This is a genomic window from Halobacillus campisalis, assembly GCF_030345335.1.
GTDB classification, from domain to species: domain Bacteria; phylum Bacillota; class Bacilli; order Bacillales; family Halobacillaceae; genus Halobacillus_A; species Halobacillus_A campisalis.
In genome coordinates this window covers 748,748-806,418 of record NZ_JAPVRC010000001.1, presented here as the reverse complement: position 1 = coordinate 806,418, position 57,671 = coordinate 748,748, and the positions used below count along the sequence as shown (strand labels likewise).

General features: G+C 41.0%; 54 protein-coding genes and 2 other annotated features (2 of these 56 running past the window's edge). Of the genes, 49 read left to right on the top strand and 5 right to left on the bottom strand.

What is annotated here, in order from left to right; genetic code table 11:
• The 6 genes from O2Q26_RS04030 to O2Q26_RS04005 form a co-directional block, all read left to right on the top strand.
• A protein-coding gene (locus O2Q26_RS04030) for a FadR/GntR family transcriptional regulator (RefSeq protein ID WP_289214655.1) crosses the window boundary here: on the top strand, window positions 1–338 show its 3' portion. The gene continues 277 nt to the left of window position 1, outside the view; the window shows 338 of its 615 coding nt (coding positions 278–615); its start codon lies beyond the left edge, outside the window; the stop codon is at window positions 336–338.
• 99 nt (window positions 339–437) lie between these two features.
• Window positions 438–1,298, top strand: a complete 861-nt coding sequence (gene accD, locus O2Q26_RS04025; RefSeq protein WP_289214654.1) for an acetyl-CoA carboxylase, carboxyltransferase subunit beta — start codon at window positions 438–440, stop codon at window positions 1,296–1,298.
• Complete coding sequence (accA, locus tag O2Q26_RS04020) at window positions 1,295–2,257, top strand: acetyl-CoA carboxylase carboxyl transferase subunit alpha (protein WP_289214653.1); 963 nt, start codon at window positions 1,295–1,297, stop codon at window positions 2,255–2,257. The genes accD and accA overlap by 4 nt, the downstream gene beginning before the upstream one ends.
• 169 nt (window positions 2,258–2,426) lie before the next feature.
• On the top strand, window positions 2,427–3,386 hold the full coding sequence (gene pfkA / locus O2Q26_RS04015) for a 6-phosphofructokinase (RefSeq protein WP_253934529.1): 960 nt from the start codon (window positions 2,427–2,429) through the stop codon (window positions 3,384–3,386).
• A gap of 38 nt (window positions 3,387–3,424) precedes the next feature.
• On the top strand, window positions 3,425–5,185 hold the full coding sequence (gene pyk / locus O2Q26_RS04010; protein WP_289214743.1) for a pyruvate kinase: 1,761 nt from the start codon (window positions 3,425–3,427) through the stop codon (window positions 5,183–5,185).
• A gap of 366 nt (window positions 5,186–5,551) precedes the next feature.
• Window positions 5,552–5,944 (top strand): FxsA family protein, encoded by a 393-nt coding sequence (locus O2Q26_RS04005; protein ID WP_289214652.1) that lies wholly within the window; start codon window positions 5,552–5,554, stop codon window positions 5,942–5,944.
• 1,108 nt (window positions 5,945–7,052) lie between these two features.
• Here O2Q26_RS04005 and ytvI read toward each other — a convergent pair.
• Window positions 7,053–8,162 (bottom strand): sporulation integral membrane protein YtvI, encoded by a 1,110-nt coding sequence (gene ytvI / locus O2Q26_RS04000; protein WP_289214651.1) that lies wholly within the window; start codon window positions 8,160–8,162, stop codon window positions 7,053–7,055.
• 199 nt (window positions 8,163–8,361) lie between these two features.
• Between ytvI and citZ the strand changes: the two genes are divergently transcribed.
• The 23 genes from citZ to O2Q26_RS03885 all read left to right on the top strand — a co-directional run bounded on the left by citZ (window position 8,362) and on the right by O2Q26_RS03885 (window position 31,945).
• Window positions 8,362–9,477, top strand: coding sequence for a citrate synthase (gene citZ, locus O2Q26_RS03995; RefSeq protein ID WP_289214650.1), 1,116 nt, complete (start codon window positions 8,362–8,364; stop codon window positions 9,475–9,477).
• Between the two features lie 126 nt (window positions 9,478–9,603).
• Complete coding sequence (gene icd, locus O2Q26_RS03990; protein WP_253934525.1) at window positions 9,604–10,878, top strand: NADP-dependent isocitrate dehydrogenase; 1,275 nt, start codon at window positions 9,604–9,606, stop codon at window positions 10,876–10,878.
• A gap of 14 nt (window positions 10,879–10,892) precedes the next feature.
• On the top strand, window positions 10,893–11,831 hold the full coding sequence (mdh, locus tag O2Q26_RS03985; RefSeq protein ID WP_289214649.1) for a malate dehydrogenase: 939 nt from the start codon (window positions 10,893–10,895) through the stop codon (window positions 11,829–11,831).
• Between the two features lie 77 nt (window positions 11,832–11,908).
• Window positions 11,909–12,385 (top strand): MaoC family dehydratase, encoded by a 477-nt coding sequence (locus O2Q26_RS03980; protein WP_289214648.1) that lies wholly within the window; start codon window positions 11,909–11,911, stop codon window positions 12,383–12,385.
• An 855-nt stretch (window positions 12,386–13,240) separates the two neighbouring features.
• On the top strand, window positions 13,241–13,936 hold the full coding sequence (locus O2Q26_RS03975) for a response regulator transcription factor (protein WP_289214647.1): 696 nt from the start codon (window positions 13,241–13,243) through the stop codon (window positions 13,934–13,936).
• Entirely contained in the window at window positions 13,937–15,676 is a 1,740-nt protein-coding gene (pnpS, locus tag O2Q26_RS03970; protein ID WP_289214646.1) for a two-component system histidine kinase PnpS, read from the top strand. It abuts the gene before it with no gap.
• Window positions 15,677–15,878: 202 nt separating this feature from the next.
• Window positions 15,879–18,527, top strand: a complete 2,649-nt coding sequence (gene polA, locus O2Q26_RS03965; RefSeq protein ID WP_289214645.1) for a DNA polymerase I — start codon at window positions 15,879–15,881, stop codon at window positions 18,525–18,527.
• 14 nt (window positions 18,528–18,541) lie between these two features.
• Entirely contained in the window at window positions 18,542–19,366 is an 825-nt protein-coding gene (gene mutM, locus O2Q26_RS03960) for a DNA-formamidopyrimidine glycosylase (RefSeq protein ID WP_289214644.1), read from the top strand.
• A 61-nt stretch (window positions 19,367–19,427) separates the two neighbouring features.
• Window positions 19,428–20,027: a manganese efflux pump gene (locus tag O2Q26_RS03955; RefSeq protein ID WP_289214643.1), complete on the top strand. Its 600-nt coding sequence runs from the start codon at window positions 19,428–19,430 to the stop codon at window positions 20,025–20,027.
• A gap of 10 nt (window positions 20,028–20,037) precedes the next feature.
• A complete protein-coding gene (gene coaE / locus O2Q26_RS03950; protein WP_289214642.1) occupies window positions 20,038–20,655 on the top strand; it encodes a dephospho-CoA kinase in 618 nt (205 codons plus the stop codon).
• A gap of 117 nt (window positions 20,656–20,772) precedes the next feature.
• Complete coding sequence (locus O2Q26_RS03945) at window positions 20,773–21,807, top strand: glyceraldehyde-3-phosphate dehydrogenase (protein WP_289214641.1); 1,035 nt, start codon at window positions 20,773–20,775, stop codon at window positions 21,805–21,807.
• A 235-nt stretch (window positions 21,808–22,042) separates the two neighbouring features.
• Complete coding sequence (gene speD, locus O2Q26_RS03940) at window positions 22,043–22,420, top strand: adenosylmethionine decarboxylase (protein ID WP_253934515.1); 378 nt, start codon at window positions 22,043–22,045, stop codon at window positions 22,418–22,420.
• 120 nt (window positions 22,421–22,540) lie between these two features.
• Window positions 22,541–22,924, top strand: a complete 384-nt coding sequence (locus O2Q26_RS03935; RefSeq protein WP_352232202.1) for a cytosolic protein — start codon at window positions 22,541–22,543, stop codon at window positions 22,922–22,924.
• Window positions 22,925–22,961: 37 nt separating this feature from the next.
• A complete protein-coding gene (gene nrdR, locus O2Q26_RS03930) occupies window positions 22,962–23,426 on the top strand; it encodes a transcriptional regulator NrdR (RefSeq protein WP_253934513.1) in 465 nt (154 codons plus the stop codon).
• 63 nt (window positions 23,427–23,489) lie between these two features.
• Entirely contained in the window at window positions 23,490–24,839 is a 1,350-nt protein-coding gene (locus tag O2Q26_RS03925) for a replication initiation and membrane attachment family protein (RefSeq protein ID WP_289214639.1), read from the top strand.
• 15 nt (window positions 24,840–24,854) lie between these two features.
• The gene (gene dnaI / locus O2Q26_RS03920) at window positions 24,855–25,787 is read left to right on the top strand and encodes a primosomal protein DnaI (RefSeq protein WP_289214638.1); all 933 of its coding nucleotides are present in this window, start codon (window positions 24,855–24,857) and stop codon (window positions 25,785–25,787) included.
• A gap of 117 nt (window positions 25,788–25,904) precedes the next feature.
• On the top strand, window positions 25,905–26,732 hold the full coding sequence (gene ytxC / locus O2Q26_RS03915) for a sporulation protein YtxC (protein ID WP_289214637.1): 828 nt from the start codon (window positions 25,905–25,907) through the stop codon (window positions 26,730–26,732).
• A gap of 329 nt (window positions 26,733–27,061) precedes the next feature.
• On the top strand, window positions 27,062–29,008 hold the full coding sequence (thrS, locus tag O2Q26_RS03910; RefSeq protein ID WP_289214636.1) for a threonine--tRNA ligase: 1,947 nt from the start codon (window positions 27,062–27,064) through the stop codon (window positions 29,006–29,008).
• Between the two features lie 666 nt (window positions 29,009–29,674).
• Window positions 29,675–29,798 (top strand) — a sequence feature (ribosomal protein L20 leader region).
• 45 nt (window positions 29,799–29,843) lie between these two features.
• Entirely contained in the window at window positions 29,844–30,383 is a 540-nt protein-coding gene (gene infC, locus O2Q26_RS03905) for a translation initiation factor IF-3 (protein ID WP_390216591.1), read from the top strand.
• A gap of 28 nt (window positions 30,384–30,411) precedes the next feature.
• A complete protein-coding gene (gene rpmI, locus O2Q26_RS03900) occupies window positions 30,412–30,609 on the top strand; it encodes a 50S ribosomal protein L35 (RefSeq protein WP_253934508.1) in 198 nt (65 codons plus the stop codon).
• Between the two features lie 34 nt (window positions 30,610–30,643).
• On the top strand, window positions 30,644–31,000 hold the full coding sequence (gene rplT, locus O2Q26_RS03895) for a 50S ribosomal protein L20 (RefSeq protein ID WP_289214635.1): 357 nt from the start codon (window positions 30,644–30,646) through the stop codon (window positions 30,998–31,000).
• Window positions 31,001–31,077: 77 nt separating this feature from the next.
• Window positions 31,078–31,338, top strand: a complete 261-nt coding sequence (locus O2Q26_RS03890) for a DUF1294 domain-containing protein (RefSeq protein WP_289214741.1) — start codon at window positions 31,078–31,080, stop codon at window positions 31,336–31,338.
• Between the two features lie 25 nt (window positions 31,339–31,363).
• Complete coding sequence (locus O2Q26_RS03885) at window positions 31,364–31,945, top strand: TVP38/TMEM64 family protein (RefSeq protein ID WP_289214634.1); 582 nt, start codon at window positions 31,364–31,366, stop codon at window positions 31,943–31,945.
• A gap of 8 nt (window positions 31,946–31,953) precedes the next feature.
• Here O2Q26_RS03885 and O2Q26_RS03880 read toward each other — a convergent pair whose 3' ends face one another.
• The gene (locus O2Q26_RS03880; protein ID WP_352232201.1) at window positions 31,954–32,367 is read right to left on the bottom strand and encodes a sigma-w pathway protein ysdB; all 414 of its coding nucleotides are present in this window, start codon (window positions 32,365–32,367) and stop codon (window positions 31,954–31,956) included.
• 110 nt (window positions 32,368–32,477) lie between these two features.
• On the opposite strand from O2Q26_RS03880, the gene O2Q26_RS03875 reads away from it, so the two are divergent.
• Window positions 32,478–32,960, top strand: coding sequence for a dUTP diphosphatase (locus O2Q26_RS03875; RefSeq protein WP_289214633.1), 483 nt, complete (start codon window positions 32,478–32,480; stop codon window positions 32,958–32,960).
• Between the two features lie 75 nt (window positions 32,961–33,035).
• On the top strand, window positions 33,036–34,121 hold the full coding sequence (locus O2Q26_RS03870) for a M42 family metallopeptidase (protein ID WP_253934504.1): 1,086 nt from the start codon (window positions 33,036–33,038) through the stop codon (window positions 34,119–34,121).
• Between the two features lie 428 nt (window positions 34,122–34,549).
• On the opposite strand, the gene sspI is transcribed toward O2Q26_RS03870, so the two are convergent.
• On the bottom strand, window positions 34,550–34,759 hold the full coding sequence (gene sspI, locus O2Q26_RS03865) for a small acid-soluble spore protein SspI (protein ID WP_253934503.1): 210 nt from the start codon (window positions 34,757–34,759) through the stop codon (window positions 34,550–34,552).
• A 95-nt stretch (window positions 34,760–34,854) separates the two neighbouring features.
• On the opposite strand from sspI, the gene O2Q26_RS03860 reads away from it, so the two are divergent.
• The 3 genes from O2Q26_RS03860 (at window position 34,855) to pheT (ending at window position 39,379) form a co-directional block, all read left to right on the top strand.
• Window positions 34,855–35,589 carry a TrmH family RNA methyltransferase gene (locus tag O2Q26_RS03860; RefSeq protein WP_289214632.1) on the top strand — a complete coding sequence of 245 codons (735 nt, stop codon included), beginning with the start codon at window positions 34,855–34,857 and terminating at the stop codon, window positions 35,587–35,589.
• A 48-nt stretch (window positions 35,590–35,637) separates the two neighbouring features.
• Window positions 35,638–35,857 (top strand) — a binding site (T-box leader).
• 47 nt (window positions 35,858–35,904) lie between these two features.
• Window positions 35,905–36,939 (top strand): phenylalanine--tRNA ligase subunit alpha, encoded by a 1,035-nt coding sequence (gene pheS / locus O2Q26_RS03855; RefSeq protein WP_253934501.1) that lies wholly within the window; start codon window positions 35,905–35,907, stop codon window positions 36,937–36,939.
• Between the two features lie 13 nt (window positions 36,940–36,952).
• On the top strand, window positions 36,953–39,379 hold the full coding sequence (pheT, locus tag O2Q26_RS03850) for a phenylalanine--tRNA ligase subunit beta (RefSeq protein ID WP_289214631.1): 2,427 nt from the start codon (window positions 36,953–36,955) through the stop codon (window positions 39,377–39,379).
• A gap of 269 nt (window positions 39,380–39,648) precedes the next feature.
• On the opposite strand, the gene rnhC is transcribed toward pheT, so the two are convergent.
• On the bottom strand, window positions 39,649–40,581 hold the full coding sequence (rnhC, locus tag O2Q26_RS03845; RefSeq protein ID WP_289214630.1) for a ribonuclease HIII: 933 nt from the start codon (window positions 40,579–40,581) through the stop codon (window positions 39,649–39,651).
• A gap of 143 nt (window positions 40,582–40,724) precedes the next feature.
• Between rnhC and zapA the strand changes: the two genes are divergently transcribed.
• From zapA to uvrC, 12 genes are all read left to right on the top strand, one after another.
• A complete protein-coding gene (gene zapA / locus O2Q26_RS03840; RefSeq protein WP_289214629.1) occupies window positions 40,725–41,003 on the top strand; it encodes a cell division protein ZapA in 279 nt (92 codons plus the stop codon).
• A gap of 1 nt (window position 41,004) precedes the next feature.
• Entirely contained in the window at window positions 41,005–41,553 is a 549-nt protein-coding gene (locus O2Q26_RS03835; RefSeq protein WP_289214628.1) for a CvpA family protein, read from the top strand.
• A gap of 62 nt (window positions 41,554–41,615) precedes the next feature.
• The gene (gene polX / locus O2Q26_RS03830; protein ID WP_289214627.1) at window positions 41,616–43,334 is read left to right on the top strand and encodes a DNA polymerase/3'-5' exonuclease PolX; all 1,719 of its coding nucleotides are present in this window, start codon (window positions 41,616–41,618) and stop codon (window positions 43,332–43,334) included.
• Window positions 43,335–43,348: 14 nt separating this feature from the next.
• The gene (locus O2Q26_RS03825) at window positions 43,349–45,697 is read left to right on the top strand and encodes an endonuclease MutS2 (protein ID WP_289214626.1); all 2,349 of its coding nucleotides are present in this window, start codon (window positions 43,349–43,351) and stop codon (window positions 45,695–45,697) included.
• A gap of 21 nt (window positions 45,698–45,718) precedes the next feature.
• Window positions 45,719–46,126 carry a DUF350 domain-containing protein gene (locus O2Q26_RS03820; protein ID WP_289214625.1) on the top strand — a complete coding sequence of 136 codons (408 nt, stop codon included), beginning with the start codon at window positions 45,719–45,721 and terminating at the stop codon, window positions 46,124–46,126.
• Between the two features lie 261 nt (window positions 46,127–46,387).
• Window positions 46,388–48,094: a long-chain-fatty-acid--CoA ligase gene (locus tag O2Q26_RS03815; protein ID WP_289214624.1), complete on the top strand. Its 1,707-nt coding sequence runs from the start codon at window positions 46,388–46,390 to the stop codon at window positions 48,092–48,094.
• Window positions 48,095–48,180: 86 nt separating this feature from the next.
• The gene (gene fadR, locus O2Q26_RS03810) at window positions 48,181–48,771 is read left to right on the top strand and encodes a fatty acid metabolism transcriptional regulator FadR (protein WP_289214623.1); all 591 of its coding nucleotides are present in this window, start codon (window positions 48,181–48,183) and stop codon (window positions 48,769–48,771) included.
• Between the two features lie 14 nt (window positions 48,772–48,785).
• On the top strand, window positions 48,786–49,559 hold the full coding sequence (locus O2Q26_RS03805; protein ID WP_289214622.1) for an enoyl-CoA hydratase: 774 nt from the start codon (window positions 48,786–48,788) through the stop codon (window positions 49,557–49,559).
• Window positions 49,560–49,576: 17 nt separating this feature from the next.
• Window positions 49,577–50,350 (top strand): electron transfer flavoprotein subunit beta/FixA family protein, encoded by a 774-nt coding sequence (locus O2Q26_RS03800; protein WP_289214621.1) that lies wholly within the window; start codon window positions 49,577–49,579, stop codon window positions 50,348–50,350.
• A gap of 29 nt (window positions 50,351–50,379) precedes the next feature.
• On the top strand, window positions 50,380–51,360 hold the full coding sequence (locus tag O2Q26_RS03795; RefSeq protein WP_289214620.1) for an electron transfer flavoprotein subunit alpha/FixB family protein: 981 nt from the start codon (window positions 50,380–50,382) through the stop codon (window positions 51,358–51,360).
• 202 nt (window positions 51,361–51,562) lie between these two features.
• Complete coding sequence (trxA, locus tag O2Q26_RS03790) at window positions 51,563–51,877, top strand: thioredoxin (RefSeq protein WP_253934488.1); 315 nt, start codon at window positions 51,563–51,565, stop codon at window positions 51,875–51,877.
• Between the two features lie 117 nt (window positions 51,878–51,994).
• Window positions 51,995–53,788: an excinuclease ABC subunit UvrC gene (gene uvrC, locus O2Q26_RS03785; protein ID WP_289214619.1), complete on the top strand. Its 1,794-nt coding sequence runs from the start codon at window positions 51,995–51,997 to the stop codon at window positions 53,786–53,788.
• 10 nt (window positions 53,789–53,798) lie between these two features.
• Here the strand turns inward: uvrC and O2Q26_RS03780 are convergent, their stop codons facing one another.
• The gene (locus tag O2Q26_RS03780; protein ID WP_289214618.1) at window positions 53,799–54,239 is read right to left on the bottom strand and encodes a YslB family protein; all 441 of its coding nucleotides are present in this window, start codon (window positions 54,237–54,239) and stop codon (window positions 53,799–53,801) included.
• 293 nt (window positions 54,240–54,532) lie between these two features.
• Between O2Q26_RS03780 and O2Q26_RS03775 the strand changes: the two genes are divergently transcribed.
• The 3 genes in view from O2Q26_RS03775 to sdhB are tightly spaced (at most 43 nt apart) and all read left to right on the top strand, a layout consistent with a single transcriptional unit that may run on beyond the window.
• On the top strand, window positions 54,533–55,153 hold the full coding sequence (locus O2Q26_RS03775) for a succinate dehydrogenase cytochrome b558 subunit (protein WP_289214617.1): 621 nt from the start codon (window positions 54,533–54,535) through the stop codon (window positions 55,151–55,153).
• A gap of 43 nt (window positions 55,154–55,196) precedes the next feature.
• Window positions 55,197–56,948, top strand: coding sequence for a succinate dehydrogenase flavoprotein subunit (sdhA, locus tag O2Q26_RS03770; RefSeq protein WP_289214616.1), 1,752 nt, complete (start codon window positions 55,197–55,199; stop codon window positions 56,946–56,948).
• Window positions 56,949–56,963: 15 nt separating this feature from the next.
• Window positions 56,964–57,671 carry the 5' portion of a succinate dehydrogenase iron-sulfur subunit gene (gene sdhB, locus O2Q26_RS03765; protein ID WP_253934483.1) on the top strand. The gene runs 57 nt beyond the window's last position, so the window shows 708 of its 765 coding nt (coding positions 1–708); its start codon is at window positions 56,964–56,966; its stop codon lies off the right edge, out of view.

Here is a 57,671-nt window from a genome sequence, read left to right as displayed (position 1 = left end):
GAACAAGAAGTGAATTACTGACGGCTAAACAAATGCTTGAGAAAGAAATTCTTAATATATCTGTTAGCCATTTAAAAAGTGAACAAATGTATCATGCTATCTCTTTATTGCCAATTGGTGTAATTGATGAACAGAAGAGCGAGAAGCATCAGCAGTTATTTAATTATTTATTTGAAAAGAGCGATCATCCCTTACTTCTATCGATGTGGCAATTTATAATCGGGTTCACTTATACCATCCACGAAATCACATATGATAATGCCTGGTATCGACAACTGGAATCAGCACTGCTAGATCAATCCCGAGAAAAAATTAACGAATTATTTATATATAAATGAACAAAATGAAAATCGACAACCTTTGATAACATACGCGCGAAGTATTTTGTATGATGACATAGAATTAGACAAGAGCCTTGTCCTAAAGGAGGAATCACCTTGCTAAGAGATTTTTTCAGCAAGAAAAAGCGCTACGCTTCTATACCCAGCCAAGAAGCTAAGCAGGATGTACCAGAAGGGTTGATGCAAAAATGCCCTAGCTGCCAGAAGATTTTTTATAGAAAAGAATTAATAAGAAACATGAACGTTTGTCCACATTGCGATCACCATCATAAAATGAGTGCGTTCGAACGTATAGAACAATTATTTGATGAAAACTCCTTTGAGGAATGGGACAAGGATATGATTTCATCGAATCCGCTTCAGTTTCCAGATTACGAAGAAAAAATGGAAAATGACCGTTTAAAATCAGGTCTCAATGAAGCTGTAGTGACTGGAAAAGCTTCTCTAGAAGGAATGGAAGCGGCTGTAGCTATTATGGATGCTCGGTTCCGGATGGGCAGCATGGGTTCAGTAGTCGGTGAAAAAATCACCAATGCGGTTGAAAACGCCAGAAAAGCTAATATCCCATTCATTATTTTCACTGCTTCTGGAGGAGCGAGGATGCAGGAGGGAGTTCTCAGTTTAATGCAGATGGGGAAGACGTCTGTAGCTTTACAACGTCTGAATAGAAGCGGGGGATTATTCATATCCGTCATGACCCATCCAACTACTGGAGGTGTATCTGCCAGCTTCGCATCTGTAGGCGACTATAACTTTGCAGAGCCGGGGGCGTTAATAGGTTTTGCAGGACGCAGAATCATTGAACAGACGATACGTGAAAAACTTCCTGATGATTTCCAAACTGCAGAGTTTCTACTTCAGCACGGTCAGCTGGACAAAGTCGTTCACCGGCACGAAATGAAAGAAACCCTTTCGACTGTTCTCAGTATTCACAAGGAAGGAGGAGAGCAGGGATGAAACATGTGTTAGACTTTGAAAAGCCAGTGATCGAACTTCGAGAGAAAATCACTGAACTAAAGAGGCTCACTGAAGAAAGTGAAATGGATCTCAGTGAAGAGATCGTTACATTAGAACAGAGACTCGAGAAGCTTGAAACGGATGTCTATGATCAAATGGAGCCGTGGGACCGGGTTCAGATGGCTCGCCACCCGGAACGTCCTACGACCTTAGATTATATTGATTACTTATTCACGAATTTCCTGGAGCTTCATGGAGATCGCTTATATGGTGACGATGAAGCCATCGTATCTGGAATTGCCAAGTTTCATGGGAAGCCTGTTACAGTAATCGGGCACCAAAGAGGAAAAGATACAAAAGAAAACATTAGGCGTAATTTTGGCATGCCCCACCCCGAAGGGTATAGAAAAGCTTTACGGCTTATGAAACAAGCAGACAAGTTTAAACGTCCTGTTATCACTTTCATTGACACTAAAGGAGCTTATCCTGGGAGAGCTGCTGAAGAAAGAGGTCAAAGTGAAGCGATTGCCAGAAATTTAGTGGAAATGGCTGGTTTGACTGTTCCGGTCATCTGTGTCGTAATTGGGGAAGGCGGCAGCGGAGGAGCCCTTGGATTAGGGATTGGTGATCGAATATTTATGCTTGAAAACTCTACTTACTCCGTAATATCTCCTGAAGGGGCAGCTGCTCTCCTGTGGAAGGATTCTAACTTAGCACAGCGTGCGGCAGAAACTATGAAAATTACTGCTAAGGATCTGAAGGAGCTTCAAGTCATAGACGAAGTCATACCTGAAATTAGAGGAGGCGCTCACCGAGACGTGAAGCAGCAGGCGTTGAATATAGAAAAAGTAATTACGGCTGCTCTTGATGAGCTGAACCAGAAGAATGAAGACGATCTGTTAGAAGAGCGCTTTGAAAAATATAAAATCATTGGCGATTATACGTCTCTTGATATATAATAATACACGGAAAAATGAATCGTCCGTGATGAAGAAAGTCGCACACTTAAAAAGTGCGACTTTAGTCATTTTATTAGGGTGATGACGCTTTCATGAGGCGATGGTATTGTTTCAATCTCCCCTTAAATGGGCACATTGGGGAGTAAGTATAACTTTTGGGGTGATAACAATGAAAAAAATAGGAGTACTTACGAGTGGTGGAGACGCGCCCGGTATGAATGCTGCTATTCGTGCCGTTGTTAGAAAAGCAATCTATCACGGTATGGAAGTTTACGGAGTGAAACATGGGTACCAAGGTTTGATCGATGGGAGTATCGAAAAAATGGAACTAGGTTCTGTAGGAGATATTATCCAGCGAGGCGGTACGGTGCTGTATTCTGCACGTTGTGAGGAATTTAAGACGGAAGAAGGTCAGCAAAAAGGTATCGATCAATTGAGAAAGCATGGTATTGAAGGTTTGATAGTTATTGGAGGAGATGGCAGTTTCAGAGGGGCGAAGAAGCTGACTGAAAAAGGCTATCCTTGTATCGGAGTGCCGGGTACCATTGATAATGATATTCCCGGAACAGACTATACTATCGGTTTTGATACTGCCTTAAATACAATTACAGATGCGATCGATAAAATTCGTGATACGGCAACTTCTCATGAGCGCACGTATGTCATTGAAGTAATGGGGCGCGATGCGGGTGATTTAGCCTTATGGTCAGGGTTGGCTGATGGAGCAGAAAGCATCATTGTTCCAGAGATGGCAGAAGAATTCGATGAAGTCATCGAACGGCTTAAACGAGGCCATGATCGGGGCAAGAAACACAGCATAATTATTGTTGCTGAAGGTGTAACGAGTGCTGTAGACTTTAGTAAGAGAGTAAAAGAAGCTACTGATCTTGAAACTAGAGTCACTGTACTTGGACATACGCAGAGAGGCGGTTCACCATCCGCAAGTGATCGTGTACTGGCTAGTCGTTTAGGAGCTTATGCAGTGGATTTGATTCTGGAAGGTAAAGCAGGATGCATGGTAGGCATCGAAAAAAATAAACTAGTTGACCATGACATCATAGAAGTTCTGAATCGAAAACATTCTATTGATTTAGACATGTACCGTTTATCTAAAGAACTTTCCATTTAACAATAATTAGTTTTTGCAATATAGGAGGAAAAAGAATGATTAGAAAAACAAAAATAGTAAGTACGATTGGACCAGCTTCTGAGTCTGTAGAAATGTTAACAAGTTTGATTGAGTCAGGCTTGAATGTGGCTCGCCTTAATTTCTCTCACGGAGATTTTGAAGAGCATGGGGCACGAATCAAAAATATCCGTGAAGCTGCTTCATCTACGGGCCAGACAGTAGCTATCCTATTGGACACTAAAGGACCTGAAATCCGTACAGGCAGTCTTAAAGGTGGAGAAGCATATCTTGAAAAAGGAAGCACAGTCAATATTTCAATGGAAGAAATTGAAGGGGATGCTGAACGCTTTTCAGTTACATTCCCTGGACTGATTGATGATGTGCACCCTGGCTCAAAAATTCTTCTCGATGATGGGCTTGTTGAACTTCAAGTAGAGGAAATTTTGAAAGAACAAAATGAGATAAAAGCTACAGTTCTAAACAACGGACTTCTTAAAAATAAAAAGGGTGTAAACGTACCGAATGTAAGTGTGAATCTTCCTGGTATTACTGAAAAAGATGCGAAGGATATTGAGTTCGGTATTGAACAAGACGTAGACTTTATTGCTGCATCATTTGTACGCCGTGCTTCTGACGTTCTTGAAATCAAAGAATTGTTAGAAAAGCATAAAGCCGGCCACATTCAAATCATTCCGAAGATCGAAAACCAAGAAGGTGTCGATAATATTGATGAAATTCTTGAAGTCAGTGATGGTTTGATGGTCGCACGAGGAGACCTTGGAGTGGAAATTCCTCCAGAGGACGTACCATTGGTACAAAAAGCTCTCATTCGTAAGTGCAATAAAGCTGGTAAGCCAGTAATCACAGCTACTCAGATGCTGGATTCCATGCAGCGTAACCCGCGCCCTACTCGTGCAGAAGCTTCTGACGTAGCTAATGCTATTTTTGATGGTACGGACGCAATTATGCTTTCAGGAGAAACGGCTGCTGGAGATTACCCTAAAGAAGCTGTTCAAACGATGAGTAATATCGCTTCTAAAACAGAAACCGGGTTAAATTATCAAGCCATTCTTAGTGAACGTTCTAAGCATAGCGATATGACGATTACAGATGCAATCAGCCAGTCAGTCACACACACGGCAATCAATTTAAAGGTTAATGCTGTAGTGACACCTACAGAAAGTGGCCATACTGCTCGCATGATTTCTAAATATCGCCCTCAGGCACCTATTGTTGCGATTACATCAAGTGAGCGCGTAAATCGTATGCTATCGCTTGTATGGGGTGTTTATGCTGTAATGGGACCTGAATCTGAATCCACAGATGACATGTTGGACGTAGCAGTAGATCGCGGCTTGGCTTCTGGCATAGTTTCCCGAGGAGATCGTGTAATCATCACTGGTGGCGTACCTGTCGGAGAGAGCGGTACGACGAACCTTATGAAGGTACACATTATCGGAGACGTGCTGTTAAAAGGACAAGGCGTCGGGAGAAAAAGTGCTTACGGCAAAGCAGTCGTTGCTAAAGATGCAGGGGATGCAATCGATCGTCTGAAAGAAGGAAATATTCTAGTAACGTACGGTACAGAGCGTGATATGATGCCGGCAATCGAAAAAGCGTCTGGAATCATCACCCAGGAAGGTGGTCTGACATCGCACGCAGCGGTAGTCGGCCTTAGCCTTGGTATTCCTGTAATCGTTGGTGTGGAAGATGCTTTCAAGAAAATCGATGATGGCATGGATATAACAATGGACAGTACACGCGGAGATATTTATGATGGACACGCAAGCGTCCTGTAAATTGTATTGAAAAGGACAGAATATTGAACTTCTGACCTCAGGCTGACGAGAGATACGAATTTTCTCGTCAGCCTGTTTTTTGTCTTTAGTCGATAAAATTTTAAGTTTTTATTCTTAAGATTGCAGATTGAAGATCAGGGAGAGCACTGGCTTGGCAAGGGCGTACGGTGAACTTTAAGTAGAAAAGCCAACTGCCCTGTTTTTTAAGTTAAATTCTCCGCCCGCGCCCAATAACTTTCAGCAATCTCTACCACTGCTTTTTAAAAAGATGTTAATGATCAGAAGTGTTTTACTGTCCCTTTTCTTAGCTTCTTGGCTGTTTTTTCTTTATAATGGAGAAAGGATTGAAGTAGAAAGGAAGATTATATGTTTCGCTGGTTGTTACTTTTGATATTAATTGTACCAGCTTTAGAAATTGGAATTCTGATCTGGGCTGGGAATTTAGTCGGTCCGTGGTGGGTGATTATACTCATTCTATTAACCGGGGTGATAGGCGCTTGGCTGGCAAAGCAACAGGGTTTGGAAACGATAAGGAAAGTCCAGGATTCGATGGCGCAGCAGCAGGCACCAGGAGATGCATTAATTGATGGTGCTTGTATCTTAGTAGGGGGAGCGGTTCTGTTAACCCCTGGTTTCATTACAGACGCTATAGGATTTCTGCTGTTGATTCCCGCAACAAGAGCTCCATTAAAGCGAGTGATCCGAAGAGTAATCGCCAAAATGATCGATCAGAATACAATAACTATCTATCGCAAATAAAAGTCTTGCAGGATGTCTGTCAGATTGTAACACTTTGTTCTTACTGTTTTTTTAAATGGTGAAAATTCTCCGCTTTCTAGAAGGTGGAGGATTTTTATTTTATTGGAGTAGAGCTCTAAGTTAGAGGCTATGGTAAAGTTTCGTGTTGATATTCAAATAAGCTCCCTTTAGTGGAAGACTCAGATTCGAGATATTCGCGCTGTTTCCGTTATGAGTGACAGCGTTTAGAGCTCCGGGAAATCACTCGCTTTCCGTGGGAGCGCAGTGAGCCTCCTCGAGCTAACGCTCTCCGGGGTCTCACCAAGCACTCTTTTCCCACAGGAGTCTCGCAATTTCCCGGAGCTCTTTGCGATGATTAGGTGGTACGGAAACACTGATTTCAGGATGTCAGATGCTGCGCTACAGTTATGATAAAAACTTGATATTGTGCGGTTTATCCCTATAAACAAACGGTCACCAAAAAACGAACATGGATAAAGAAGACGCACTTTCTTGCAAAAAGGGTTCATTTCTAGCTTACTTTCACGGAAATGAAAACCCTATTGGATAGTTAGTTTTTCTAAAACAACCGGTTTAATTATTCTGCAAACGTTCGTACAAGAGAGTTTCTGCTTCTCATTTCATAGTTCCGGCCCGTAATATGAGTTAGGGGTTTTAGGAATGTGCGAGGCTCCTACCTTTGAAAGCGGAAGCGCTTCGTTCAGCGGCGTATGGACTGGACTGAGATGGTGGAGATAAAGGAAACACGAAGAACGAAGAGATTCGATGTTGACTTATCGTACAGAAGTGAAGGAAGTCTCAGTAGCCGCTAAGCGCTGGAGCTGGATAGTCCCCCATAAGGTTTATGATTGGAACCACGCCCTAGACTAATATAAGTGTAAGAAGTGGGAGAAGGATGTAGGCGAGATCCCACAGGGCTACAAAGCCCGAGGAAGCTCGCCACTTCCCCCACAGGAAAGCGAGTAGCTTCCCAACCACACCAGACTCTCATTGCGGCCACGAACCCTGGTTATCTCGAAACTGAGTCTTAAAGTATCCTGCCATATTGTTGAATAACTCCCTTATCAAAACCAACCTCCACTTTAACATAGCCAAGTTGTAAAGGTTTTTATTTCCCTAAAATAAAAATCCATAGTTGACGAGAAAATCCAGAAGTATGAATAGCCTTGATTAAAGCAATGATAAGCGGGGTAAATAGTATAGTGAGACCGCCCCAAAATTGAAAACCTAGAAAAAGTCCAATTAAGAGCAGTAGAGGCGGGACTCCAAAATGGGAAGCTAAAATTTTCGGTTCGAAGATTTGTCTGGTGATTATAATGATCATGTATAGAGATGTGAGTTGTATGGTCAATGTGAAATCATTCGTAAAGAAAGTATATAAAATCCAGGGCACGAAAATAACTCCTGTCCCTATGTAAGGAACCAGGTCTACAGCCCCTGCAATGAGGGATAACGCTAAAGGGTGGGGAACCCTGAAGATCAATAATCCAAAGAACATGATAACAACTGTAATGGACATAAGCGTAAATTGTGCTTTACATAATTGTTTTATTGTCTCTTTGAAATTCGAACTGATGCTCATAATCGGGGAGCGAACATCACTTGAGAAGTTGGTATGAAAATAGAGAGAGATGGTTTCCCAGTCTTTACTTATGAAAAAAGTAGCGACGAATATGAAACCTAAAGCCATCAGGAAGATCGGTAAGCTGGCTACGCCTCCACTGAAAAATTGCAATATGGAATATAGTATGGCGGTTCCAGCTTCTATGGCATGATCTTTTAAGTCATTGAGATATTCATAAAGCATGTCCCCCCAAGCGGGGTTAATAGATCCTATCCAAACATCCAGCTGATGTATAACTTTTTCTAACCAACTTGTTATTTGATTATGAAATACGTTGATAGCCTCACTATATTCTTGAAACTCGCTCTTAGAAAGACTTTGGAGCAAGTAGACGATTTTAGTGATAAATAACGTAGTCAGACTTATAAAGAAGGTAGTTACAAGCCCCACCATCAAAAGTATAGCTATAGGTTTAGGAATTCTCAACTTATTATGAAGCAGTTTTATATACGGTTGAAGGAACCAGGCTAATCCCCAGGCTAAAATGAACGGAAATAATAGCTTCCATGCAAAGTACAATGCCGTGATTAGTAAAGCTGCACTCAATAAGACCAGCAGCAAACGGTAAAGTTGATACTGGTTGAATCTGTTCATCGGTAACACTCCCCTGATAAATTTTTAGATGAAATTGCTATTAATTGTTGGAAATTAACCGGTTTCAATTCACATTCAACTCAGAATACTTTATAATTGTCGGTGGGGAAGAAATCCAATTAACCAAGATACACGGATAGTAAAGCGTTTTCTCGGATTTCAGGAGGGAATGTAGCATTATTTCAAAAGGAGAGATCTTATGGCATCAACTAAAGGTTTAGAAGGAATTACAGCTACAGAGTCGACGATCAGTTCAATTATTGATGATAAGTTGACTTATGTAGGTTATGACATCGATGATCTAGCCAACCACTCCAGCTTTGAAGAAGTGGTTTACTTATTATGGAACCAAAAGCTTCCGACTGAAAATGAATTGAACAGCTTTAAATCAGAGCTGATCTCAAATATGGACATTCCAGGTGAAGTCATTGATCACCTTAAATCCTATGATTTATCGACAGTCCATCCGATGGCAGCTGTAAGAACGGCTGTGTCGATGCTGGGCTTGTTTGATTCTGAAGCAGATGAAATGGAAGAAGAAGCGAATAAGCGTAAAGCAGTGCGCCTTCAAGCGAAAATCGCTACGATCGTTACTGCCTTCTCTCGCATTCGTAAAGGTCAAGAACCTGTTTCTCCAAAAAAAGATTTAAGCTTTGCAGCTAATTTCTTATATATGCTTAATGACAAAGAGCCTGAAAATGTAGAAATCGAAGCCATGAATAAAGCCTTGGTTCTGCATGCTGACCATGAGCTTAATGCTTCAACTTTTACAGCACGTGTATGCGTAGCTACCCTGTCTGATGTTTATTCAGGAGTTACCGCGGCTATTGGCGCACTTAAAGGACCGCTACATGGTGGAGCTAATGAACGTGTTATGCAGATGCTGACAGAAATCGATTCAGTAGATAATGCAGTTCCTGCCATTGAGAAAAAGCTTGAGAACAAAGAAAAAATCATGGGTATGGGCCACCGTGTTTATAAGAATGGTGATCCACGAGCAAAACATCTTAAAGAGATGTCACGTGAACTAACAGAACTTACTGGTCATTCTAAGTATTATGAGATGTCTATAAAAATCGAAGAATATATTAAAGAAAATAAAGGTCTACCTGCAAATGTGGATTTCTATTCCGCTTCTGTCTATCATAGTCTTGGAATTGATCATGACTTGTTCACGCCTATTTTCGCCGTAAGCCGAGTATCTGGATGGTTAGCTCATATTTTAGAGCAGTATGCAGACAATCGTTTAATCCGACCGCGTGCAGAATACGTCGGTCCTAAAGGGCAAAAGTACACACCTATCGAAGAGCGCTAATAATAAGACGGCAGGCATCAGTCTGCTCTCGCTTTTTATTGTAATTAATTTAACGTATGATGGAAGAGTAGGTTTTATCCCTACCCAATCTAGCAACATCTAGCAACCATTTTAGGAGGGTTTATTTTGGCACAATCTCAGAAAATATCAGTAGAACAGAACGGTAATTTAATTGTCCCCGATCGTCCGATCATTCCTTATATTGAAGGTGATGGAATAGGGCCGGACATTTGGGCTGCAGCTAGCCGAGTAATCGAAGCGGCAGTTGATAAAGCATACAATGGCCAAAAATCTATTGAATGGAAAGAAGTTCTTGCAGGTCAAAAAGCTTATGATTCTAAAGGCGAATGGCTGCCTGCTGAAACTCTAGACACTATTCGTGAATACAAAATCGCTATTAAAGGACCTTTGACTACTCCTATCGGTGGAGGAATCCGTTCACTGAACGTTGCACTTCGTCAGGAACTTGATCTCTTCACTTGTTTACGTCCAGTCCGTTACTTTGAAGGAGTACCTTCTCCCGTTAAGCGTCCAGAGGATACTAACATGGCTATTTTCCGTGAAAATACGGAGGATATATATGCAGGTATCGAGTGGCAGGAAGGTACACCTGAGGTGAAGAAAGTAATCGACTTCTTGCAAAATGAAATGGGTGTACATAACATTCGTTTCCCTGAAACTTCTGGAATCGGTGTCAAACCAGTATCAGCAGAAGGAACTAAGCGTTTAGTACGCGCAGCGATTGATTATGCAATAGCTGAAGGGCGCAGAAATGTAACGCTCGTTCATAAAGGAAACATCATGAAATTCACTGAAGGGTCATTTAAAAATTGGGGATATGAGGTTGCCGAAGAAGAATATGGCGATAAAGTATTCACATGGGCAGAATACGACCGCATTGTTGAAAAAGAAGGTAAAGATGCTGCAAATGCTGCTCAAGATAAAGCTGAATCAGAAGGTAAACTGATCGTTAAGGATGCCATTGCAGACATTTTCTTGCAGCAAATTCTTACACGTCCAAAAGAGTTTGATGTAGTAGCAACAATGAACTTGAATGGAGACTACATTTCTGACGCACTTGCTGCGCAAGTCGGAGGGATCGGAATTGCTCCTGGTGCCAACATCAACTCTGAATCAGGGCATGCTATCTTTGAAGCAACACACGGCACAGCACCTAAGTATGCTGGTCAAGATAAAGTGAACCCTTCTTCAGTCATCCTTTCCGGTGTGCTTATGCTTGAACATCTTGGATGGAGAGAAGCAGCAGATCTGATTTCTCAATCTATGGATAAAACGATCGGCAGCAAAGTAGTGACATATGACTTCGCACGTATGATGGACGGTGCTACTGAGGTCAAATGTTCTGAATTCGGTGATGCTCTAATCAAAAACATGGACTAAGAAAGGGGATCCCAATGGCCATTCGCAGAAGTAAAATTTCAGTAATTGGGAGCGGCTTTACCGGGGCTACAACAGCCCTTATGGTCGCCCAGAAAGAATTAGGCGACGTAGTTTTAGTCGATATTCCAGATATGGAAGATCCGACAAAAGGTAAAGCACTTGATATGTTGGAAGCTAGTCCAGTACAAGGGTTTGATGCTAAAGTAACTGGAACAGCTAATTATGAAGATACTAAAGGATCCGATCTTGTGATTATTACTGCAGGTATTGCACGTAAACCTGGCATGAGTAGAGATGACTTAGTAAACACCAACTCCAAAATCATGAAAAGTGTAACAAAAGAGATTGTTAAGTATTCTCCAGACTGTTACATCATTGTGCTGACAAATCCTGTGGATGCCATGACCTATTCAGTGTTCCAGGAAGCCGGTTTGCCTAAGAACCGAGTGATCGGCCAGTCAGGCGTGCTTGATACTGCTCGTTTCCGTACATTTGTAGCTGAAGAACTTAACGTATCGATAAAAGATGTTACTGGTTTCGTTCTAGGCGGACACGGGGACGATATGGTACCACTCGTGCGTTATTCATTTGCCGGCGGTATTCCTCTTGAAAAATTGATTTCAAAAGAACGTCTGGATGAAATTGTCCAGCGTACTAGAACCGGTGGTGGAGAAATAGTAGGTCTGTTAGGAAATGGAAGTGCCTACTATGCTCCAGCAGCTTCTCTTACACAAATGGCAGAAGCTATTCTTAAAGACCAGCGGCGTATTCTTCCTTCTATAGCTTATCTTGAAGGAGAATACGGGTACGAGGGAATTTATTTAGGTGTACCGACAATTCTCGGAGGAAATGGAATTGAGGAGATCATCGAGCTGGATTTAACAGAAGAAGAAAAGAAACAACTTGATCAATCAGCTGACTCTGTTAAAAAGGTTTTGAATGTATTAAACTAGAAATAGAAGGATTCGGGGCTATCCTCGAATCCTTTTTTGTAACAATGATGAAAACGCTTTCTTTGGAGGTTGATAGAATGCTGGGTAAAAAGAGAAAGTTAGGCAGAAAGATTCAGGATTTAAAAGTTGGAGATACATTTACTTCTACCTCAACGATTGAGGACCGGGATTTACTTATGTACCTCGGTCTAACGGATGACGCGAATCCGTTGTACATTCAACATGATTACGCATCGGAGACACCTTATAAAAGGCCGATCGTTCCTAGTGTTCTGCTGTTTGGGAAGGTTTCCTCTATGATTTCAATGCACCTTCCTGGCCCGGGTAGTCATATTTTTAAACAGGATTTGGATTATCCCAAGCCTGTTCACCATTATACGGAAATGAAGATGACTATTGAAATCAGTATGATCCACAAAAAGGAGAACTATATTGTTGTAAATGTAGTAGGTTATGATGAAGAAGGGGATGAAATCCTAACAGGTAGGTTATCGGTACGTCCTCCTTACGAACCAAAGTCATTAAATGCCAGTTCATTAGAAAATTTTTATTAGAAACCTGCCAGGTTTATATTTTGAAATTCGTACGATTATTGAGTAGTAAAGTTATACCATTACAACATTTGAAGGCAGAAATCATTTGCGATTTCTGCCTTTTTTATTGAAGAATTTTATTCGACAAAAAGGGAGCACAACATATATAGCATCATAATATCAAAGCGGTACGTTTATTGTTGATAGCTTTGAGTATACTTGTTTTAGAAAAGAATTCCTGGAGTTTTTTAGCATAATTCAATAAAAGTGTAGTTATACGGAAAACTCGATGGCAATATAATCGGTTTTTTTATGGTATGAAATGTAGGGTTGGTCGAGAAGTCACTTGTTTTCCTCTAACAACCTTCTTGCTCTTAAGAGGATAAGAGAAACATCTTATGCGGTGCTTCATATAAAAAATAACTGCTTTCGAGTCATAACCAGCTAGACTTCTGTATGCAAAAATATATTTGAAACAATATTAAAGGGTAGGAAGTTTTCAAACTAAAATGCTGGAATCAGAGCACTGGAGTTTAGTGCTTTTACTATTACTAAGAAGGATCTTCTTCAAGCGATTTCAAGAAGCAAATCATAGTGAGGGGCGGCGGGGGATGGGTAGACTCCTGTGGGAAGAGAGTGCTTGGTGAGATCCAAAAGGACGGGACGTCCGAAGAAGCTCACCGCGCTCCCACTGAAAGCGAGTCATTCCCCGCTGCAATGATCTACTTACCCAATGTCTCGAAATCAAGTACATAGCCAATTTGTTAAATTGATCGAATGTTATTTTTCTGTAAAAATTGTAAAGTTGCGTGTCAAACTGTAAACTACATTGTATGATTAAAGTGAAAAAATAATTGTTTGTGTAGGGGGATTACTGTGAAACAAAGAATTCTTATCGTTGACGATGAAGAATCAATCGTAACATTATTAAAGTATAATATAGATCAAGCAGGCTATGAGACTCATGTAGCTTATACGGGAAGTGATGCATTAGAGAAGGCATCCGACACCAATTATGACATGATCGTCCTTGACGTCATGCTTCCTGGAATGGATGGAATGGAAGTATGTAAGCAGCTGCGTCAGAAACAAGTACAAACCCCCATTCTTATGTTGACTGCCAAGGATGATGAATTCGATAAAGTCCTTGGACTTGAGCTTGGAGCAGATGATTACTTAACAAAACCCTTCAGCCCAAGGGAAGTTGTGGCAAGGATCAAAGCGATTCTGCGGAGAATGGTAAGAGAACCTGTGGAAGATACTGCACAGTCCATTCAAATAGCTGATCTTGTCATCTATCCTGAGCAGTATGAAGCTACGATCAAAGAGAAAGCTCTGACGTTTACGCCAAAAGAATTTGAACTGCTTTATTATCTTGCGAAAAACATCGGGCGTGTATTATCGAGGGATCAGCTCTTAAGTGCCGTGTGGAACTATGATTTTGCAGGAGACACCCGTATCGTAGATGTTCATGTAAGCCACTTAAGAGAAAAAATTGAACCGGACACAAAAAAACCGGTCTATATTAAGACGATCCGCGGGCTCGGTTACAAAATGGAGTCTCCTAAATAAATGGGCTCAAATACTCGGCCATTACTAACCTATACGATACTGGTCGTTATCGTAATGATTAGTTTAGGTATACTGCTGGCTCAACTGACACGCAGTTATTTCATTACTATTTTTGAAGAAAGAATTTCGGTGGAGAGTCAATACTTTGTCACGTTTCTGGAAGATTACTTAGAAGGGGAACAAGTAAACGGCCAATCCATCGACGAATTCAGTGCACAAATCAATACAAGTATGATTTTCGTTAATAACGAAAATGAGGTCGTCATAGATACTGTAGAAGCTAATGATGAAATATCAGAAGAGAAAAAACAGGAAATCCTGCGCTTGATCCAGCGTCAGGATCAAGTTTCAAGGGAAGGGGTTTTACTGGATGACGTGTTTTATTATCCGATACCGCAAACAATCGGAGAATCTTCAGGCACTCTTGTCCTCTTATCACCCGTTGAGTCATTATCGAATATTACAAAAAACATTTGGTTAATTATCGGACTTACGCTGCTACTTGGTCTTATTGCGATCTTTTTAATCGGTTTTAATATTTTTTCGAAATATATTAAACCTATACGATCTGCAGCAGGAGTAGCCGATGAATTAGCCAAAGGAAATTACAGAGCAAGGACGTATGAAGGTCATTTTGGAGAAGCTGGCCAGTTGAGTCACTCTATAAATATACTTGCCCGAAACTTGCAGACCATGACCAGCACTAAAGGAATGCAGGAAAACCAATTAGAAGCGGTTATAAACAATATGGGGAGCGGTCTGATCCTTATTGATGAAAAAGGCTATATTTTATTAGTTAACCGTGCATTTCTCGACAGCTTTGGCGGAGAAAAAAGTAAATACGTCGGTTACCTTTATCACGAGTCTATCCCGTTTACGGCCATACATGAAACTGTACAGAATATTTATATGTTTGAAGAAACTGTTACCGAGTCATTTATAATGCCTGTCCATATTGATCAAAAACATTTGGAGGTTACAGGAGCTCCCATTTTTAGTGATAAGGGGAATTGGAAAGGGATCGTTCTCGTTTTCCATGATATTACGGAGTTGAAAAAGCTCGAAAAGATGCGAAAAGATTTTGTGGCAAATGTTTCTCATGAATTGAAAACTCCGATTACTTCAATAAGAGGTTTTTCTGAAACTCTATTAGATGGAGCTATGAAAGATGAAGATATGCTGGAGCAGTTTCTACAGATTATTTTGAAGGAAAGCGGGCGTTTGCAATCTCTCATTCAAGATTTATTAGAATTATCTAAAGTTGAGAAAGAGGATTTTCAACTTAACTTAGATAGAATCAATCTGAATCGGTTATTGGAAGAGGTACTTCCGCTTGCTGAACATCAAGCCGAACAAAAAAATATTACACTCCATACTCATTTACAAGGAGAATCATGGATAGAAGGCGATGCCAGCCGTTTGAAACAGGTGTTCATCAACTTAACAGCAAACGCCATCAATTATACGAGCGAGAACGGTGACGTGCACTTAACGCTTGAGGATCATAAGGAACATGTTATAGTCAGCGTGAGTGATAATGGGGTTGGAATTCCTGAAGAAGAAATTCCACGGATTTTTGAACGTTTCTATCGGGTGGATAAAGCGAGAAGCCGCAATTCGGGCGGGACCGGGCTCGGTTTGGCTATTGTGAAACATATTATAGAAGCTCATCACGGTCATATCGAGGTAGAGAGTGAAGTAGATAATGGAACTGTTTTCCATGTTAAACTATTTAAATAATTTACAAACAATTAACGTACTGTTTAATTATAGTTTACGTTATATTGTTAAAGTGTCTATGAAACCCTTTCATCCAAGGTGTTTTCTCTTTTATAGGCAGAAGCTTCCCTCGCTTCTGCCTTTTTTTATGCAGATTTTTTCTTCTTAGGTAGGAACATGGTAAAATGAAAGCAATGACGTTTTACGAAGTGGAGATGAATTTATGGCTGAGAAAATAGTATTAATTGATGGAAACAGTATAGCTTATCGTGCATTTTTTGCATTGCCTTTACTTAATAATGACAAAGGTGTTTACACAAATGCCGTTTATGGATTTACGACGATGTTATTAAAAATATTAGAAGAAGATAATCCTGACCGAATTCTTGTCGCATTTGATGCGGGAAAAACGACATTCAGACATTCGACATATTTCGAATATAAAGGCGGAAGGCAGAAGACGCCTTCTGAACTCTCTGAGCAGTTTCCTGTGTTAAAGGAGCTTTTAGATGCTTTTGATATAAGATATTATCAGCTTGATCAATATGAAGCAGATGATATCATTGGCACGCTTGCTACACAGGCAGAAAAAGAAAAATTTGATGTGAAAGTCATTTCCGGTGATAAGGATTTACTACAGCTTGTGTCCGACCAAGTTAAAGTGAGCCTTACCAAAAAAGGGATTACCAATGTTGAAACCTATGATCCGACTTTCATGGAAGAAAAAATGGGCATTAGACCGGATCAGGTCATTGATCTGAAAGCATTAATGGGGGACAGTTCGGACAATATTCCCGGTGTCCCGGGAGTTGGAGAAAAAACGGCTGTCAAGCTGCTTACACAATTTGATACATTGAGTAATATATTTGAAAATCTTAATGAAGTCAGCGGTAAGAAATTAAAAGAAAAGCTCGAGAATCATAAAGGTGACGCATTTATGAGCAAACAATTAGTTACTATTGAACGAGAAGCTCCTATAGAAGTGAACTTAGCCGATATTTCTTACAAAGGGTTTGATAGTGGTAAGGTTACGCACGCTTTTAGAGATCTCGGCTTTCAGTCGTTAATTGGACGTGTATCCTCTGAGCAAGAAGAAACATCTGACCAATCTGTTTCTGAAGAATGGGAAGCTATTGATGTAACAGTAGTTGAGAATGTAGAAGAAGATATGTTTACGGGAAAAGAGGCTTTGGTAGTAGAGATGCTTCATGAGAATTATCATCAATCTCCTGTTGTAGGCATTTCCATCGTTAACGATCAAAACCACTATTTCATATCTATCGAGAATGCTCAGAACTCCGAGCAGTTCAAGAAGTGGGCGGAAGATGAAAATAATGAAAAATGGGTATTCGATGCTAAGAGAACATTAGTAGGATTAAAAAGACATGATATTTCGATTAAGGGCATCACGTTCGACTTGCTGTTGGCTTCTTATCTTATTAACCCTTCAGAAAACAACCATGATATCCCATCAATCAGCCATAGAATGGGTGAGAAAGCAGTAAAATACGATGAAGAGGTTTATGGCAAAGGGGCTAAGCTGAAAGTTCCAGATTCGAATGATGTTCTGTACGAGCATGTATCCAGGAAAGCGGAAGTTCTTTTTAAATTAAAGCATTCCATGGAAGAGCAGCTTCAAGCTAATGAACAATATCAATTGTACAATGAGCTGGAAATGCCGCTTGCTTTAATTTTAGGAGAAATGGAACATTATGGTGTGAAAGTGGATACCGGCCGCTTAGAAGATATGCGGAGTGAGCTTGAAAGCAGACTGAACGATATTAAAACGGAGATCTTCGAACTGGCGGGAGAGGAATTCAATCTGAATTCTCCTAAACAATTAGGTCCTATTTTATTTGAGAAGTTAGAGCTTCCTGTCATCAAGAAGACTAAAACCGGTTACTCTACTTCAGCTGATGTTTTGGAACAACTCCAGGATGACCATGAAATCATTGAGAAGATCCTGCTTTACCGTCAGCTTGGTAAACTGCAATCCACTTATATTGAAGGATTGCTTAAAGTCGTAAACGAAGATACGAACAGAATTCATACACGCTTCAATCAGGCACTTACTCAAACCGGCCGGCTTAGTTCGATCGAACCTAACTTGCAAAATATACCTATTCGTCTGGAAGAAGGAAGGAAAATCCGACAGGCTTTTATCCCTTCCAAGCAGGACTGGGTAATTTTTGCGAGTGACTATTCACAAATTGAATTAAGGGTTCTCGCCCATATTGCGCAAGATAAAAAATTGATGGAAGCCTTTAGAGAAGGAAAAGACATCCATACTCAAACCGCTAGTGAGGTTTTTGATGTTCCCGGAAATGAAGTCACTTCTCAAATGCGCAGACATGCAAAAGCGGTCAACTTTGGTATTGTTTACGGGATCAGTGACTACGGCTTGTCTCAAAGTTTAGGGATAAGCAGAAAAGAAGCTAAATCATTTATTGATAAATATTTGGCCAGTTATCCCGGTGTAAAAGAATACATGGAAGAGTCAGTGCAGGAAGCTAAGAGAGTTGGGTACGTGTCCACTTTTATGAATCGGAGAAGATACCTTCCTGAAATTACAAGCCGTAATTTCAACCAGCGGAGTTTCGCTGAACGGACGGCTATGAATACACCCATCCAGGGAAGTGCTGCCGATATTATCAAAAAAGCGATGATAGATTTGGACGAGCGGCTCACCAAAGAGGGTTTAAAAGCTCGTATGCTTCTTCAAGTACATGATGAATTAATATTAGAAGCACCACAGGACGAAATAGAAAAATTAAAAGACATCGTATCAGAAGTCATGGAGCAAACTGTGGAATTGGATGTACCTTTAGAAGTTGATTATTCCTACGGATCCACCTGGTATGACGCGAAGTAAGTGAGGGGATAGGCATGCCGGAACTGCCAGAAGTCGAAACGGTAAGGCAAACACTGAAACAATTAATAATAAATAAAGAAATTTCGGAAGTCTCGATATTTTGGGACAATATTATCAAGGCTCCAGAGGATCCGGATGTTTTTAAATCTTTACTTTACGGTCAGGCGATCTTAGATATAAAGCGCAAAGGTAAATTTCTCATATTTGAAATGGACGATCTTTCGATGGTCTCGCATTTGCGGATGGAGGGTAAATTTGGAGTATATGACCAAGCTGTCCCCAAACCTAAGCATACCCACGTCATATTCCATTTCAAAGACGGGTCTGAACTGCGATATAACGATGTACGTAAATTTGGAACGATGCATTTATTTGAAAAAGGAACGGAGTGGGCCAGTAAACCTTTGAATCAATTAGGTCCTGATCCATTCGATCCAGCTTTTACGGAGGAATACTTTTATGAAAAGTTAAAAAGAACCTCCCGGAACATTAAGGCTGTACTTCTTGATCAAGCGGTCGTGGCAGGGTTAGGAAATATATATGTAGATGAAGCACTTTACCGGGCACGTGTACATCCTGAACGGCAAGCTGACCAGCTGACTTTAGAAGAAGTGAAACGTGTGAGAGAAGCAAGTACGTCAACGATAGTTGCAGCTGTAGAACAAGGCGGCACTACGATTCGCTCTTATCTGAATGGACAAGGAGAAATGGGGATGTTCCAACAGCAGCTCCAGGTATATGGCAAAGAGAATACAGACTGCCAGAGCTGTGGGGGGCCTATTATCAAATTGAAAGTGAGCGGTCGTGGCACTCATGTTTGTCCTATCTGTCAAAATTAACACACTCTAGTCAGTCGCCCATATACTATCTCACAATGATCATCATTGAGGTGGGATGGATATGGGGACCATGCTTTTTACGTTATTGTTCGTTATTGCTGTGAGTTTGGATAGCTTCGGAATAGGCTGTATGATTGGACTGAAAAAAATACAATTATCCATAAAAGCAGTGGGCGCGATTGCATTCCTATCTGGCCTTTGTTTTCTTTTATCAGCTAGTATCGGACACTTGCTGCTGCCTTTTGTGGATGCTAAGCTGTTTGAATCGCTTGGAGCTATGGCTTTCATACTGCTCGGATTGTTTTTTATTTGGTCAAACTACAGAAAACCAGCAGAAAAAGAGCAGGATAACATCTGGACTCAGCCTGCCCGTATTCTTCAATCTCCTGAAGCGGCAGATGTCGATCATTCAGGAGGAATTCACGGAAAGGAAGTTTGGCTGTTAGGTCTTGCTCTTTCACTCGATACAATAGGGGCTGGGGTGAGTGGTGTTTTTATCGGAATACCTCCCTTTTTTACGGCTGGTCTCATCTTTCTCATGACAAGCGCAATGTTATATGGAGGGTTGAAGAGCGGTGCGAAGCTGAGCCATAAACTAGATTATCTCTCCGCTCTGCCCGGCTTTTTGCTAATCATCATAGGTATAATCAAACTCGTTTAGGAGGTGCACCATGGGACTGGTTATCGGGCTCACTGGAAGCATAGCCACAGGTAAAAGCACAGTTTCAAAAATGATAAAATCGTTTCAAATCCCTGTCGTAGATGCGGATATTATTTCAAGAGAAGTGGTTGAAATCGGAAAGCCCGCTTATCTGCAGATTGTAGACATTTTCGGTGAAGAAGTACTTAACGAAGACGGCACATTAAACCGTAAAAGCTTAGGGAACATCGTTTTTAAAGATGAGGATAAACGAGGTCAACTGAATGGAATCGTCCATCCAGAAGTCCGTAAAGAAATGGTGCGGCAAAGAGATGAGTACCTTAATAATGGAGAAAGAGCTGTTGTTTTGGATATTCCTCTGCTGTTTGAAAGCAAGCTAACCAGTTACGCTGATCGAACATTAGTGGTATACGTCGATGAAGATACACAGCTTAAACGCCTTATGGATCGCGATGGTTCATCGGAGGATGAAGCCAATTACCGTATCAACTCTCAAATTTCCATTAAGGAGAAAGCACGCCTGGCCGATGCGGTGATTGATAATTCAGGAACGTTAGAAAGCAGTCGTACACAACTGCAAGAAGTATTGAGAGAATGGGGAGTCTTAAATGAACCTGACCTTACATAAAATAGGTCAGGTTATTATTTTGGGAAATTAGTAAACTAACCTACAAAAACGCTTACAATGTGTTATACTATTTTTGAAAATTCATTTTAAAGTATATCATATTAGGGGGCTTGCCTTATGGAGAAAACAAGAATTGCCATCAATGGTCTGGGAAGAATCGGGAGAATGGTCTTCAGAAAAGCGGTCTTAGACGAGTCAATTGAACTTGTGGCTGTGAACGCAAGTTATCCTGCTGAGACAATTGCTCATATGATAAAATATGACAGCGTCCACGGGCGCTTTGAGGGTGAAATAGAAGCGACAGAAAATGGGATCATCATAAATGGAAAGAAAGTGGTACTCTGCTCCACAAGGGATCCCCTGGACCTGCCATGGAATAAGCTGAATGTAGATATAGTGATAGAAGCGACCGGCAAATTCAAAACTAAGGACGAAGCCTCACTTCATATACAGTCGGGTGCAAAAAAAGTAATTATTACTGCTCCTGGAAAATCAGTGGACGCTACCATAGTGATGGGAGTCAATGAGCACATGTATGATGCAGATGAGCATGACATCATCTCAAATGCCTCGTGTACGACGAATTGCCTCGCTCCTGTAGTCAAAGTTTTGGAAGATGAGTTCGGGATTGAGAATGGATTGATGACTACTGTACATTCATTTACAAATGACCAAAAAAATCTCGACAACCCTCATAAGGACCTGCGTCGGGCGAGAGGATGTACTCAATCGATCATACCTACCTCTACAGGCGCTGCTAAAGCTCTGGGAGAAGTTATCCCTTCTATGCAAGGGAAATTGAATGGCATGGCCCTGCGCGTACCTACACCGAACGTTTCATTAGTGGATTTAGTCGTAGACTTGAAAGCAGATGTTACGAAGGAAGATGTGAACGCAGCTTTTCGAGCGGTCGGAGAAAATGACATGAACGGAATCCTTGAATATAGTGACGAACCACTTGTTTCCATCGATTATACGACTTCACCAGCGTCTGCCATTATTGACGGCTTGTCTACGCAGGTGATGGGCGACCGAAAAGTGAAAGTATTAGCCTGGTACGACAATGAGTGGGGATATTCATGCAGAGTTGTTGATCTAGCTAAATATGTCGGCAATCTTCTAAAACATGAAACTGCAGCAAAGGTCTCCTAAATAGTAGCAATTCTTCCCAATGTATTTTATAATGGGCATCACCCTTTCCTTTTGAAAATGTTTCTTGCAAAAAAGTGATAAACCGTATATACTTTTTTTGACCTTCTGAATACTGTCCATTTCATGACTGCTCAAAGGGTTAGGACCTCTCAGGACTAACTTTCCCCCGTGGCAGTACATGTCTGTATATTTAGAAGGGCATTTAGTCACTGTACAAAAAGGGGGATCCTTAGAAATGGATACAATGGGAAGACATGTAATTGCTGAACTATGGGATTGTAATGAAGATAAATTAAATGATATGAGTTATATTGAACAGGTTTTTGTAGATGCTGCTTTAAAAGCAGGTGCTGAAGTACGTGAAGTGGCATTTCATAAATTTGCGCCACATGGTGTGAGCGGCGTGGTTATTATTTCTGAGTCGCACTTGACAATTCATAGTTTTCCAGAGCATGGATATGCGAGTATAGATGTTTACACGTGTGGAGATCGTATAGATCCAAATGTCGCTGCGCACTTTATCGTGGAGGCTTTAGAAGCCGGAAGAAATGAAACCGTAGAAGTACCAAGAGGAATGGGTCCTGTAGAAGTTCATCAGTCCAGAGCATTATAAAATACTAAAAAATCACACAGTGCTGCTGTGTGATTTTTTAGTATTTTTCTGCCTTTCTTTTCTTTTTATCAAAACATGTTAAAATAAAAACAGATCATGTCGAATTTTTTGTAAGGGGTAATGTCGGTGAAAGCATTTATTTCTAAGTATTTTAGTAATCATTCCGAAACTAGTGAAAAACATAAAGATCCAGCGCTTGAAACACGGTATTATAAAGCAAAGCGCGATGAAGTATTTAAGGCAGTGGAAGAATTGTTTCCTTCCCCTTCTGAGAAAGCTGCGGTTTCAAAAGAACGCGGTGAAATTACAATTAAATACAAAGGGAAAAGGAAGGCTTTTATTGTAGCGACGATCATCATGGTGAAGCCTTTTCAAACCGCCGTTGATTTTTCTGTGACTACAGACTCAGGCGGACCTATTGATTTAGGGTTCAGTCATCAATTGATTCAAGAATCCTATAAAAAGCTGGATCAGCAGTTTGTTAAATATGATCCCTCGAATTAAATTATGAAAGATATGAATTTAAGTGGAGTTGATTTGTTTGAAATGTCCTAATTGCCACTATAAAAGCACTCGTGTACTTGATTCAAGACCTATCGAGGATGGTCATGCCATCAGGCGCAGAAGAGAGTGTGAACAATGTGATTTCCGGTATACGACGTTTGAACGAGTGGAAGAAGTACCACTGATTGTTGTTAAAAAAGAAGGCACGCGTGAAGAGTTCAGTCGCGAAAAGCTGATGCGCGGTCTTATTCGTGCTTGCGAGAAGCGTCCTGTGGCCGCCGAGGAACTGGAAGGTGTCACATTAGATATCGAAAAAGAGTTACGTAACCGGGGAGTTTCGGAAGTGGGAAGTAAAGATATCGGTGAAATGGTCATGGGGAGACTTTCCTCTATTGATGAAGTGGCCTATGTGAGGTTTGCTTCTGTGTACAGACAATTTAAAGATATCAACGTTTTCATTGATGAGCTCAAAGAATTAATTAAACACGAAGATAAAGGATGAGCCCGATCGGCTCATTTTCTTTTGCAGCCAGTTTACATAATTTAAGGAAGGAGGCAAAGGTTCATGGATTCTGCAGTCGGAAAATTACTGCCAGTAGATGGATTCCGTATATCTAGAAAAGGGGTTTTTCCTCAAAATGCGCAATGGGCGCTGACTCATTTGTATCAGCCCGTGATTGGTCAATTAGCTGTTTCTCTTTATCAATTTTTATGTACTGAACAGGAAACAAGTAATGGAGATGACCTGCAAACACATCACACTTTGATGACTTACCTGTCTACACCTTTAGATAAGATTTATGAGGCAAGGCAAAAGCTTGAAGCTATCGGAATGCTGCGTACATTTTTGAAAAATGAAGAAGAAAAAGTTTATATCTATGAAATCCGTCCTCCTTTCGCTGCTGAAGAGTTTATTAGTGATACATTTTTATCATTGCTTCTTCAACATGAAATAGGTATAGATAAATTTAAACAGCTTAAGAAGCGTCTTATGCGGGAATCTATTTCTTATGAAGGGTTTACTGATATAACAGAATCATTCGATCAAATTTTTCATCATAACTTCCCTGCGGCCGTGCAAAGCGAAGGTCCTAAAAATCAGGGAGAACCTCGAGTTGACAATGTACGAAAAGGACCTGTTTTGATGAATCATCGAATTGATTTCAATTGGCTGCATGAAGCTTTAACACAGCGCATGTATCCTGCCGATAAAATCTTATCGGGTATGAACAGAAAAGTCATCATCCAGCTAGCTTCTCTCTACAATTTATCTTCGACAGAAATTGAACGCGCATTGACATGGGCGATCAATGAAGATAATGAGTTGAATTTAGAGGAATTTAAATCTGCTTGTCATGACTTTATGAAAAGTCACTCGCAAGTTAATGCTAATGTTCTGAATCAACGTGAGAGAATCGCTGATGATTCAACAGAAATGAAGAGCAAGGAAGACCAGTTTGTCCAGCTATTGGAGCAGATATCACCTAAAGAGCTACTGGAAGACCTATCTAATGGTAATCAGGCAGCCGATCAAGATATGAAGATGATCAGAGATGTGATGACCGAACAAGGGGTATCACCAGGGGTTATGAATGTTCTTGTTCACTATGTTTTGCTGAAAACAGACATGAAACTCTCAAAACCATACCTTGAGAAGATAGCGAGTCACTGGGCTAGAAAAAATGTGACTACGGTGAGACAGGCGATGAATTTAGCTAAAGCTGAGCATCAGAAATATCAGCAGTGGGGCCAGCAGAAAAATCAATATCGAAAAAAGAGTACTGAAGTTATCCCGGAATGGTTCAAAAAGCAGGATGAGCAAAGAGAACAAGAGCAAACCAAGTCTCAGTCCTTTGATTCGACAGAGTTAGAAAAAAGGATCCGTATGCTTTCGAACAAAGAAAACGGAATGTAAAGGGTGGTGACCGAAATGGAACCCATACAGAAATCATTGCAGCGCTGGATGAAAGATAATAAAAATTTTCAACAGCGTTTCGCCCAAATGAAACGTGAAGTTTTACAAGATGAAAATATTCAGTCCTTAATTTCGGACCACCCTTCGCTAACGAGGGAAGCTGTAGAAAAACAGCTTATGAAATTTTATGAATATCAATCCCAGTCTAAAAAATGTGAAAAGTGTCCTTCAAGGGAAGGGTGTATTAACATACTAAAAGGTTATGCTCCCGAAGCTTTTGTTGAAGGTTCCGAATTAAAAATGGCATATCATAAGTGCCCTAGACAAATCCAGCATGAAGAGAGCAGAAAGCAAGAATCGATGATTAATAGTCTTCATATACCTCGTGAAATACTGGAAGCCACTATCGATCGGTTAGATTTTAAAGATCCAGATCGAGGAGAAGCAGTCGAGAAGACGGTCCGGTATTTAGAAGGTATCACCGATGAACTGCCGAGTAAGGGTCTTTATTACCATGGACCATTCGGAGTTGGGAAAACATATTTTCTAGGTGTTTTAGCTAATGAATTGAGTAAAAAGAACATTTCTTCCATGTTGATCTATATGCCTGAATTTGTAAGAGAAATGAAGGCTTCCATCAAAGATGATTCCATGAACAGTAAAATAGAGGCCTTCAAAAAAACACCAGTACTTATGCTCGATGATATTGGAGCGGAATCTCAATCCGCCTGGTTCAGAGACGAAGTGCTCGGATCTATTTTACAGTATAGAATGATGGAGAGGCTTCCTGTGTTTTTCACATCAAATTACAATTTAGACGAGCTTGAAAAAGTGTTGATGACAAGCAATAGAGGCGATGTCGAACAAGTGAAAGCTCAGCGGATTACTGAAAGAATACGCCAACTCAGCACTGTCATTTCTATGGGCGGAAGAAACCGAAGGGGATAGGGCGAGCTTTTAGCATGATTTTTTATCACTTCACATATATATAAACTACAAGATGCTTTAAGACCATGTAAGGTGGTGTTTAAATAAAGCTTGATATGTTGTGGTGAGGAGGAAGTGATGTTGGTTTGTGTGCAATTCTCCAATCGAAAAGAAGCATTAATATTTTATCAATATCTTTTTGACAACTGCTCCAATTCCAGAATCGAGTTGAATGGGGAAATAAAAGATAAAGGAAACAAGTGGAGCGTCACTATCACTGAAGACTATTCATTTCCTGATATTAGTCAGGCGGTATATACTATCATACGCCAGCGAAAATTGCAGGCTTGGATGGAAGGGGTTCTCAGGCATCGTTTTTATTACGGTGATCCTAGAGAAATAGAACAAGTCATCAAGCTTTCCTCGAAGTTGATGGAAGAACCGCCAGACGGTGTCTCGCTTCCCCGTGTAGATTTAAAAGCCGAACTGTTTGTAAAGCGGAAAGTAATGGATTTTGAATTTAACGATTTTGATGATCTGTCCGCTTCTTGCCTGGAATATGTTTATCAAGATCTTTTGGAGTTTACCGGAAAACTCTTAGATGAATATAAACTGGAGGAAGCTCATCAGATGATGGTTGATTCCTGGAGACGGCAAGTGAAAAATAAAAGAAGTGCGGTGACTCTATTGCATGTAACCTGCGAGGGTCAATTGGAATATTATTTCCCTGAGGGCAATAAAGTAGGACGAGCTGAACTTCTTAGTTTTTTACAATCAAATCCAGACCCGATGATTCAGACGTTACCATCAGAGTTAGGGATACTGCCTGCTCTCATCTATTCACCAGATGAGTTGATGATTTATTCAAATAAACAGGGAGAAGCCAAACTAGAATTGTTGATGAATATCTTTGAAGAGAAAGCAGTCTGGAAGCCTTTGTCGTTTTTTCCTTTTCATAAAGCTTGATTTCTTTATTGAATGCCGCTATAATACCTACATATTCAATAGTAAAGCTTGGATGAGGACAAGAACATGAAGTGACGCTTGATAAGAGAGAGGAGTCATCGGCTGAAAACTCCTTCTGGACGGCTTGAATGTTTACCACCTCGGAGCTCTGTTCGTGAACGTGAACTAGTAATGAACAGCGTCAAATCTGCGTTAAAGATGAACGAAGCCGCAATTCGATTGCGGGAATTATGGGTGGAACCGCGAGTCTCAACGCTCGTCCCATAGCTGATATCAGCTATGGGACGAGCGTTTTTTAATTTATTTTACTATATTAAGGAGTGGAACAAATGTCTGAAGTAATGAATATTCAATTCCCTGACGGAAATAAGAAAGAGTTTTCCGTAGGCACTACTGGTGAGGAGATCGCTCATTCTATTTCTCCGGGTTTGAAGAAGCAAGCATTAGCTGTAAAATTAGACGGTGAACCTTATGACTTAAGACGTCCGATTGAACAGGATGGGTCTATTGAAATCCTGACGTATAAGAACCCTGAAGGTTTAGAAGTGCTGCGCCACTCATCGGCTCATTTAATGGCACAAGCCATCAAACGCTTATATGGTGAGGTCAAGCTTGGTGTCGGGCCTGTTATAGAAAATGGCTTTTACTATGATATCGACCTGGACGTATCGTTGACACCTGAGGATCTGCCGAAAATCGAAAAGGAAATGCAGCGGATTGTTGATGAGAATTTAGAAATTGAACGAATTGAACTTTCTAGAGAAGAAGCCATTGAAAAATTCAAAGAGCTTGGGGATGATTTGAAACTCGAGCTTATCGAGGATATTCCTGAAGGCGAAACTCTTACAATTTATAAGCAGGGAGAATTCTTCGATCTTTGTCGTGGGATACACGTACCACAGACTAGTAAGATCAAAATATTTAAGCTATTGAATATCTCAGGTGCCTATTGGCGAGGTGACAGTAATAACAAAATGCTGCAACGTATTTACGGAACTGCCTTTGAAAAGCAGGCACATTTGGACGAACATCTCCGTCTACTTGAAGAAGCTAAAGAAAGAGACCACCGTAAACTTGGCAAAGAGTTAGGATTATTTACAGTCAATCAAAAAGTCGGTCAAGGACTGCCTCTCTGGCTGCCTAAAGGAGCAACCATCCGTAGGAACATCGAACGTTATATTGTAGATACAGAGGAGCGCTTAGGATATGATCATGTGTATACTCCAGTATTAGGGAGTGTAGATCTTTATAAGACTAGTGGCCACTGGGACCATTATAAGGACGATATGTTCCCGACACTTGAAATGGATAATGAAGATCTCGTACTACGCCCTATGAATTGCCCTCACCACATGATGGTTTATAAAAATGAATTTTACAGCTATCGTAATTTGCCAGTAAGGATTGCTGAGCTCGGAACGATGCACCGCCATGAAATGTCAGGAGCGCTAGCTGGTTTGCAGCGCGTGCGTGCCATGACGTTGAACGATGCCCATATTTTCGCTCGTCCAGACCAGTTGAAGGATGAGTTTAAACGAGTAGTTCGTCTTGTACAAGAGGTTTATCGTGATTTTGGCATTAACGATTATTATTTCCGTTTGTCCTATCGTGATCCTGAAGACACTGAGAAATACGTCGATAATGACGAAATGTGGGATAAAGCTCAGGCTATGCTTAAAGAAACAATGGAAGATATGGAGCTTGATTACGTAGAGGCTGAAGGAGAAGCGGCATTCTACGGACCTAAATTGGATGTTCAAGTTAAGACAGCCCTCGGGAAAGATGAAACATTATCGACTGTTCAGCTTGACTTCCACTTGCCGGAGCGCTTCGACTTGACTTATGTAGGCGAGGATGGAAAAGACCATCGGCCTGTCGTCATCCACCGGGGCGTTGTCTCTACTATGGAACGATTTGTCGCTTTTCTTATTGAAGAGTACAAGGGCGCTTTTCCTACTTGGTTAGCACCTGTGCAGGCTAAGATCATTCCTGTCTCTGCAGATGTTCATCTGGATTATGCGAAAAAATTGAAAGATCAGCTTCGTGAAGCCGGAGTGAGAGTGGAAGTGGATGAACGTAATGAAAAAATCGGATACAAAATCCGTGAAACTCAAACTCAAAAAGTTCCATTTGCCCTAGTTGTGGGTGACAAAGAAATTGAAGCAGATGCGGTTAATGTAAGACGTTATAGTGAGCAGAATTCGGAGACAAAGTCAGTTGACACGTTTATTCAGGAAATTCGTAACGAAATTGACCAAAAGCTCTTGAATAAGTAAGGTCCCTGCTTTCCTGAAGGTATTATTTAAATGAGAAGAATACAAAGGGATAATTAAAGCAAGGGTCTTATAGAACAGAGGATTCAATGATAAAGTCGAATTGATAAGATTCTATTCCAACATTATGGGCTTCGTTACTAAATCGGGAAATGGTGTGGTCGGGAAACAACTGGCTTTCCTGCGGGGGATCTGGCAAGCTTCCTCGGGCTTCGCCCTGTGGGATCTCGCCTAGCCCCTTCTCCCGCGGGAGTCTAGTCGTTTCCCACCACCCCAAATCCAAATGGAATGAACGAACCCTTTGTCACAGATGTTCAGTATCTCTTAATCGACCCATAAGATTTATGAACTGGTTTACGGATCTAGACTAATTTACGTGTAAGAGATGGGAAGACAGTATAGTGAGATCCGGAAGGACGTTAGCCTGATGAAGCTTACCCTACGTCTACGGAAAGCGAGTGATTTCCCGGACCTTCGATCTTCATTCTTAAAAACGGAAACTTCCAAAATATATCGAAGCTTTTGGCCAGCTACTTTCTTTTGAAAACCTATTGATTTTTGCGTTAAGGTCATATATCATCTAAAAGGTAGCAAAAAGACATCTTAGTGATGATTGACACAAACTAGTAAGCATGATATTATAATTTAGGTAACTGAATGAACGGATCTAGAGACAAGAAGAAGCACCCGCTTCTCACCTGATCGACGCTAATGAGCAGTTGGCAGGTTAATTTTCCTTTTAACTTTTAGGAGACGTGTGGGTGCATTTATGTACCGGCACTTTTTTTATGGAGTGAAATCCACTTGTCGATGACAGATCTTATATAAAGTTTCTAAAATATGTTGGAGGTGGCTAGTTATTAGCAAGGATAACAATAACATTAATGAAAAAATTCGTGCACGTGAAGTACGCCTCATTGATGTAAACGGTGAACAGCTAGGTGTTAAATCTAAAAATGAAGCACTTGATATTGCAGCAAACGCAAATCTTGATCTTGTAATGGTTGCGCCTAATGCGAAACCTCCGGTCTGCCGAATCATGGATTACGGTAAATATCGTTATGAGCAGCAGAAGAAAGAAAAAGAAGCTCGTAAGAATCAAACAACGATTAAGATCAAGGAAGTACGCTTGAGCCCAGGTATTGAAGAGCATGATTTCAATACGAAGCTGCGTAATGCCCGCAAGTTTTTATCAAAAGGCGACAAAGTGAAAGCCTCTGTCCGCTTCCGTGGACGTGCGATTACTCACAAAGAACTAGGACAAAAAGTTCTGGATCGTCTGGCCGAAGAGTGTAAAGATGTTGCTACAATTGAGACCAAACCAAAAATGGAAGGTCGTAACATGTTCATGATGCTTGCTCCTGTTACTGAGAAGTAAGCGAAATTAGCTGAAGGAGGAAATTGTAATGCCTAAAATGAAAACCCATAAAGGTTCTCAAAAACGTTTTAAGAAAACAGGTAGCGGAAATGTGAAACGCTCACACGCTTTCACTAGCCACTTGTTCGCTAATAAATCTACAAAACAAAAGCGCAAATTGCGTAAAGCTACCTTAGTATCCGCCGGAGACTTCCGTCGTATTAAGCACATGCTTCCAAAAAAATAAAGTAGAATAACGATTCATATAGGAGGGAATTCCAATGCCACGAGTAAAAGGTGGAACAGTGACACGTAAACGTCGTAATCGTGTCCTTAAACTAGCAAAAGGTTATTATGGTTCAAAGCACGCTCTATTTAAAACAGCAAAACAGCAGGTGATGAAGTCAGGTCAGTACGCTTACCGTGACCGTCGTCAGAAAAAGCGTGAATTCCGTAAGCTTTGGATTGCACGTATTAATGCTGCAGCTCGTATGAACGATATTTCATACAGCCGTCTTATGCACGGTCTTAAGCTTGCCGGTATCGAAGTGAACCGCAAAATGCTTGCTGACTTAGCTGTCAACGATGAAAAAGGTTTTGCAAGTCTAGCAGACCAAGCGAAATCTGCTCTAAAATAATTAAGTGAAAAAGGCCATTTCCGATCGGTAGGAAATGGCTTTTTTTATATGGAGACACATTGGAGGTTATCAAATTGATGGTCTATTTTCTTCTCATTAATATTTTGTTGTTTTTTGTCGTGGGGTATGATAAACGCCAGGCAAGGAAGAGGAAGCGAAGAATTAGTGAAAAGAACTTATGGGTACTGGCTTTGATTGGTGGAGCTTTAGGCGGGGTGATCGGTATGCAGGTGTACCGCCATAAAACCAAACACTCTTCGTTCAAGTACGGATGGCCTGCACTTGCTGCTATCCAGCTCGTCATCCTGTCTGTTCTATTTTCAAGTGTATTTACATAGGATGTAGGCAGGAGGTGCGAGAAGCATGAGTGAAGCATCATCTGCACTGCTATCATGGATTGAACATCAAGGCATATGGGCTCCACTTTTATTTATTGTGATTCATCTGCTCCGGCCGTTCTTTTTTCTTCCGGTCATGGTTATCTGTATTATAGGAGGGGTCCTGTTCGGACCAGTTGCAGGGACAGCATATTCTGTCATTGGCACGCTATTATCCAGTTTACTTTTTTATCGAATGATCCGTTTTGTTCCTTCAGGGTTCAGGAAGCTTCAGCAAATGTACAGCCGCTGGAGCGGGAAACATGCGAAGCTGACCGTCAAACAAGTAGCCGTACTGAGGCTTATTCCTTTTATCCATTTTCATTTGTTATCCTATTGTTTGATTGAAATCAGTGCAGACTTTAAAGAGTACGCAAAATCATCCCTGGTGGCAAATTTTCCATTGGCCTTCGTTTATACGTCGATGGGTCAGTGGATTACGTTATTTTCACTTCCGGTGATTATCGGACTTGTCAGTCTGCTGCTGGGAATTTGTTATTTGCTTCGAAGAAAATATGAGGTTTTCGTTTGGCATGAGTTTTTTCACATAAGTGAAGGCCGCACATAATGCGGCCTTCATTCATGTTCGTCCTCATCTTTAAGACGAAGGACATTTAATCGGTTAAGTGGATATTTCCATTCGATTTTTGAAAACGGATAGCGTATCAGTATTTCCTCTTCAAGAAAATAAATATCGTTTCTTTCCAAACCTTTAAGCAGCTCCGGGCGCTGGGCGGACACATTTATTGTTAATACTTCAAAGGAATCTTCTGTTGCTCCTAAATATTTCTCCCCTTCAAATAACATTCCTCGATACGTAATAAGGAAATTCTTCTTCGTATTTTCCGGGTCGTCATAAAAATAAAATTCTTTTCGTTCTTGAGCGGCATCCAATTTTCTTTTTGGATCAATAAAAAACTTGTAAGCCGTGTATATAAGAAAAGCAAAAGCTATCAGCAGAAGGATACGTAATAATATGATAATCACCATCGCGATCGTCTCCCTGTTTATCTATTGTAATTTGTATACGTTTCAGCGTGCTATTTTGTTTCAAAAAATGATACATTTAATATAGATGATAGAAGAGGAGAGTTATATTTATGGACTGGCAGTCATTTTACGAAAAACAGAGCGAATTAGATGCTCACATCATGGAGACTCAGAAAATGAAGGAAGTGTCAGTGATCGACGATAAGATCCTGGCTTTGCTTGTTGAAGTAGGGGAACTTGCCAATGAAACAAGGTGCTTTAAATTTTGGAGCGCCAAGCCTTCAAGTGAGAAGTCAGTAATCTTAGAGGAGTATGTGGATGGACTCCATTTTATATTATCGTTAGGGTTGGATTTGCAATTTTACTACAAAGAAGCTTCTCTGTCTCTGAAAAAACGAGAAACAGATGCTTTCTTAGATATATTTACTTCTATTGAGCATTTTAAACAGGAAAAAAGTGAAGCATCCTACCAACACCTGTTTCGATCCTATCTAGAGCTTGGAAATACTTTAGGGTTCAGTGAAAAAGATTTGCAGACAGCTTATCAAAAGAAAAATGAAGTTAATTTTCAACGGCAGGATGAAGGGTATTAAAAGAAGGCGAATTTTTGTTAATTGATCGATAAAACTATATAATGATAAGTAGAGAAAATAAGGAGGCAATTACATATGGCTAAAAAAGATGAAACTTTACAGATGTTAAAGGATCTTACGGATGCTAAAGGTATTCCAGGTAATGAAAGAGAAGCAAGAGAAGTGATGAGCCGTTATATCTCTCCATTCGCGGATGAAGTGTATACGGACAACCTCGGAAGCTTAGTTGCTAAAAAAACCGGGAACAAAAAAGGACCGAGAGTCATGGTGGCCGGTCACCTTGATGAGGTCGGCTTTATGGTGACTCGAATTGACGATAACGGCTATATATATTTTCAGCCGGTAGGCGGCTGGTGGAGCCAGGTCATGCTTGCCCAGCGTGTTACGATTATGACGCGCAATGGTGATTTGACAGGGATTATCGGTTCTAAACCACCTCATATCCTGCCTGCAGAACAGCGCAAAAAAGCTGTAGATATTAAAGACATGTTTATCGACATTGGAGCTTCCAGCAAGGAAGAAGCGAAGGAATTCGGCGTAACTCCTGGAGACTCAATCGTGCCATACTTCGAATTCACACAAATGAAGAATGAAAAGATGCTTCTCGCTAAAGCATGGGATAACCGCATTGGCTGCGCTATTGCCATCGAAGTGTTGAAGAAGCTTAAAGGTGAAAAACATCCGAATATTGTTTATGGTGTTGGGACTGTTCAAGAGGAAGTCGGCTTACGTGGTGCTCGTACTTCAGCTAATTTAATCAATCCTGATATCGCTTTTGGTGTAGATGTAGGTATTGCTGGAGACACGCCTGGGGTTTCCGATCGCGACGCTTCAAGCAAAATGGGCGATGGGCCGCAAATCATCCTTTATGACGCTTCTATGGTTTCCCATAAAGGACTGCGTGATTTTGTCGTAGATACGGCAGACACCCATTCAATTCCATATCAATTCGATTCTTTAGCTGGAGGCGGTACAGACTCAGGCGCTATCCACTTAAGCCACAACGGTGTACCAGCTCTTTCTATTACGGTAGCTACTCGTTACATCCATTCTCATGCCGCTATGCTTCATCGCGATGATTTTGAAAACGCAGTGAATTTGATTGTGGAAGTCATCAAAGGGCTGGATGATAAAAAAGTAAAAGAGATTACTTTTAACTAATCATCAATAGTCTTACTTTTATAGGCTGAGTAGATCAGTGCATGAGAAAAAACAATTAAAATAATCAAAAGAAATCGAGTATGAAACCGCATTGGTTTCATACTCGATTTCTTATTATCCGTTTAGTAAACTGACATAAGGTTTGTGTAGGAGAAGGGGCCATTCAGAACGACCCGCTTTCCTCAGAAGTCTAAAGCCCTCGTGATATAAAGCTTTTCGCAGCCACTTTTTTCAAATTTACTCAGTAAGTTATATATCAAAGACGAGTCTTCGATATAAGGCGAATTAATCTCATAATACGTAAAAAAGCTCAGAGCCTTTTAGCAACTCTAAGCTTTTTTGCGTATTATTTGCCGGGTCTGTTAACCAATTGTTATTTCAATTAGTTATTACAGGTTTTTTCTTAAATAAAAGAATTAATTCATCCGTTACTCGGCTAAGCTTTTTTCAAGAGTATCAAGCATCTCTTGACGATCTTGCTCATTAGATTCTTTCCAGAGCATTTCAAAGAATACACCTAAGCCAGGCAGCATCTTTTCTTCGCCTCTTTGAAGAGCGTCATCAATGGTTGCTTCTAATTGATCGGCGTTATGGCCGGACACGTTAGATAAAATGGCTTGTCTTAAATTTAAATTCATCGTACATTACCTCCAATTAATAGTATATTTTAGTTTGACCAATTGTGAATAAGCTATGTATGATGGAGAAGAAAATACAATAAAAGAGGTTCGCCATGCTGACATCGTTAAATAATCCAAAAGTTAAAGAATGGAAAAAACTACAAAAGAGAAAATATAGAAGGAAAAATGGCAGGTTTATCGTTGAAGGAAGTCACTTAGTTGAAGAAGCGTTAAACAGTGACTGGGATGTGGAGGAGATCATTCTTCGAGAAGGCTCCAGTCTTGACCTTATCGAGGGAGTACCTGCCACTTATGTAAGCCATCAAGTATTTCAGGAGATTGCGGAAACCGAAACACCGCAAGGAATGGCTGCTATCGTCAACTATAAAGAATTTCCTTACAGGCAGCAGGATTTTTCTTTACTAATTGATTCCGTACAGGATCCGGGAAATCTGGGCACATTAATCCGAACGGCAGATGCGGCAGGATTCAGCCAGGTCATTATAGGTGAAGGTTCTGTAGATCCCTTTAATGAGAAAGTTCTTCGTTCAACTCAAGGATCACTTTTTCACCTGCCTATTATTCAAGGGAAGTTAGAGCAATATGTGGAAGCCATCAACAGTGAAGGAGTTCCATTATATGCGGCTGCTCTTGAAGGAGCAGTACCTTATAAGAAGTTTGAGCCAAAGGGACGGGCAGCCATTATTGTGGGAAATGAAGGTCAGGGAATCCGTAAAGAATTGCTTGATTTGGTTGATGATAAAGTCTATATTCCTATTTATGGACAAGCTGAGTCATTGAATGTAGCCATTGCCGCAGCGATTCTCATGTATCATTTCAAAGGATAGGCTTGCATTGCACGTCGACTTTCTCTATAATTATCAACAGTTATAAGAAAAAAAGCTATGAAAGAGCAAAGTAAATGAATGCAAAAACGATCAAGGGAAGAAATGCCTTAGACTGGAAGCATTTCTATCGTGGCAGTCATTGAATTTTCACTCTGGAGCTGACGCAGAAGCGTCCGGATCCTAGTCCGTTATCTAATGATCTAAGTGGGCACTTCGTGTGTCAACAAGGGTGGTACCGCGAAACGAATATCCAAGTCTCGTCCCTTTTTACAGGGATGAGGCTTTTTTTATTTTATTATAAGGAGGAAGCTTTTTATGAAGGAACGTTTGCAAGAGTTGAAAGAAGAAGCGTTACGTAAAGTAGACGCGGCAGATGGTATTCAGCAGTTAAAGGATGTAAGGGTTGAATATTTAGGGAAGAAAGGCCCGATTACAGAAGTTCTGCGCGGGATGGGAAAATTGTCCAAAGAAGAGCGTCCTGTCATCGGCCAGCTGGCTAATGAAGTCAGGGAAGATATTGCGCAAGCGATCGAAGTGAAGCAGACGGGTCTAGAGGAAGCCGCTCTTGAGGAGCAGCTGGAAGCAGAAAGCTTAGACGTCACGCTGCCGGGCCGTCCAGTTCAAGTTGGAGGTCCGCATCTACTGACAAGTATCGTAGAAGAAATTGAAGATCTTTTCATCGGTATGGGATTTGAAATTAAAGAAGGTCCAGAAGTAGAAAGTGATTATTACAATTTCGAGGCGCTCAACTTGCCGAAGGGGCATCCGGCACGTGATATGCAGGATTCTTTCTATGTTACTGAAGAATTGTTGATGAGAACCCATACTTCCCCAGTTCAAGCTCGCACAATGGGGCTGAAAAATGGTTCAGAACCTGTGAAGATGATTTGCCCGGGGAAAGTTTACCGCCGCGATACAGACGATGCTACTCACTCCCACCAATTCACTCAAATTGAAGGGCTGCTAGTGGACAAAGATGTCCGTATGAGTGATTTAAAAGGTGTACTTAATGCGTTTGCTAAGCAAATGTTCGGCGCTGAACGAGATATAAGATTGCGTCCGAGCTTTTTCCCATTCACGGAACCTTCTGTAGAAATGGATATTTCCTGTAAGGTTTGTGGAGGAGCAGGCTGTTCTGTATGTAAAGGAACGGGCTGGATTGAAATTCTGGGAGCAGGGATGGTTCATCCGAACGTGCTTGAAATGGCCGGATATGATCCAAAAGAATATTCTGGATTTGCTTTTGGTATGGGGCCTGAACGTATCGCTATGTTGAAATATGGAGTAGATGATATCAGGAATTTCTATATAAATGATCAGCGTTTCTTAAAACAATATCATAAGGCGTAAGGAGGAATAGAGCATGCTAGTATCATTAAATTGGTTAAACGATTATATAAATGTACGTGACTACGAGCCTGACGAGCTCGCTGAGATTATTACAAAAACGGGGATTGAAGTGGAAAGCGTGGAGCCAGTAGCTGAAAAAGCTACCGGGGTTGTCGTTGGTCATGTAGTATCCTGCGAACAGCACCCGAATGCTGATAAATTATCCCTCTGTCAAATCGATGTAGGCGAAGGCGTTTTGCAAATCGTGTGCGGAGCTCCGAATATAGCCGAAGGACAGAAAGTGGCTGTAGCTGCTCCAGGAGCGGTTTTACCGGGTAATTTCAAAATTAAGAAAACAAAACTTCGTGGAGAAGAATCGAATGGAATGGTTTGTTCCCTTCAAGAACTTGGTGTCGACGAGAAAGATGTTCCAAAAGAATACCAGGACGGAATATATGTATTTCCTGAAGATGTCCAAGCGGGCGACGATGCCATTTCTTTACTGAATTTAGACGATATCATCATAGAGCTAGGACTTACTCCGAACCGTGCTGATTGTTTAAGTATGGCCGGCGTAGCTTATGAAGTAGCAGCAGCCTTAGGCCGTGAGTACGAATTAATCGCCGAAAAGGTGGAAGAAGGATCTGAAAAAGCTGAATCGCTAGTCAGTGTAGAAGTGGAGGATCCAGAAGCCAATCCTTATTATGGCGCTTTTATACTCAAAGACGTCACCGTAGGCCCTTCACCTCTGTGGATTCAAAATCGTTTAACAGCTGCCGGTATTCGCCCAATCAACAATGTAGTTGATATTACGAACTACGTGTTACTTGAATATGGTCAGCCGCTGCACGCTTTTGACTTCGACCGCTTCGGTTCTGACAAAGTAGTAACTCGCCGTGCGCGTGATGGAGAAAAAATTACAACTCTTGATGATCAGGAGCGTGTCTTAACGCGCGACCATTTAGTCATTACGAATGGTGATAAGGCACATGCTATTGCCGGAGTCATGGGTGGAGCAGAATCCGAAGTTCAGGAAGATACAAACACGATTTTGTTAGAAGCGGCTTATTTCAATCCAGCTAACGTAAGACAATCAGCTAAAGATCATGGTCTTCGCAGTGAGGCCAGTACTCGCTTTGAAAAAGGGGTAGATCCTGGACGAGTCGAGCGAGCTGGTCTTCGTGCGAGTGAATTGTTGAGAGAATACGCAGGAGCTACGGTATTACAAGGTGTAGTTAGTTACGATCAGCTTGATCGCTCCGAAAAGACAATCGATGTAAATACGACAAAGATCAATAACCGCTTAGGTACTGAAATAACTAGGGAGGAAATAGCCTCTATTCTCGAGCGTCTGCAATTCCCATACGAGCAATCAGATGAAGACTTCACGATTTCTATACCGACGCGCCGCGGAGACGTTGAGCGATTTGAAGATGTGCTGGAAGAAGTAGCTCGTATATATGGCTATGACAATTTACCTTATACACTCCCAAGTGGTGCCTCACAAGCAGGTGGGCTTTCATTAGAACAGCAGTTGAAGCGTCGCGTGAAAGCTTACTTCGAAGGGGCAGGGCTAGATGAGACGATTACGTATTCCCTGACGAGTGAGAAGCAGTCGACTATGCTAGTGAGTAAGGAGGTTGCTCAACAAGCTGCCGCACCTGTAAAGCTTGCCATGCCTATGAGTGAAGATCACAGTCACTTAAGGTTAAGTGTTGTGCCTGAATTGCTTCAATCCTTAGCTTATAACGTAGCTCGAAAGCAGCATAATATTGCTTATTACGAATTAGGAACGGTGTTTATAAGTGAGGAATCAGAAGTAACGAAGCAGCCACATGAAATGCTGAGAGCTTCTGGCGCGCTGACTGGTGAATGGTTGTCCCATCCATGGCAGCAGGAAAAGAAATCCGTCGACTTCTTTGTTGTAAAAGGGATTGTCGAGGGACTGAGTGACCTTTTAGATATTCCTATGACGTTCGAAAAAGCTAAAATTGAGGGTATGCACCCGGGCCGTACGGCAAATATCATGGCTGATGGTAAAATCATTGGTTTTATAGGGCAGGTTCATCCTAAGCTTCAAAAGGAATGGGGACTTAAAGAAACTTATGTATTCGACTTGAATGCTGAGAAGCTTTTTGAACTATACGAGAAGGAAGAAGCCTTTGAAGCGATTCCTCGATTCCCGAGTGTAAGTCGTGATATTGCTTTAGTTGTAGATGAAGACGTTTCAGCAGGAGATATTAAAGAAACAATACTTGAAGCAGGTTCCCCTTTAGTGAAACAGGTACTTGTGTTTGACCTTTATCAGGGAGAACATCTGTCGGCAGGTAAAAAATCATTAGCCTACAATCTGCTTTATCTAGATCCAGAGCGGACATTAAAGGATGAAGAAGTAGAATCTGCTCATGAAAATATTCTGCAATCCGTAAAAGAACGACATGCAGCTGAGTTAAGAGGGTAATATTCAGGACACCTATTAAAAAAAAGGTTCCACTGCTCCCATTAGGACCTCATAGCTTTTAAACAGCAGTTGGTCTGTACAAGTATAAGCTGTCGAGAAATTCTCTCGGCAGCTTTTTTTTACTTCAAAGAAGGGAAGGGGTCTGTTAACTAAAAAATGCCTTTAACCGGGATTAGAGCTAGGTTAAAGGCATTTTTTTCTCTTTGAACATATTTTAGTTTCGAGCGATCTTAAATGTTTCAAGAAAACAGTAAAAGCAAAAGTATACACTACTTCACGAGCTTTTTGGCTTTTTCCTTATTGGCAAAATGAATCTTGGCTATATCTCTTAATTTAGTTTCACCATAAACTTCTATAATTTTTGCGGCAGCTTGATCTACTTTAGCGGAAGCTCCTTTTGGAATAGGCAAGCCAGTATCCATTTCTAATTGGTTCATCGCTTTGACGAAGGCTGAACGTGCGATGATAGAACCAACCGCTACTGCAATTGAGTAACTTTCCGCTTTCGTCATAAAATAGACATGTTCCTGAAGCATTCGTCCTTCAGATTTCAAATGCTTTATATAAACGGACGGCTCTGAGAATTGGTCGATCAAAATTCCGTCGGGCTTTTCAGGTTCAATTTTTGTCAATAATTTATCGATTGCCTGGTGGTGAAGAAGGGTCTTCATTTTCCCCTGGGACCAGCCTTTTTCCTGCCAGTCATTGTATTTACTATTGTGAAGTCTTAATAAGGTGTAAGGGATGTTCATTTCAACGATTTGTTTTGCGATATGTGTAATTTGATCGTCTGATAAATGTTTGGAATCTTTTACACCAATGGCTTTTAGTTGACCAATCTGGTGGTCTTTAACATAGGCTGCTGCAACGGTTATCGGCCCGAAGAAGTCACCAGTTCCCGCTTCGTCAGATCCTATATGACTGCTTGTAAATAAGTCATTTGCTGGATGGTAATTATGTGTTTTTTTCGTCGAAGCACCCTTTGACGCTTTTTGGGTTGTTTCACCCCACTGCTTCGATTCCGCTTCAGGATTTTTACCTTGAAATAAAACTTTTCCTGAAGGGTATGCCGTGATCGTGCAATTGGGTGTTTTCGCTGCAAAGGCAGCATGATTCGGTGTAATGGGTTTCAAAGACGTGCGATAATGATTTTTTAATTTAGATAATCGTTCCTTCGATAATGTAAGTACAACTTGTGGCATATATAGTTCCTCTCTTTGATATATTTCTAGCCATAGTATAGCAAATTCCCGTACCTCAAAGGAAATCAATCTTATTGGTTTCCTAATTGTTTAGCTTCATGTTAGTATAAAGCTTAGGATATTAGAATCAAGGGGGTATAGATGTGTCCCAATCAGATAAAGAGCGGAAGCGAATTACCGTTGAGATATACAATCGATCTTATACTATAGTTGGTCAAGAAGAACCACATCATATCCGCATGGTATCTAATCTTGTCGACCAGAAAATGAGAGAAATTCACGAGTCCAATCCTGCTCTGGATGTGTCTAAGTTGGCTGTATTAACGGCTGTTAATACAATGAACGAGTACATAAAACTGAAAGAGGAATGTACAGAGTTGATTAACTATATTGAAAAGATAGAGAAAGAGGACGACGACTAACATGATTGATTTACTGATACTTTTTATTTTGCTTTTAGGTATATTTACAGGATTTAAACGAGGTTTCATTTTACAATTGTTCCATTTAATCGGCTTTGTGACAGCTTTCATTGTAGGAGTTCTTTACTATGATGATCTAGCTCCTAATCTCGTATTGTGGATTCCTTATCCAGACCTTCCCGAAGGAGCCTCATGGGCTATCTTCTTAGATAATCTCCCGCTTGAAACTGCTTTTTACAACGCCATAGCCTTTGCTATCTTGTTTTTCGGGGTGAGGATTATCCTGCAAATCGTGGCTTCTATGCTGGACTTCGTTTCCGATCTTCCAGTACTTAGCTCCATTAATGGATTGCTTGGAGGAATCCTGGGTTTTGTTCAGCGCTATGTTCTTTTGTTTATACTTTTATATATTGCGGCACTTGTTCCTGTAGTCCAGATTCAAAATGCGATTGATGGATCTTTCTTAGCACAGTATATTATAGAGCATACACCTGTGCTTTCATCTCAATTAAAAAATTTGTGGATTGAACAAGTGGCTAGTTTGATATAATGGAGTAAAGGGGAGCCGCTATTTTCATAGCGGCTTTTTCCTATGAAGAGAGGATGGGAAAATTGAGTAACGTCAATAAAAAGCAAGTGATTCAATTACTCGAAAAGATTGCTGTGTATTTAGAATTAAAAGGTGAAAACCCATTTAAGATATCCGCTTACCGAAAGGCAGCGCAGGCATTAGAACGTGACGATCATTCATTGAGCGAAATTGATGATTTTACAAAAATGCAGGGCATTGGAAAAGGAACGGCATCCGTCATTCAGGAGTATGTCCAATCTGGTGAATCAGAAACACTCCGACAGTTAGAAGCGGACGTACCTGCAGGACTAGTGCCTTTATTGGACTTACCTGGTCTTGGTGGTAAGAAGCTGGCCAAACTTTATCAACAAATAGGTGTCACAGATGCTGAGTCCTTGAAAGAAGCATTACAATCTGGAAAGGTCGAGGAATTAGAAGGTTTCGGCAAAAAGTCTGCTGAAAAAATGCTTAAGGCATTGGAAGAAGCAGGCTCAAGACCAGAACGTCTGCCAATTTCTAAAATGCTTCCACTTTCTGAAAAGGTTGAAGAGTACTTAGCCGGGCTTCATACTTTAGAGCGTTATTCCAAGGCAGGAAGCGTCAGGAGAATGAGGGAAACCATCAAGGACCTTGATTTCATTATCGCTTCTAATGATGCTCAAGCCACGCGCGATGAACTGTTGAACTATCCAGATATAAAAGAAGTCGTAGCTTCTGGCGAGACGAAGGTATCCATCATCGTGAATGAGGGATATGATATCGGTATCGACTTTAGAATTGTGGAACCTCAGGAATTCATTACAACACTGCACCACTTCACTGGCTCTAAAGACCATAATGTCGCAATGAGACAGTTGGCTAAGGAAAATAACGAAAAAATAAGTGAGTACGGCATTGAAAATACGGAGACCGGCAAAGTAAAAACTTTTAAAACAGAGGAAGCTTTCTTTCAGCATTTCGGTTTGAATTATATTCCTCCTGAAGTGAGAGAGGATACTGGTGAGATCGATGCCTTTCGTGAAAAGGTCGACCTGTTGGAGTTAAGTGATATCCGTGGAGACCTGCACATGCACTCAACTTGGAGCGATGGTGCCCAATCCATCAAGGAAATGGCTTTACGCAGTAAGGAAAAAGGATACGATTATATTGCGATTACCGATCACTCTAAATATTTAAAAGTGGCAAATGGATTAAATGAAAAACGTCTGCGGATGCAGCGGGAAGAAATAGAAAAAATCAATGAAGAAATAGAGGACTTTCATATTTTCTGCGGCATTGAGATGGATATTCTGCCAGATGGCAGTTTGGACTTTGAGGACGATTTTCTAAAAGAAATGGATTTTGTAATTGGCTCTATTCACTCAAGCTTCAGTCAAACAGAGGAGCTCATCATGAAAAGGCTCACTAATGCCTTAGAAAATCCTTATGTCCATATGATTGCCCATCCTACCGGTAGGTTGATAGGCAAGCGCCAGGGCTATAGAGCTAATGTTGAACAATTGATAAAAGGTGCAAAAGAAACCGGGACTATTTTGGAGCTGAACGCGAACCCCAACCGCCTCGACTTGAGCGCCGAGTGGGTAAGAGCGGCTCAGGAAGCCGGTGTAGAGATTGCTATCAATACGGATGCACACAGCTATCCTATGCTTGAGCATATGGAGGTTGGAGTCGGGTCTGCTAGAAAAGGCTGGCTTAAAAAAGAATCGGTCGTCAATACGATGACAAGAGAACAGCTCATGAAACGACTCGGATTAAGTTAGAAGGGGATGTCATAATGAACCAGCGGATCTTTAAGGTTCTTGAATATAATAAAATTAAAAATCAATTGATTGATCAAGCTGCTTCTTCACTAGGAAAAGAAAAAGCGGCAGCAGTGAAGCCATCCACTGAATTAGAGGAAGTTGTGCGTTGGCAGCAGGAAACAGATGAAGCCGCGCAAGTGCTGCGTTTGAAAGGCCATGTTCCTCTGGGTGGTATTTTTGACATTAAACCAAGCATAAAAAGAACAATGATCGGGGGTATCTTAAGTGCATTGGAATGTCTCGACATTGCCAGTACGATCTATGGAGGCCGTCAGCTCAAACGTTTTATTGAAGATATGGAAGAGCCCGAACTCCCAATTCTTCGCGAATTAGTTGATGGTCTGCTTCCCCTGCATGAACTGGAAAGAAGTATAAAGAGCTGTATTGATGACCACGGGACTGTTATGGACGGCGCCTCGGATAAACTTCGTACGATACGCTCTAGAATACGCACTTCTGAAAGCAGAGTAAGGGACAAGTTAGATTCCATTATGAAGTCAAAATCAAAGATGCTTTCTGATTCTATCGTAACGATCCGTAATGACCGCTATGTTCTGCCTGTAAAACAAGAATATCGCGGGTCCATTGGAGGCATCGTTCACGACCAGTCCGCTTCTGGAGCTACTTTATTCATAGAACCTCAAGCTGTAGTGGAAGTCAACAACCTGCTCCAACAAGCCCGAGTGGAAGAGAAGCAGGAAATCGAGCGGATATTAGCGGAATTATCCCAGGACGTTTCTGAAAATCAAAGCTTCTTATATACCAACGTTGAAATTTTATCTCAAATTGATTTCATGTTCGCAAGAGCCAAACTAGGCAGTCAAATGAAATCGGCTATGCCAACGATGAATGATGAGGGACGCGTCAATATAAAGCAGGCTCGACACCCATTAATAGATTCTGAAGAAGTAGTACCCAATGATATTGAGCTAGGCTCAGACTTTACCTCTATTGTTATCACAGGGCCTAATACCGGCGGTAAAACGGTCACGTTGAAATTACTCGGCCTATTCACCTTGATGGCTCAGTCAGGGCTGCAAGTTCCTGCAATGGATGGCTGCGAACTTTCGGTGTTCGAACAAGTATACGCTGATATTGGAGATGAGCAGTCGATCGAACAAAGCTTATCTACCTTTTCTTCGCATATGACGAATATTGTAGACATATTAAAACACGTGAATGATCGCACGCTCGTGCTTTTTGACGAACTAGGGGCCGGTACAGACCCTCAAGAAGGAGCAGCACTGGCGATGTCCATTCTTGATGAGGTCGTCAGCAGAAAGGCTCGGGTCATTGCAACCACTCATTATCCTGAATTAAAAGCATATGGCTACAACCGTGACGGGGTAACGAATGCAAGCGTGGAATTTGATATCCAGACATTAAAACCTACTTACCGATTGTTGATCGGTGTTCCTGGTCGGAGTAACGCTTTTGAAATTTCACGCAGGCTGGGTCTTGATGAGAATATTATTGAAACGGCTAAGCAGCATGTTGGAGTAGATTCGCAAAGTGTGGAACACATGATTGCTTCACTAGAAGCTTCCACAAGAGAAGCAGAAAAGGATTATGAGGAAGCCGATTTAAAGCTGCAGGAAGCTGAGCAGCTGCATCGTGATTTACAGGAAAAATTGCGGCAGTTTGAAGAAAAGAAAGAGAAGTTGTATGAGAAGGCAGAAGCGAAAGCCGAGAAGGCCATTCAAAAAGCTAAAGAAGAAGCAGAATCCATCGTCAGTGAAATTCGTAATATGAAAAATCAGGCTGGTTTAAAAGAGCACGAATGGATTGAGGCTCGAAAATCGTTCGAAGAAGCTCAACCGAATCTGTCTAATAAACAAAAGACTCCTCAGAAGCAGCCAGATAAGAAAGAGCAAAAAGAAATGAAGCCAGGCGATGAAGTTAAACTATTGACTTTGAATCAAGAAGGAACGATTGTAGAAAAAACCGGCAGAGAAGAATATCAGGTCCAAGTCGGGGTCATGAAAGTGAAGGCAAAAGCAAAAGATCTCGAATTCATCAAGTCTAAGCAGCCATATAAAGATAAACCTCTTGCGACAGTAAAAGGTAAAAGTCATCACGTTAAAACAGAGCTTGATTTACGTGGGGAGAGATATGAGGACGCGTTGAACCTTTTAGAGAAATATGTTGATGATGCTGTGTTAGCAGGTTATCCTACAGTTTCTATCATTCACGGCAAAGGAACAGGTGCGCTTAGAACAGCCGTGCAAAATTATGCGAAAAACCATCGGTCGATCGCTTCTTCCCGATTCGGCGGTATGAATGAGGGCGGCAGCGGTGTCACTGTACTAGAATTAAAGTGATGACATAAGGGAGTGCGAGGAATGACAGGTTTTTGGGAAAACCCATACGTAGAAACGGCTGCAAGTTATAGTGTGGCCGTCTTATGTTTAATCGTATTCATGGCTGTATTTGAAGTGGTCACCTCCTACAATAACTGGAAAGAAATCAAAAAAGGAAATATTGCCGTTGCTATGGCAACCGGAGGCAAAATATTCGGGATTGCTAACATTTTCAGGTACTCCATAGAACATAATGACAGCTTACTGCAGACGATGGGGTGGGGAATTTATGGTTTTGTTATGCTGCTCGTCGGTTATTTCATCTTCGAATTTTTGACTCCTTCTTTTAAAATTGATGAAGAACTCTCTGCCGATAACCGAGCGGTCGGCTTTATCTCTTTGATTATTTCAGTAGGATTATCCTATGTCATTGGTGCTAACATTATGTGAGGGGGCGCAAGGTGGAAACTTTAGCGAAAGTATTGATGGTAGTTGCCGCTGTTTTTATCATAGTCGGCGTCGTTTATATGTTTTTAGTTTAAAACCTCCTTTTACAAGGAGTTTTTTTGTTACCAGTTTCAAAAAAATAAGTGTTAGTGGTATTGAATTTATTAGTTGTCCTCATAACATTTTCAAGAATTTAAATAATATTTCAAATTATTCGGAAATATCGTTATAATGTAAGTATTAAGTAGCGGGAGGGATACAAAGATGACAATCGAAACAAAACCATGGCATAAGCACTATCCACCAGAGATTCCTACTAGCATTGAGTATGACGAATATCCGTTGCACCATTATCTGAAAGAAAGCGCTGAACATTACAGTAAAAAGAAAGCGCTTTATTTTATGGGTAAAGAACTTAATTACGAAGAAGTGTACGAGGATACAAAGGCTTTTGCAAGCTATTTACAGAAGCTTGGGCTTGAAAAAGGGGATCGAGTGTCGATCATGCTGCCAAACTGTCCACAATCAGTTATTGCTTATTACGCGATACTGATGGCAGGTGGAATCGTCGTTCAGACGAACCCTTTATATATGGAGAGAGAATTGGAGTATCAGTTAAAGGACTCTGAAGCAAAAATGATTTTGTGTTTAGACGTTTTATATCCTAAAGTGGCAAACGTCAAGCCAGCTACTTCACTCGAGCACATTATTGTGACAGGTATTAAAGACTATTTGCCTTTTCCTAAGAATAAAATTTATCCATTCATTCAGAGGCGGCAGTATCAAATGCTTGTAAAGCCGGAGCAGTCGACAGATACTCATCTCTGGAGACATCTGATGAATGAAAGCAGTAAACAGGTGAGCCCTGTAGAAATCGATCCCAAAGAAGATTTAGCCCTTTTGCAGTACACAGGAGGCACGACAGGATTTCCGAAGGGTGTCATGCTTACCCATTATAATTTAGTAGCCAATACTCAAATGTCTATGAAATGGATGTACAAATCTGAAAAAGGCCAGGAGGTTGTGTTGGCGTTACTGCCATTTTTCCATGTATATGGAATGACCTCAGTCATGAACTTATCCGTTATGATGAGTAGTAAAATGGTCATTTTGCCTAAATTCGAACCGGAAGATGTTTTAAAAGTCATTGCTAAACAAAAGCCGACACTATTTCCAGGAGCACCTACAATATATATAGCTTTATTGAACCATCCGGATATTAAGAAGTATGACTTATCATCCATTACAGCATGCCTAAGCGGTTCAGCACCGTTACCAGTAGAGGTGCAGGAAAGATTTGAACAAATTACTGGAGGTAAGTTAGTAGAAGGGTATGGATTGACGGAAACTTCTCCCGTTACTCATTCGAATTTCATTTGGTCCAATCGGATCAGCGGAAGTATTGGTGTACCGTGGCCTGATACGGATTCAAAGATTTTTCGTATTGATGCGGACGAAGAAGCGGACCATGGTGAGATCGGAGAGATTGTGGTAAAAGGACCACAAGTCATGAAAGGTTATTGGAAACGAAAAGAAGATACTGATAAAGTGTTAAGTGAGGATGGCTGGTTCAGAACAGGGGATATGGGCTACATGAATGAAGACGGGTACTTCTATATTGTGGATCGTAAGAAGGATATGATCATCGCTGGCGGTTTTAACATATATCCTCGTGAAGTTGAAGAAGTATTATATGAGCATGAGGCTGTACAGGAGGCAGTCATCATTGGTATTCCTGATCCTTATCGCGGAGAAACCGTCAAAGCATTTATTGTGAAAAAGCCTGGTCAGGTCGTAACGGAAGAAGAACTGGATGAATTTTGCCGTAAAAATATGGCTGCATTCAAAGTGCCAAGGATTTATGAGTTCAGGGAAGAGCTGCCAAAAACAGCTGTAGGTAAAATTTTAAGGCGTACTTTGGTAGAAGAAGAAAAAAAGAAGAGGGACAATAAACCTCTGCAGAGTTCCTAGTTTTCGTGTTGACAGATATACTTTTGGGATGTAATATAATAGGTGAATGACCATTCATTCATTTTTAGCAAAGGCAGGGGATTACTATGAATAAGAATAAACCAAAATACAAACAAATTATCGATGCAGCAGTCGTAGTTATTGCTGAAAATGGATACCACTCTTCGCAAGTTTCCAAGATTGCCAAAAAAGCAGGAGTGGCGGATGGTACTATTTATTTATATTTCAAAAATAAAGAAGATATTTTAGTGTCACTTTTTCAAGACAAAATGGGCCAGTTCATAGAGAAGATTGAACACGAAACCACTTCCGGGCAGTCTGCTGAAGAGAAATTGTTGACCTTAGTAGAAACCCATTTCGAACAGCTGGCTGCCGATCATCATCTGGCTATAGTGACTCAGCTCGAACTTCGTCAATCAAATAAAGAGCTGCGTTACAAAATCAATAATGTGCTAAAGAAGTATTTAGCAGTTATTGATAACATCGTCGATGAAGGCATTCAGGAAAAATTGTTCCGTAGTAACCTGAATCGCAGACTAGTTCGTCAGCTGATTTTTGGGATGATGGACGAAGCTGTCACCAATTGGGTAATGAAAGAACAAAAATATAACTTAGAAGAGCAAGCACAAGACGTCCATAGTTTAATCGTCTATGGATTGGCCGAACCCAGTAAATAAAGGAGAGAAAATTTTTGTCTACTTTACACGTCGAAACAAATGGCCATGTGGCCACAATCACCATTCAAAGTCCACCGGCAAATGCTTTATCCAGTCATATTTTAAATGATCTGTCAGTGGAGCTGGACAATATTGAAAACAATCAATCCATTAAAGCTATTGTACTCAAAGGGGAAGATAAGTTCTTTTCCGCAGGAGCAGATATTAAAGAATTTACTTCTTTCCAGGATGGATCTGACTCCGGAAGTCTTGCAGGTAAAGGCCAGGAGCTTTTCAATAGAATTGAAAACTTCCATATACCAGTGATTGCAGCAATTCACGGTGCTGCATTAGGTGGTGGTTTGGAACTTGCCATGGCCTGCCACATCCGCTATGTGGCGGAAGACGCAAAGCTTGGTTTACCAGAATTGAATCTAGGCATCATTCCTGGATTTGCTGGAACTCAAAGGCTGCCTCGCCATGTGGGTGCTGCCAAAGCGTATGAAATGATATTAACCGGTGTACCGATTTCGGGTAAAGAAGCGGTGGAGGCTGGATTAGCAAATCAAAGCTTCAGCAACGAAGAATTGTTCGTTAGTGCTGATAAAACAGCTCAGTTAATTGCGGCGAAAAGCGGACCTTCTATCCACCACATCATGAAATTGATTCCTTATGCTCATACTACTCAGCTTCAGGAAGGTATCCAAAAAGAAGCAGAGGCTTTCGGTGCAGTTTTTGGTAATGAAGATGCAGTTGAAGGTGTGCAGGCTTTTATTGAAAAAAGAAAACCAGAATTCAAGGATAAATAGTTTAGGAGGGTATGCAAATGAACATTTATGTATTATTAAAAAGAACATTTGATACAGAGGAAAAAATCTCCATAAGTAATGGTCGTATCGAGGATGATGGTGCTGAATTCATCATCAACCCATACGATGAGTATGCGGTAGAAGAAGCCATTAATTTGCGTGATGCACATGGTGGAGAAGTCACGGTCGTTACGATTGGTGAAGAAGACGCTGAGAAACAACTCCGTACAGCGTTGGCGATGGGTGCAGACAAAGCCGTATTGATCAATACTGAAGATGACCTTGAAGAAGGTGATCAGTTCACCACGGTTAAAATTTTAGAAGCCTTCTTTGAAGATAAAGAAGCAGACATCATTTTAGGTGGAAATGTAGCTATCGATGAAGCCAGCGGACAGGTCGGACCACGTCTGGCTGAACGATTGAATATGCCTTGTGTCACAACAATTACAAGTATCGATATTGACGGAAGTGATGTTCAAATAGAAAGAGACGTAGAAGGTGACGTTGAAAAAGTGGAGACGACACTTCCACTAATTGTAACGTGTCAGCAAGGATTGAATGAACCACGTTATCCTTCATTGCCTGGAATTATGAAAGCTAAGAAAAAACCTTTAGAAGAACTTGAGATTGATGATCTTGATTTAGATGAAGATGAAGTCGAACCAAAAACGAAAACTATAGAAATCTTCCTGCCTCCTGAAAAACAAGCGGGTAAGGTGTTAGAAGGAGAAACTGCGGATCAAGTAAAAGAACTGGTATCTTTACTGAAAACGGAAGCTAAAGTTCTGTAATTATTTATGGAGGGAAAGGAGACTTATTTATGAGTAAGAAAGTATTAGTCATCGGGGAAGCTAGAGAAGGAACTTTGAGAAATGTAACGTTTGAAGCTATAGCTGCAGCTAATATCATTAGTGATGGAGGCGAAGTGGTCGGTGTGCTTTGCGGATCTGACAGCCTTGAGGATATGGGTAAAGAAATGATTTATTACGGGGCGGATCGAGTCATCACTGTAGCAAACGAAGAATTGAAAACGTATACATCTGATGGATATGGTCAAGCAGTATTAGCCGTAATCAATGATGAATCCCCAGAAGGAATCGTTATGGGACACACGTCTATCGGTAAAGATTTAACACCTAAGCTCGCCAGTCGACTGGAGTCAGGTTTAATCTCTGATGCTACAGAAGTCGTAGCAGAAGGCGGAAGTATCGTATTTACACGTCCGATTTATTCAGGAAAAGCCTTCGAGAAAAAGGAAATCACTGAAGGATTGACTTTTGCTACTATCCGTCCGAACAATATTCCTGCAGCTGCAAGGGACGAAGGACGTGCAGGGGAAGTTACTGAAAAAAGTGTAGATGTGCAAAATATCCGGACGATTATTAAAGAAGTAATCCGTAAATCAACGGATGGTGTGGATCTTTCCGAAGCTAAAGTCGTAATAGCCGGCGGTAGAGGGGTGAAAAGCGCCGAAGGGTTTGAACCGCTTGAAGAACTTGCTGAGCTGTTAGGTGGTACAGTAGGAGCTTCTCGAGGAGCTTGTGACGCAGGATATTGCGATTACTCTCTGCAAATCGGACAGACGGGTAAAGTCATAACTCCAGATTTATACATCGCCTGTGGGATATCAGGTGCAATTCAGCACTTAGCTGGTATGTCTAACTCTAAAGTGATCGTAGCTATTAACAAAGATCCAGAAGCGAATATCTTTAATGTAGCGGATTATGGAATTGTAGGAGATTTATTTGACGTATTACCTAAGCTGATTGAAGAAATCAAACAGATGAAAGTGAACGCTTAGTTATAATAAATGGTTAAAGTGATGCTTTAGTCACTTTAACCATTTATTTTTGTTATGTTAGATTTTAGTTGCGCCGCCTTGCTTATGCTTGTCGTGTCTACCCGAACACCGCCGCTTTTCGGTGCATAAACAAATTGTTAGTCAGTTAAAATAGAAAGTGATATACTCGTTACAGACTAAAAGTTCGAGGAGGAATGTAAAGATGGCACTTGTAAAAGCTACTGATCAAAATTTTACTAATGAAACTAGTGAAGGCCTTGTCCTTGCTGACTTTTGGGCACCTTGGTGTGGCCCTTGTAAAATGATCGCACCGGTTCTTGAAGAGCTGGATGAAGAAATGAGCGATCAGGTGAAAATTGTTAAGCTTGATGTTGATGAAAACCAGGAAACGGCTAGTAAATTCGGTGTTATGAGTATACCGACATTACTTCTTTTCAAAGATGGTAAAGTCGTCGATCAAGTAATCGGTTTTCAACCGAAAGAAGCACTTGCTGAACTTATTACTAAGCACTCTTAATAAGAGCGTAATTTTGAAAATGGCCACGCTGTATGACAGCGTGGCTTTTTGCTGTATAAGATTTCCTAAATGTGGTACCTTTCATATAAGAACCACAATAAGGGTGGGGGAACAACCATGAACAACAATATTAAAGAGAAACTGGCAGTATTGCCGGACCAGCCGGGCTGCTACTTGATGAAAGATAAGCAGAATACAATCATTTATGTAGGTAAAGCTAAAGTTTTAAAAAATAGAGTTCGCTCCTATTTTACAGGAGCTCATGATGGAAAAACGCAGCGACTTGTAAGAGAAATCGTGGACTTTGAATATATTGTTACTACTTCAGAAATCGAAGCCTTAATTCTAGAAATGAATCTCATCAAGAAACATGATCCTAAATATAACGTTATGTTGAAAGATGATAAAACTTATCCCTACCTAAAGGTCACAGCTGAACGTCATCCTAAGTTGATTGTGACTCGTAAAGTGAAAAAGGATAAAGGGAAGTATTTTGGTCCTTACCCGAACGTCATTGCGGCAAGGGAGACGAAAAAACTTTTGGACCGACTTTACCCGTTAAGAAAATGCAATACCATGCCGGACCGGGTGTGTTTGTATTACCACATGCATCAATGTTTAGGCCCGTGTGAGTTTCCGGTTTCTAAAGAAACGAACCAGGAAATCGTGCAAAGTATTACTTCTTTTCTTGGGGGAGGTCATAAGGAAATAAAAAATGACCTCAAAAGAAAAATGCAGGACGCTTCAGAAAAGTTGGATTTTGAAAGAGCCAAGGAGTATCGTGATCAAATCGAACATATTGAGTCTGTCATGGAGCAGCAGAAGATGACGATGAATGATCAAGTGGATCGCGATATATTCGGGTACTCTGTCAATAAAGGCTGGATGTGTGTGCAAGTGTTCTTCGTACGTCAAGGAAAACTGATTGAGCGTGACATTGCTTTATTCCCGTTTTTCGACGACCCAGAAGAAACTTTCTTAAGTTACATCGGCCGCTTCTATTTGCACCAAAACCACCCATATCCAAAAGAGATCCTTGTACCCGTGGCAACAAATACGGAGGTTCTCGAAGGCGTAGTGGAAACGAAAGTAGCTATTCCTATGAGAGGGCGTAAAAAAGAGCTTGTCAATTTAGCTATGAAAAATGCAGAAATCGCTCTTGAAGAGAAATTTGCACTTATTGAACGAGATGAAGAAAGAACAATAAAAGCAGTAGAAAAACTTGGGGAAGAACTGAATATCGAAACTCCTCATCGGATCGAAGCTTTCGATAATTCGAACATTCAAGGGACGGATCCCGTTTCTGCTATGGTGACGTTCATTGACGGGAAACCTAACAAAAAAGAATATCGTAAATATAAAGTGAAAAATGTTAAAGGGCCGGATGACTATGAAACGATGCGGGAAGTCGTGAGGAGAAGGTATTCAAGAGTTTTGAAAGAAGAATTGCCGCTTCCTGATTTAATCGTTGTAGACGGTGGCAAAGGACAAATGACAGCCGCTATGGATGTATTGGATAACGAATTAGGATTGGATATACCGTTATGCGGGCTTGCTAAAGATGATAAGCACAAAACTAGTGAATTACTGTACGGGGACCCTCCGGCTTTTGTGAGCCTGGACAGGAATTCTCAAGAGTTTTATTTAGTCCAGCGAATCCAGGACGAAGTACACCGCTTTGCCATTTCGTTCCACAGGCAGTTACGAGGTAAAGGTGCAATTCAATCTGAACTCGATCAAATCCCTGGTGTGGGGCAAAAGCGCCGTCGATTGTTATTAAGGCATTTCAAATCCGTGAAAGAAATCAAAGAAGCATCCCCGGAGGATATTACAAAATTAGGGGTCCCGTTACCGACAGCACAGAACATTATTGAAACACTCAATAAAGAAGAAGAGCCAGCTGAGGAATAACACTGGCTCCTTATTCTGGTTCTTTTGTTGCAATTATCTCAACAATATGTTCTTTTGTGTTTATTTCTTCAATGCATTCATATGTATCTTCTGTTACAGATTTTAGGATCTCTGCTAAAAAACCGCATTCGAGCCTGAAATCAACTTTGAACATTTTTTGATTCAACCTTTTCTCAACGATATGTCCTTGAAGGTTGAAAATCATTTCTTTTCTTTTTTCCTTGACCAGCTGTAATTCGCCCCAACCCAAGTATTGGAAAAACTCATATAATTCTTCAAATGTATTTATACTGGTTTCCCGTGCGATATTTTTCCCCATGAAATAAAGTAAAGAGGGGGCTTCTTTCCCAAGAAAATCGGGTAAAGAATAATAGCGCAGCAGGTCGAACCCCGCGCCTGTAGCGACTAGCGATGAAATGTTTTCAGTAGATAGCTTAGCAGTTTCTTTCATAACGTTCATTCCTTTCTACTTCATTATTATCGCTTGAATTAAAAAAACTAGCAACATATTCAATAGATTTTAAGGAATTGTGAATTTTTGGGGATTTCTACTAAATAATGAACAGGTTTTCTTGACGCTATTCCCCGATAGAAGTACAATATACGTGTCACAAATTGTACATTTAGCAGTTTTGATCATGGAAAAATTGGGGATTTCCTATCTTTTTTGAGCCTTTATAAAAGCGCTTAACTGTCTGAATAATGTGCATAATACTATAGTCATCATCTTCTAGGGGGGTAAACATGGCAGGATCACGCGGATACGTTAATCGAAGACTACATTCATTATTAGGAGTAGTTCCTATAGGAATTTTCCTGATCCAACACTTAACTGTGAATTTCTTTGCAACTCGTGGGCCAGAAGCGTTTAATGCGGCAGCACATTTTATGGAAAGCTTGCCTTATCGATACGTTCTGGAAATTTTCATCATCTTTTTACCACTGTTATTTCATTCGATTTATGGAGTATACATTGCATTCACGGCTAAAAGTAATTTGAAAAACTTTGGATATTTCAGGAACTATATGTTCATGCTGCAGCGTTTTACGGGTATTATTACACTCATATTTATTGCTTGGCACGTATGGGAAACTCGTATTGCCATTGGATTCGGTTGGGCTGATTTAAATTATCAGCTTATGGAAGGCATCCTTACTGACCCATTCTTTTTCTGGTTCTACATAGTAGGGGTTATCTCCACAACATTCCACTTCTCGAATGGACTTTGGTCCTTTTTCGTTAGTTGGGGAATTACCGTTTCTCCACGTTCACAGCGCATTATGACGTATGTGAGCATCATTGTATTTATTGCAATTTCATACGTAGGTGTTCGTACATTAATTCAGTTTGCCTACGGAGTATAAATTTATATACGGTTAGAGAAAGTCAAGGGAGTGAGCATTAATCATGAGTAATCGAAATATAGTTATTGTTGGTGGGGGACTAGCTGGTCTAATGGCAACAATCAAAGCTGCTGAGAAGGGCGTTCATGTCGACTTGCTTTCAGTAGTACCTGTTAAACGTTCTCACTCTGTATGCGCCCAGGGCGGAATTAACGGAGCGGTCAACACGAAGGGTGAGGGGGACTCACCATGGGAACACTTTGACGATAGTGTATACGGCGGTGATTTCCTGGCAAACCAGCCGCCGGTAAAAGCCATGTGTGATGCAGCACCTGGAATAATACACTTGCTGGACCGTATGGGAGTTATGTTCAACCGTACCCCTGAAGGTTTGCTCGATTTCCGCCGTTTCGGTGGAACACAGCACCACAGAACAGCATTTGCCGGGGCAACTACAGGACAGCAGTTGTTATATGCTTTAGATGAACAAGTTCGCCGCCACGAAGTGAATGGACTTGTTACGAAATATGAAAACTGGGAGTTTCTTTCTGCAATCGTTGATGAGAAAGGCGTTGGGCGAGGTGTGGTCGGTCAAAATTTAAGTAACCATGAGCTTAAAGCTTTCCCTGCTGACGCCGTGATCATGGCGACAGGCGGTCCTGGCATCATCTTTGGAAAATCCACGAATTCTGTCATCAACACAGGGTCTGCGGCTGGTTCTTTATTCCAGCAGGGAGTGGATTATGCAAATGGTGAATTCATTCAAATCCACCCGACTGCCATCCCTGGTGATGATAAGCTTAGGCTTATGAGTGAGTCGGCTCGAGGTGAAGGCGGAAGGGTTTGGACTTATAAAGATGGGGAACCATGGTATTTCCTTGAAGACAAGTACCCTGCCTACGGGAACCTGGTGCCTCGTGATATTGCTACACGTGAAATTTTCGATGTATGTGTCAATCAGAAGCTTGGTATCAATGGCGAAAATATGGTGTATCTGGACCTTTCTCATAAAGACCCTAAAGAATTAGACGTCAAGCTTGGCGGTATTATTGAAATCTACGAGAAGTTCGTTGGGGAAGACCCAAGAAAAGTACCGATGAAAATCTTCCCTGCTGTTCATTACTCTATGGGAGGACTTTGGGTTGATTTCGATCAAATGACGAATATACCTGGGATTTTCGCAGCGGGAGAATGTGATTACACTCAGCATGGGGCTAACCGACTCGGAGCAAATTCCCTGTTATCATCAATTTACGGTGGTATGGTTGCCGGTCCGAATGCTGTGAAATATACAGAGGATCTGGAAACCATTTCAGATGAAATGACTTCAACTCTATTTGACGAAGCGCTTAAAACTGAACAGGAGAAATTCGAAGCTATTATGAATATGGATGGCGATGAAAATGCGTTCCAAATTCATAGAGAGCTGGGAGAATGGATGACCGATAACGTTACAGTTGTTCGAGAGAATGATAAACTTTTAAAAACGGATGAAAAGATTGTCGAGCTTATGGAACGATATAAGCGGATCAATATCAATGATACATCCCGTTGGAGTAATCAAGGCGCAATGTTTACTCGTCAGCTATGGAATATGCTTCAACTAGCTCGAGTGATTACACAAGGTGCTTATAATCGAAATGAAAGCCGCGGTGCACATTATAAACCAGAGTTTCCTGATCGTAATGATGAAGACTGGCTGAAGACAACGGTAGCAAGCTATGATAAAGAAAATAATAAGCCTGTTTTCCGTTATGACGCTGTAGATACATCTTTGATAGAACCGCGTAAACGTGACTATTCGAAATCCAAATAAAGGAGGTCCATCATCATGAGTGAAGAAAAAAACATTACGTTTATAATCACACGACAGGACGATCCGAATTCCCAGCCGTATGAGGAAACATTTGAGATTCCTTATCGTAATAATATGAACGTTATTTCTGCTTTAATGGAGATTCGTCGGAATCCAGTTAATGCTGAAGGGAAGACCACGACACCTGTCTATTGGGATATGGGATGTTTAGAAGAAGTTTGTGGTGCATGTTCAATGATTATTAATGGGAAGCCGAGACAGTCTTGTACCGCTCTTGTCGATCAATTAGACCAGCCTATCCGCTTAGAACCTATGTCGACTTTCCCGATCAATCGTGATTTGGCCGTTGATCGTAACCGTATGTTCGACTCTTTGAAAAAAGTGAAAGCATGGGTTCCTATTGATGGTACACACGATCTTGGTCCTGGACCGAAAATGCCTGAAAGTAAAAGACAATGGGCTTACGAGCTATCTAAGTGTATGACTTGTGGTGTATGTTTGGAAGCTTGTCCTAACGTTAACAGTAAATCGGACTTTATTGGTCCAGCTGCACTTTCACAAGTTCGCTTATTCAACTCTCACCCGACAGGTGCGATGAATAAGAGTGAGAGGCTCCAAACGATTATGGATGCAGAAGGGATTATGGGCTGTGGTAATGCGCAGAACTGTGTAGAATCATGTCCTAAAGGTATCCCGCTTACAACTTCTATCGCTTCGTTATAT

What these genes read in the sequence shown, in the direction of transcription:
- accA (WP_289214653.1), top strand. Translation starts at nt 1,295, where the DNA reads ATGAAACATGTGTTAGACTTTGAAAAGCCAGTGATCGAACTTCGAGAG.
- pfkA (WP_253934529.1), top strand. Translation starts at nt 2,427, where the DNA reads ATGAAAAAAATAGGAGTACTTACGAGTGGTGGAGACGCGCCCGGTATG.
- O2Q26_RS04005 (WP_289214652.1), top strand. Translation starts at nt 5,552, where the DNA reads ATGTTTCGCTGGTTGTTACTTTTGATATTAATTGTACCAGCTTTAGAA.
- ytvI (WP_289214651.1), bottom strand. Translation starts at nt 8,162, where the DNA reads ATGAACAGATTCAACCAGTATCAACTTTACCGTTTGCTGCTGGTCTTA.
- citZ (WP_289214650.1), top strand. Translation starts at nt 8,362, where the DNA reads ATGGCATCAACTAAAGGTTTAGAAGGAATTACAGCTACAGAGTCGACG.
- mdh (WP_289214649.1), top strand. Translation starts at nt 10,893, where the DNA reads ATGGCCATTCGCAGAAGTAAAATTTCAGTAATTGGGAGCGGCTTTACC.
- O2Q26_RS03980 (WP_289214648.1), top strand. Translation starts at nt 11,909, where the DNA reads ATGCTGGGTAAAAAGAGAAAGTTAGGCAGAAAGATTCAGGATTTAAAA.
- pnpS (WP_289214646.1), top strand. Translation starts at nt 13,937, where the DNA reads ATGGGCTCAAATACTCGGCCATTACTAACCTATACGATACTGGTCGTT.
- polA (WP_289214645.1), top strand. Translation starts at nt 15,879, where the DNA reads ATGGCTGAGAAAATAGTATTAATTGATGGAAACAGTATAGCTTATCGT.
- mutM (WP_289214644.1), top strand. Translation starts at nt 18,542, where the DNA reads ATGCCGGAACTGCCAGAAGTCGAAACGGTAAGGCAAACACTGAAACAA.
- O2Q26_RS03955 (WP_289214643.1), top strand. Translation starts at nt 19,428, where the DNA reads ATGGGGACCATGCTTTTTACGTTATTGTTCGTTATTGCTGTGAGTTTG.
- coaE (WP_289214642.1), top strand. Translation starts at nt 20,038, where the DNA reads ATGGGACTGGTTATCGGGCTCACTGGAAGCATAGCCACAGGTAAAAGC.
- O2Q26_RS03945 (WP_289214641.1), top strand. Translation starts at nt 20,773, where the DNA reads ATGGAGAAAACAAGAATTGCCATCAATGGTCTGGGAAGAATCGGGAGA.
- speD (WP_253934515.1), top strand. Translation starts at nt 22,043, where the DNA reads ATGGATACAATGGGAAGACATGTAATTGCTGAACTATGGGATTGTAAT.
- O2Q26_RS03935 (WP_352232202.1), top strand. Translation starts at nt 22,541, where the DNA reads ATGTCGGTGAAAGCATTTATTTCTAAGTATTTTAGTAATCATTCCGAA.
- O2Q26_RS03925 (WP_289214639.1), top strand. Translation starts at nt 23,490, where the DNA reads ATGGATTCTGCAGTCGGAAAATTACTGCCAGTAGATGGATTCCGTATA.
- dnaI (WP_289214638.1), top strand. Translation starts at nt 24,855, where the DNA reads ATGGAACCCATACAGAAATCATTGCAGCGCTGGATGAAAGATAATAAA.
- ytxC (WP_289214637.1), top strand. Translation starts at nt 25,905, where the DNA reads ATGTTGGTTTGTGTGCAATTCTCCAATCGAAAAGAAGCATTAATATTT.
- thrS (WP_289214636.1), top strand. Translation starts at nt 27,062, where the DNA reads ATGTCTGAAGTAATGAATATTCAATTCCCTGACGGAAATAAGAAAGAG.
- rpmI (WP_253934508.1), top strand. Translation starts at nt 30,412, where the DNA reads ATGCCTAAAATGAAAACCCATAAAGGTTCTCAAAAACGTTTTAAGAAA.
- rplT (WP_289214635.1), top strand. Translation starts at nt 30,644, where the DNA reads ATGCCACGAGTAAAAGGTGGAACAGTGACACGTAAACGTCGTAATCGT.
- O2Q26_RS03890 (WP_289214741.1), top strand. Translation starts at nt 31,078, where the DNA reads ATGGTCTATTTTCTTCTCATTAATATTTTGTTGTTTTTTGTCGTGGGG.
- O2Q26_RS03885 (WP_289214634.1), top strand. Translation starts at nt 31,364, where the DNA reads ATGAGTGAAGCATCATCTGCACTGCTATCATGGATTGAACATCAAGGC.
- O2Q26_RS03880 (WP_352232201.1), bottom strand. Translation starts at nt 32,367, where the DNA reads ATGGTGATTATCATATTATTACGTATCCTTCTGCTGATAGCTTTTGCT.
- O2Q26_RS03875 (WP_289214633.1), top strand. Translation starts at nt 32,478, where the DNA reads ATGGACTGGCAGTCATTTTACGAAAAACAGAGCGAATTAGATGCTCAC.
- O2Q26_RS03870 (WP_253934504.1), top strand. Translation starts at nt 33,036, where the DNA reads ATGGCTAAAAAAGATGAAACTTTACAGATGTTAAAGGATCTTACGGAT.
- sspI (WP_253934503.1), bottom strand. Translation starts at nt 34,759, where the DNA reads ATGAATTTAAATTTAAGACAAGCCATTTTATCTAACGTGTCCGGCCAT.
- O2Q26_RS03860 (WP_289214632.1), top strand. Translation starts at nt 34,855, where the DNA reads ATGCTGACATCGTTAAATAATCCAAAAGTTAAAGAATGGAAAAAACTA.
- pheS (WP_253934501.1), top strand. Translation starts at nt 35,905, where the DNA reads ATGAAGGAACGTTTGCAAGAGTTGAAAGAAGAAGCGTTACGTAAAGTA.
- pheT (WP_289214631.1), top strand. Translation starts at nt 36,953, where the DNA reads ATGCTAGTATCATTAAATTGGTTAAACGATTATATAAATGTACGTGAC.
- rnhC (WP_289214630.1), bottom strand. Translation starts at nt 40,581, where the DNA reads ATGCCACAAGTTGTACTTACATTATCGAAGGAACGATTATCTAAATTA.
- O2Q26_RS03835 (WP_289214628.1), top strand. Translation starts at nt 41,005, where the DNA reads ATGATTGATTTACTGATACTTTTTATTTTGCTTTTAGGTATATTTACA.
- O2Q26_RS03825 (WP_289214626.1), top strand. Translation starts at nt 43,349, where the DNA reads ATGAACCAGCGGATCTTTAAGGTTCTTGAATATAATAAAATTAAAAAT.
- O2Q26_RS03820 (WP_289214625.1), top strand. Translation starts at nt 45,719, where the DNA reads ATGACAGGTTTTTGGGAAAACCCATACGTAGAAACGGCTGCAAGTTAT.
- O2Q26_RS03815 (WP_289214624.1), top strand. Translation starts at nt 46,388, where the DNA reads ATGACAATCGAAACAAAACCATGGCATAAGCACTATCCACCAGAGATT.
- fadR (WP_289214623.1), top strand. Translation starts at nt 48,181, where the DNA reads ATGAATAAGAATAAACCAAAATACAAACAAATTATCGATGCAGCAGTC.
- O2Q26_RS03800 (WP_289214621.1), top strand. Translation starts at nt 49,577, where the DNA reads ATGAACATTTATGTATTATTAAAAAGAACATTTGATACAGAGGAAAAA.
- O2Q26_RS03795 (WP_289214620.1), top strand. Translation starts at nt 50,380, where the DNA reads ATGAGTAAGAAAGTATTAGTCATCGGGGAAGCTAGAGAAGGAACTTTG.
- trxA (WP_253934488.1), top strand. Translation starts at nt 51,563, where the DNA reads ATGGCACTTGTAAAAGCTACTGATCAAAATTTTACTAATGAAACTAGT.
- uvrC (WP_289214619.1), top strand. Translation starts at nt 51,995, where the DNA reads ATGAACAACAATATTAAAGAGAAACTGGCAGTATTGCCGGACCAGCCG.
- O2Q26_RS03780 (WP_289214618.1), bottom strand. Translation starts at nt 54,239, where the DNA reads ATGAAAGAAACTGCTAAGCTATCTACTGAAAACATTTCATCGCTAGTC.
- O2Q26_RS03775 (WP_289214617.1), top strand. Translation starts at nt 54,533, where the DNA reads ATGGCAGGATCACGCGGATACGTTAATCGAAGACTACATTCATTATTA.
- sdhA (WP_289214616.1), top strand. Translation starts at nt 55,197, where the DNA reads ATGAGTAATCGAAATATAGTTATTGTTGGTGGGGGACTAGCTGGTCTA.